The sequence below is a fragment of the Prochlorococcus marinus XMU1406 genome, from assembly GCF_017696055.1.
Classification (GTDB): Bacteria; Cyanobacteriota; Cyanobacteriia; order PCC-6307; family Cyanobiaceae; genus Prochlorococcus_A; species Prochlorococcus_A marinus_W.
This window is the reverse complement of the sequence record NZ_JAAORG010000001.1, coordinates 230687-287784: the sequence shown is the minus strand read 5'-3', so window position 1 is coordinate 287784 and position 57098 is coordinate 230687. Positions and strand designations below refer to the sequence as shown.

Sequence of the window (57098 nt, the reverse complement as noted above, 5' to 3'; positions counted from 1 at the left end):
ATCTTTGTTTAAAGATGGAATTCCAAATCAATCTTTATCTGATGATCACATAGGAATCGAAAACATTTCTGTGGAACCTAACAAATTATATGAAGCAGTATCTGCCTTGAGAAATTACGGTTTCAACTATCTCCAATGTCAAGGAGGATATGATGAGGGACCAGGCAAAAATCTTGTAAGTTTCTATCATTTTATAACTGTTGATGATTTACAAAAAATCGAAAAAATTAAAGAAGTCAGATTAAAAGTTTTCTTAAAAAGAGATTCTGATTTATCAATCCCTAGTTTGTATAAAATTTTTAAAGGAAGTGATTGGCAAGAAAGAGAAACTTTTGATATGTATGGAATAAATTTTATTGATCATCCCAATCCCAAAAGACTATTAATGCCTGAAGACTGGAGAGGATGGCCATTACGAAAAGATTATATTCAGCCAGATTTCTATGAACTTCAAGATGCTTATTAGTTTAATTTTTTTAATTTGCGGTAAATAAACATAACTGCTCTCGCTAGTCTCCTTGGATCATGTCTAAGAGTTGGAGTTATTCTTTTTGAATATAATGGTGCTTGCAAAACATAATAACCCTCAGATAATAATTTTTCTTTATTACATTGGACAGGCTCTGCCCCTCTACTTTCGTAATAGTCTACTAATGGAGACTTTTCAAATTGAATCTGAGATAAGATTGAGTTAAAAATTCGAGTATTAACTCCAAAATTTGATAGTTGTTTTTCTATTGCTTTGATATGTTGATAGACATCAAGTCCATCTGTTTCTCCAGGCTGAGTCATCAAATTACTTATATAAATTTTAGGAGCATTACTTTGCAATAATGCATCTACTATTTCTGGTACTAAAAGATTAGGCAATAAAGAAGTGTACAGACTACCTGGGCCAAGAACAATTAAATCAGCTTCTTTTATAGATTCAAGAGCACTTGGAAGAGCTGAAGGATTTTCTGGTAGGTAACCAATCCTCGAAATTAATTTTTTAGATTTACTGATCTTGCTTTCACCAAAAATTTTCTCACCATCTTCTAATTCGGCCCATAACATAACATCAATATTTGTTGCAGGTAAAACTTGACCTTGTACCGCCAAAACCTTACTAGAGGCTTGAACTGCTTTTTCTAAACTACCTGTAATTGTTGTTAAAGCTGACAAGAATAGATTTCCAAAACTATGACCTTCCAAACCACTTCCCCCTGAAAATCTGTACTGAAATAATCTAGTTAAAGTAGGTTCTTCGTTTGATAAGGCTGCCAAACAATTTCTTATATCTCCTGGAGGTTGCACACCTAATTGTTTTCTGAGAATTCCACTACTTCCACCATCATCGGATACAGTTACGATTGCTGTAATATTACTACTATAATTTTTTAAGCCTTTCAGCAAGGTAGATAAACCTGTACCTCCGCCAATTGCAACAATGTTTGGGCCTCTGTTTAATTTACTTTTAACTCTTAATGCATCAACTAAAAATGTATTTTTTTCTGGAACAAGCGCTTTTTGAATTGAATTAATACTTCTGTTTTGTCCAATCCCGATTAACAATAGTCCAATAACAAAAATCAATGGTCCCATTAATGAAACAGGTAAAATACGTGTTAAACCTGTCATTACCCCAAAAAAGATTTCAATAAGCCAATAGAGCGGTCTTAAATTTGTCCAAATTACCAAGCCAAGTAATGTAGTCAAAAATCCTATCGCAGATGTAAGCATCCATCTTTTTATTACCAATCCTGGCAAAAGCCAACTCAAAATTCTTAAGATTTTTTTTAACAAGACAAAATTAGACTTTTTAAAGTTTTTATAGTACCTTCTTACCTTTTTTTTACGCTTATTCATTAAAAAACCTCTTAAATTATTTTTCTCAAATTTAAAGACTATATAAAATCATTATAAATCAAATTCATACATCCTTTTTTTATTTCTAAAAATAGGCAAAATGAAATATATAGATGTTTCTTATAAAAGTTTTGAAAAAATCAAAGCATGCAGTTGAAACAAAAAACCTCTCAATAAGCTGGGGGGAAGTTGATGTGCTTAATCAAATAAATTTTGAACTTAAAGATGGAGAGAAATTAGCTATTGTTGGCCCCTCAGGTTCTGGTAAATCAACCATATTAAAAATATTAGCAGGACTAATTTTACCCACCAAGGGAGAATTAAGAATATTTGGTGAGAAGCAAACCTATTTGAGATTAGATCAAAATAATCCTCCTGATGTAAGACTAGTTTTTCAGAATCCGGCTTTATTAGGATCTCTAACTATTGAAGAAAATGTAGGTTTTCTACTCAAGAGAAATCAAAACCTTTCTAAAAAGTCTATCCATGAAATAGTAAGTGAATGCTTAGCTGAGGTAGGATTATTTAATGTCGAGAATAAACTTCCAAATGAATTAAGTGGAGGCATGCAAAAAAGAGTAAGTTTTGCGAGGGCATTAATTACTGATCAAACTCTTAATGCAAAGTCTAAACCTTTACTACTCTTTGATGAACCAACTGCCGGCCTTGATCCTATTGCCTCATCAAGAATTGAAGATTTGATAAATAAAACAAATCATAAAGCTAGCGGATCATCTATTGTGGTTAGCCATGTTCTTAGTACTATAGAAAGAACTTCAGATAAAGTTTTAATGCTTTATGGAGGCAAATTCAGATGGGCTGGCTCGATTGATGAATTTAAAAAGAGTAAAGATCCCTATGTATTTCAATTTAGGAATGGGAAACTTGATGGTCCAATGCAACCCAAAGACATTTAGAAATTATGCGTAGAAGCCTACGAGATTCAATAGTTGGTTTTTCCTTATTGGGAGGAATTTTAATATTCACATTTTTTTCTTTTTGGCTAAGAGGAGTTAGATTATCTTCAAAAAATTGGCACATCTTTGCTGAATTCAATAACGCAAGCGGTTTATCAAAAAAATCTCCAGTTACTTACAGAGGAATCTTAGTTGGATCGATAGAAGATATCTTGTTCACGAATGAATCAATTAAAGCAAAAATAGTTTTAAATAATCCTGAAATTATTCTTCCAAGGCCAGTATTTGCAAGGGTAGTTACAAATTCTTTCCTTGGAGGAGATGTACAGGTTTCTTTAGAAACTAGTGATAAGACAATTCCCAAAAACATTGCAAAACCTATATCCGAAAAATGCGATACCAAATTAATTATTTGTCAAGGAGACACTATCACAGGTAAACAACTATCAAGTCTCTCGAATATAACTAATAGAATAAGCCAACTTCTAAAAGACACAAATCAAGAAAACTTAATTGAAAACATTGTTAACTCAGTTGACCAATTTGACAGAACACAAGAAAATCTTGATGAATTAATTTATTTATCGAAACAAGAACTACAAAGAGTAGAACCTCTAATAAAAGAAATTACAATTGCGGCTAAACATTTAAATAACATTTTGTCTACTATTGACGACAAAGAAACCCTTAATGACATCAAATTGACAATTAATGCTGCTAGGTCTATCTCAACCAAAATAGATGATATGAGCGATGATTTTGAAAAATTAACACAAGATAAAGAGTTAACTAAATCTTTAAGAGATTTAACGATTGGACTTTCAAAATTCCTTAACGAAATTTATCCATAAAAATATTTAAAATTCATTTATGGCATTTAATGCCATAGCTGCGATTGCTTTATCTGTAGCTTTTGGCAGTTGAACATATTTCCCTTGAGCTGCCTCTGCTAATTCTTTACCAAATCCACTTGCAATAAATTTTCTTTCTGTATCAATTATCAAAAGTTTTATCCCAAGCATGGGATATTTTGCTGCAATATCAAGAACCTCTTGCTTTAAATTTGCATTTGTATTTTCGTTTTCTTCAACCTCATTTTGTCCTAAAGATAAACCTAATGGAACATTACCTCTACCATCAGTGATCCCTACAACAATAACTTGACCTATATCTCCTGTTGAAAGAGCATTTTTTGCTACTTTTGCTGATTGTGTTAGTCCATGTGCCAAAGGAGATCCTCCACCACAAGGCATTGTTTCCAACCTTCTTTTTGCAGCAGTTATTGATCTTGTTGGAGGCAAAAGCACTTCGGCCTGATTACCTCTAAAAGGAATAAGAGCTACTTCATCTCTATTCTCATATGCTTCTGTTAAAAGTCTTATTACAGCGCCTTTGGCACTTTGCATTCTATTAAGAGCCATAGAACCACTAGCATCAACAAGAAAAATGACTAAAGCACCCGCCTTTTTTTGAAGAAGCTTAGCCCTAAAGTCATTTTCTTCTATAATTATTGATTTATTAGGGTTCCTTAATCTTCTCGATTTTTGATAAGGCGCAGCAGCTCGAAGGGTAGCATCTACAGCAATTCTTTTTACTTTACCTCTTGGAATAATAGGTTTTACATATCTTCCTCTACTGTCACTAAATATGACTGATCTACTCCCGCTATTCCCTGCTTTAGCTTTAGCTGATGAAAAAAGCAATAAATCAGGATCAACCATACATGCCTCAGGGTCTAATATAAATTCTTCAGGTATTTCGGGAGTAGATTCTTCTTCCCCGTCAGAATTATCTTCTTCTTGTTCTTGGTCTTGCTCATTATCATTTTCACTAGTCTCAGGTTCAGACTCTTCATTGTTTGATTGAGGTGGGGGTGGGGGACTCTGATCCTCTGGAGGAGGTGGTTGAATATCATCATCTTCTGGCGGTATTTGCATTGCTCGTGGAAGAATAACTAACCTTACTGCGACTTTTAGATCTTCAGAATTTACATTTTCATCGCCTCGAAGAGCTGCATTAGCCTTTGCTACTTTTACTGCAAATAATTCTGACCTATGCCCTTCTACTCCTCCTCTAAGAGCTTCATTGACTAAATAGGTTATTTGCTCTTTTGTTATCTTGACATCCTTTAACCATTGCCTTGCCAAAATTAATTGAGTTGATAAATTATCAGATTCTTCCGACCATTTTTCTGAAAATTTAATATTATTTTCTGCATGTGATAAAACAGATTTTGTAATCTCAACTCTTTGAGAATTATTAATAGATTGATCTGCGGAAAGCACGATGGCAAAACGATCTAAGACATGATCTCTTAGAGCACCTTCTTCAGGATTATAAGTTGCTATTAAAAGTGACTTACAAGGATGAGAAAGGCTTAAACCATCTCTTTCAATATTATTTTTCTCTCTTCCTGTGGCTTCAAGAATTAAATTTACAATGCCATCATCCAATAAATTTATATCGTCTACATAAAGAACACCTCTATGAGCCTCTGCTAGAATTCCAGGTTGAAAAACTTGTTCCCCCGTACTTAATGATGCAGCGACGTCAATTGATCCAACAAGCCTGTCTTCAGTTATGCCAATGGGAACTTGAATAAATGGAGCCTCTCTTACTTTTTTCGGAATTTCTTCAATTTGATTCAAATAATCACGTCCAATTACCTGCTCCAACAATTTATTAGTACTAATATCCCATTCCTCTGGTTTATCTGGATCTAGGTTCCTACCAATAGGTCTTAATGAAGTTCCACTATTTTTCTCAGTTAGCTTTTCCAGTATTAATTCATTATTTAATACCTCTATAGGAGGAAGTAAAGTATGCAAACCCCTTGCTAATACTGACTTACCAGTACCTCTTCCGCCAGCAATAATCACTCCCCCTAAACTGGGATCAACTGCTGCTAAAAGTAAAGATAATTTCAATAAGCTATGACCTGTAATTGCGGCCAAAGGGAAAGCTCTAAAAGAATCCTTTGACTTCATTAAATCTTTTATTTCTCCTTTTTCTTTTAACTCGGGGTTCAAAATCACTTTAAAAATGCCTGATATAGAATTTATCCAATAACTTTGTTTTTTGTAGTGGAATTATCAAATCTTAATATCAAAAATGGACTATGTATATCCCTCGGAGCAAATATTGATAGTAAATTCGGAAGCCCTCTTGAGTCACTATTAATTTGCAAACCAAAAATAGAGGAAATAATAAATGAGTGGGGAAATAGTTCCAACGAACAAAAAGAAGAGAAAAGCGAATTTCATGCAAACTTTTTTTGGTCTTCAATTTATGAGACATTACCTCATGGTGTTGAAAATGAGCAGCCAAATTATTTAAATACACTATTACTTGTAAAAAGTAATTCTTTCCCTAAACCATCAAATAAAAAAGCGAAATTACTTTTAAAAGAGCTAAAAAAGTTAGAAAAATTTTTCGGACGAGAAAAGACGCCAAAGGGTAAGAAATGGTTATCAAGATGTCTCGATTTAGATATTCTTTGGTGGGAAGATTTTCATACGATTGACGAGGAATTAACATTACCTCACCCTAGATTCATGAATCGGAATTTCGTTATTACACCATTATCTGAAATCTTAAGTAGAAGCCAAAAAATCACAAAGTTTGATGATCCAAAATGGTCTATTAATTGATTTACAAAACCAAAAAATAACTGTTAGGCTATTTTTATTTTAAAATTCATGGGCAACAAAAACCTTCTAAAAAGATCCATTTTTAAAGAAAAAATATCTGAGTTAAAGTCTAAAAAATTTAGTTTCGAAATAAATAGAATTGAGCTTCCAAATGGACATGAAGGTGAATATGGATACATTAAGCATCCTGGGGCAGCATTAGCCGTACCTATTACAAAAGACAATAAAGTTATCATTCTTCGGCAATATAGATTTGCTATTTCAAGGTATTTATTAGAATTTCCAGCAGGTACATTAGAAATAGGTGAAACACCTATTAATTCAATTCAAAGAGAAATACAAGAAGAGGCTGGATTCAGTGCAAACAAATGGGATGAACTAGGCACTCTTGTCCCTGCTCCTGGGTATGCAGATGAAGAAATTTATTTATTTTTAGCTCGTGATTTAAACAAACTCAATTCCGAGGTTCAAGGAGATTTAGATGAAGATATAGAAGTATTAATTTTAGATCACGACGAACTAGATAATCTTATTTCTAGTGGGGATGAAATTCTTGACGCAAAAACCGTGACGGCTTGGTTTAGAGCTAAACAATTTTTAGATAAATTATGAATAAACCTAGAATACTTTTTTGGCACAGAAAGGATTTAAGAATATTTGATAATCAAGCTTTAATCAAAGCATTTTCATTATCAAATGCTATTACTTCAACTTATATATTTGATAAAAATTACTCACACGATTTCAATGCAAGTTCAAGAGCTTGGTTTCTAGGAAATTCGCTTCAAGAATTAGGTAATAACTGGAAAAAAATGGGTAGTAGATTAGTTATGGAAGAAGGAGATCCAGTATTAATAATTCCTAAATTAGCAAAGAAAATAGATGCTAAATTTGTTTTTTGGAATAGATCAATTGAACCTTATGAGATTAATCGTGATTTACAAATAAAAAAAAATTTAAAAGAACAAAATATTCAAGTTATTGAAACTTGGGATCACTTATTAATAGAACCTTTAAAAATATTTTCCGGAAATAATAAACCTTATTCAGTTTATGGGCCTTTTTATAAAAACCTTAAATCAAAAATGAATTTATTAGGTCCATACGACCAAGATAAAGTTGTTTTCCAGTTTAAAGATATAGATAATAAACTCAAAGAAAATAAGACAATAAATTCATCTGATTCGGTTCTAGAGAAATTTATTAAAAATATCAAATTTCCTGGTTCGAATATTTGTCCATGTAGACCTGGAGAGAAGGCTGCAGAAACATTATTAGAAAACTTCATTAACGAAAAAAAAATATATTCTTATAATTCTGCACGAGATTTTCCTTCCCATAATGGGACATCTTTTCTAAGTGCATCTCTCAGATTCGGCACCATTAGCATTAGAAAAATTTGGAACGCCTCATTAAATTTAAATTCAGATTTTGCAAATCAAGGAAATTATCTATCAATTGAAACTTGGCAAAAAGAACTTGTTTGGCGTGAATTTTATCAACATTGCTTATTCCATTTCCCAGAGCTAGAGAAAGGTCCATATAGAAAAAAATGGGATCACTTTCCATGGCAAAACAATAATGAATGGTTTCAGCATTGGAGCAACGGAGAGACTGGAGTACCTATAGTTGATGCTGCAATGCGTCAACTAAATAGTACTGGCTGGATGCATAACAGATGTAGGATGATAGTCGCTTCATTTCTGGTAAAAGATCTTATATGCAATTGGCAAATGGGCGAGAAAAAATTTATGGAGACTTTGGTTGATGGAGACTTAGCTGCAAATAATGGGGGATGGCAGTGGAGCGCCAGTAGCGGTATGGATCCAAAACCACTTAGAATTTTTAATCCATATACCCAAGCAAAAAAATTTGATCCTATTTGCGAATATATAAAATATTGGATTCCTGAAATATCTAAAGTGTCAAATTCAGAATTATTAAATGGGGAGATATCTAATTTAGAAAAAAATAATTATTCAAGCCCTATTGTCAATCACAAAATACAACAAAGATTATTTAAATCAATTTATGCTGAAATTTGAATTTCCTCTATACAATTCTTCAAAACTTTATTTAAATTTTCTGCTACATAAACTTGCTCTTCATAAGAAATTTCAGGAAACATTGGAAGACTAAGAACTTCTGTACAAATTCTCTCTGTATTAATGAGTTTTGTTCTAGAAAAATTTTTATTTTTGTAAGCTATTTGTGCGTGTATTGGAATTGGATAATAAATAATTGAATTAATACCTTTTTCAAAAAGTTGTTGTTTTACCAAATTCCTTAAGGAATAGTATTTTTTGCAATCAGTATCAAATAAATTTGAAAGATCTTCGTTTAAAAAATATTTATCGTTTCTTAATTTGATTACAAATTGATTCCAAGAATGGGAAATTGAATCAGAGCTAATTTTTGGAAAACTAATAAATGGATTTTTTTCTAATAAATCAAGGTAATTATTAGCAATTTTTTGGCGATTATTAATCCACTTAGAAATATATTTAATTTTAATGTTTAATATGGCAGCTTGAATGGTATCAAGTCTGCTGTTATATCCAATTTGGGTATGATGATATCTTATTGGGCTGCCATGAACAGCCAGTTCTCTAATTTTTTTTGCAATCTTCTGATCTGAAGTTGTTACCGCTCCACCATCTCCAGCAGCTCCTAAATTTTTAGTAGGGAAAAAGCTAAAACAGCCTATATCACCGATACTACCAACTTTGGAAGTTTCCCACATTGTGCATGTTGCCTGAGCACAATCTTCGATTACTTTTAAATCATATTTCTTGGCCAAAGATTTTATTAAGGTCATATTCACTGCATTACCAAATAGATGCACTGGCATAATTGCCTTGGTATTAGAATTTATTTCTTGTTCTATTAGTTCAGTATTAATGAGATAAGTTTCTGGATCTATATCTACCAAAACAGGATTAGCACCAACTGCACTAATAGCCTCTGCAGTTGCAAAAAAGCTAAAAGATGAGGTAATAACTTCATCACCCACACCAATATCTAATGCGCGCAAAGCTAATACTAAAGCATCAGTTCCACTATTACATCCAATAGTATTTTCAACACCAATCAGATTTGAAAAACTCTCCTCAAATTTGGCAATTTCTTGTCCTCCAATATACTGGCCCCCTTTTAAAACTTTAGAAACCTCACTATCAATTTCAGAGCCAATTTCTTGGAACTGCCTATCTAAAGTAAATGGAGGTATCTGCATAGTAAATATATTAACCCTAAACCATATTTCTATGGGTAAAAAAAATTTTTTAATTCATTTAAACCAACTAGGTTCTTTACCAGGAGTCCATTTTATATTGCAACCTAAAGAAGGTATCTGATTTGAAGGATAAGAATTATCTTGATTCAAATCTTTTACGGCAGCGCGCAAATCTTTTCCAGATAGAGGGATATTATTACCTGGTCTACTATCGTCTAATTGGCCATGATAATACAATAAAAAATCACCATCTCCTTCATTTGAAAAAAGATAAAAATCTGGGGTGCAAGCCGCTTTTAATTTCTTAGCAAAATTTTGATTTTCATCATATAGATAAGGAAAACTCCATCCCTGTGTTTGTGCTTGTAATCTCAAATTTTTAGGAGAATCTGAAGGATGAGTGACAATATCATTACTAGAAATTGCAACTGTTTGAACTGCATTTTCAATTTCTTTACTTAAGGTGAGAATTTGATTCTCAATATATTTAACAAATGGGCAATGGGCGCAAATAAACATTAATAGTAAATGCCTTTTATCTAGATTATGAGAACTAAAATATTCATTTTTTGAAGAATTAGCATTTAACATTTCGAAATTCGGTAATTGAAAACCTAATTCCAAAACCATAGAATTTGTTCTTACCATGTTCAAATTAAAAATTCTTTGATATTTGAAAATTATTGTATATTTTGCAGTAATCCGTAAAGATAGGTACTTTTATATAGGAGAATAATAGAAATAATAAACAAAATGCTTCTAAATCTAACTGGCAAAAAAATTCTTGTTACGGGAATTGCCAACAATCGTTCAATAGCATGGGGTATCGCTCAACAACTTTCAAAAGCTGGCGCAGAACTTGGAATCACATATTTGCCTGATGATAAGGGAAGATTCGAGTCTAAAGTTAGAGAACTAACTGAACCTTTAAACCCATCGTTATTTTTGCCTCTTGATGTTCAAAATCCAGCTCAAATTGAAGAAATCTTTAAAAATATAAAAGACAATTGGGGGCAAATTGACGGATTAGTTCACTGCCTAGCATTTGCAGGACGCGATGAATTGATTGGAGATTATAGTGCTACCACTTCAGAGGGTTTTGATAGGGCTCTTAATATAAGTGCGTATTCCTTAGCACCTTTATGTAAAGCAGCAAAACCACTTTTTAGTGATGGTGCTGGAGTTGTCTCATTAACTTATTTAGGTTCAGAAAGGGCGATTCCTAACTATAACGTCATGGGAGTTGCTAAAGCAGCTTTAGAAGCTTCAGTAAGATATCTTTCTGCAGAACTTGGTCCCGAAAAACAAGTTAGAGTTAACGCAATAAGTGCTGGGCCTATAAGAACACTTGCGAGTTCTGCTATAGGTGGCATTTTAGATATGATTCACAATGTTGAAGAAAAGGCTCCTTTACGCAGAACAGTCACTCAAACAGAAGTAGGTAATACAGCTGCTTTTTTATTAAGTGATCTCTCTAGCGGCATTTCAGGCCAAACAATTTATGTTGATGCGGGTTACTGCATTAATGGAATGTAAACTAAGTTTTTTACATAAAATGTCATCTCTAAGGCAATCTGAAATAAAAAGAAAAACGAATGAAACAGATATTTCTGTATTTATAAACTTAGATGGAAATGGAATTTCTGAGATTGATACCGGGATACCATTCTTAGATCATATGCTTCATCAAATATCCAGTCATGGTTTGTTCGATTTAAAAATAAAAGCAATTGGAGATACCCATATTGATGATCATCATACAAATGAAGATGTAGGCATCGCATTAGGCAAAGCATTTTCAAAAGCTTTGGGAGAAAGAAAAGGAATAAGCAGATTTGGACATTTCTTTGCCCCATTAGATGAAGCATTAGTTCAAGTCACATTAGACTGTTCTGGTAGACCGCATCTATCTTATGATCTTCAATTGAAAGCCCCTAGAATAGGAAATTATGATACTGAACTAGTAAGAGAGTTTTTTATTGCCTTTGTAAATAACAGCGGTATTACTCTGCATATTAATCAAATACGAGGAAGTAATTCACATCACATAGTTGAGGCGTGCTTTAAAGCTTTTTCAAGAGCAATGAGAATGGCTACCGAGATAGATCCAAGAAGATCTGATTCAATTCCAAGTAGTAAAGGAATGTTAGAAAAACAATAAAATAGGAATTTTTTCGAATCAGCCACAATTCAGTTGATTTTTGGCGAAGATAGATAGAGTGATTATTTTGTTGTGACTAATTTACAAGATAAAAAAATTGATGAATTTAATATTTTTAAAAAAGAAGATTGGTCAAGTGCTTATCAAAATGTAAAAAAGGAGCTAACTAAAGAGCCTCTAAAAATTAGCAAAGGTAATAATATTAAAAATCTAAATGGAACATTATTAAGAAATGGACCAGGAATATTAGAGAGAGGTGGACAATGGGTTCATCATCCATTCGATGGTGATGGGATGATAACATCCATAAAATTCCAAAATGGTCAGCCATTCTTAACAAATAGATTTGTTAAAACTAAAGGCTATTTGGAAGAAGAAAAAATAGATAAATTTATTTATAGAGGTGTTTTTGGAACACAAAAAAATGGAGGAATTTTAAATAATGCATTAGATCTAAAATTCAAGAATATCGCTAATACACATGTAATTAAATTAGGAGATGAAATTCTCGCATTATGGGAAGCAGCAGGTCCACATGCAATGGATACTGATAGTCTTGAAACTATTGGTTTAACCACATTAAAAGGAGTACTCAAGCCTAACGAAGCATTCAGTGCACATCCCAAATCAGACCTAAACTCAAATGCATCTTCAGAACTTTTAGTCACTTTTGGAGTACAAACTGGGCCAAAAAGTACCATTAGATTAATGGAATTTGATAATGCTGGTACAAATTCTGGAGAGCTCATTTTTGACAGAAAAGATACCTTTAATGGCTTTGCATTCCTTCATGATTTCGCAATTACAACTAATTGGGCAATATTTTTACAGAACGCTATTGATTTCAATCCTCTTCCATTTGTAATGGGTCAAAGAGGAGCAGCACAATGTCTAAAGTCAAACCCAAATAAAAAGGCAAAGTTTTTTATCATCCCCAGAGAAAGTGGATTATTTAAAGGACAGCCTCCTTTAACAATAGATGCTCCAGAAGGATTCGTTTTTCATCATGTAAACGCATTTGAAAAAGATTCCAAAATCGTATTAGATAGTATTTTTTATGATGATTTCCCATCAGTTGGTCCAGACGAGAATTTTAGGGATATTGACTTTGATAAATATCCAGAAGGAAAACTGAAAAGATCAATTATCGATCTAAAGACAAAAACTTGTGAACTTGAAACTTTCAGTGAACAATGTTGTGAATTTGCTGTTGTTAATCCTAAAAACTTAGGATTAAAAGCAACTTTTAGTTGGATGGCAAGCACATCTCAAAAGCTGGGGAACGCTCCACTTCAAGCAATAAAAAAAATAAATTTAACTTCTAAGGAAGAGATTTTTTGGTCAGCAGGTCCAAGTGGATTTGTTAGTGAACCAATTATGGTTCCATCAGAAAACTCTTCAAAAGAAGATGAGGGATTTTTATTTATACTTCTATGGAACGGGGAAAGAAGAGGAAGCGATTTAGTGATATTAGACGCAAAAGACTTAAAAGAATTAGCTGTTTATGAATTACCCATTTCAATTCCCCATGGCCTTCATGGATCTTGGGTTAATTGAATTTAAGAAAAAATTTTAATTAAATTTGGAATAATTTTTTTTAATGCTTTACCTCTATGACTACAAGAGTCTTTAATATCATTATTCATTTCTGCGAAAGTTAATCTGGTAGAACTCTCCTCAAAAATTGGGTCATACCCAAAACCACTTTCTCCTCTGGGGTTTAAAATGATATTGCCATGACATTTGGCCTCAGATTCAATAATCACTTCACCATTTGGGGAACAAACACAAATATTAGCAATAAAGAAAGCACTCCTATTTTGAACTCCATCAAGTTCTCTTAAAACTCGTTCAATTCTCTTCTGATCATTTTCTGCATATCTAGATGAGTAAATGCCAGGCTTACCACCTAGTGCCTCAATACAAATTCCTGAATCATCTGCTATTGAAAAATTATTCGTTTTTCTCGAAACTTCACTCGCTTTTTTAATTGCATTATCTCTAAATGTCAGTCCATCCTCTTCAACTTCTAATGATTCTGGCTGGAGTAACAATTTACAAGTAACTCCAGCAAGCAATTTCTTATATTCTTCAATTTTACCTTTATTCTTACTCGCTAAAAATAAATTTTTCATCCTTATTTTCCTGCCAAATTAATAAATTCTTGACCCCACTCTAATACCTCAATTAGATAAGATTCTTTTGGTGCTTCACAATATAATCTTAAAAGAGGTTCCGTTCCTGAAAACCTAAAAAGAAGCCAAAAATTTTTATCAATTCTCAACTTTATTCCATCGATCTTTGAGATACTTTTTAACTTGTGATTATTAATATTCTCAGGAATATTACCTACGATAAATTCTTTTACGTTATTTTTTTCTGACTGATTTGGAAATTTAATATCAATTCTTTTATAAAAACTTGGCCCAAAATCTTCTTGAATTTCATCTAAGGTTTCATATAAATATTGAGATTTTTCAGCAATTCCATTTAATAAAACCATCGCTGCATATAGAGCATCTCTTTCAGGCATAAAGTCACCAAAACCAACTCCCCCAGATTCCTCTCCTCCAATAAATATTTTTTCTTTAATCATTTTTTCAGCAATATATTTAAAGCCAACTGGAAGTTCAAAAACATCTCTATTTTGACTCTCTGATATATTTTTAATAATATCTGAACCACTAACAGTTTTTAAAACTGGAAAAGAATTATTTTTAATTTCGCCCAAATAGCTAATAAAGTATGGGAGTAAATCTTGAGTACTAGAGTATCTTCCTTTTTCATCAATTGCCGCAATTCTATCACCATCACCATCAAATATAATTCCTAAAGTTTTCACTTCATTTGTTGAATTTTTCATTAGTGTTTGTTTTAGATCATCTGCATAATTCAAAAGAGGTTCAGGAGGTTTTCCTCCAAAAAAAGGATCAGCATCCTTCCTGATTTCTGAAATAACTTCTAAATCATTAGAAGCAAAAATCTCAGCCATACAATTTGCAGCTGAACCATGCATAGAATCTACAAAAATTCTCAATTTCATTTTTTTTAATCTCTTGGAAATATAGTCAATATCAAAAAGGGATTTAATTCTATCTAAATGAAATTTCTTAATATCTACCAATTGATTAACACCATCTATTTTTTCAATTGAATTTCCAAGCATTAATCTTTTTTCAACTTCACTTGTAAAAGATTCGTCAACAGAACATCCATTAAAGCTCTTTATTTTCAGACCTAGCCAATTATATGGATTATGACTTGCTGTAATTACTAACGCTCCAAGACAACCAACTTCTTTGGCATAGAAACTACAAGAGGGTGTTGTAACAAAGCTATTAGATAAGATTGGCTCTAAACCACATCCTCTTACAAAAGGCACTATTTGCCTGGCAAATTCACAAGCCATAAATCTACGATCATATCCAATAATAATTTTCTTTGAATTAACTTCTTTATAGTATTGATAATGCAACTCCTGGCATGCAGCAACAACAACTCTTGAAAGATTGGATAAATTAAAATCAAATCCAATAATTCCTCTCCACCCATCAGTTCCAAATTTTATCTTATTTAATTTATCAGCTGTCAAATTTAAAATTTCCTTGATTTCTTCTAATTATCTATAATAATTTAATTGAGTAAATTTTAAAACCGCTCTTAAAAAATAATTTGAATTCTCTTCATTTAAAAAGTTTTACAAGATGCAAAAGAAAAGCATGGCTAGATTTTAAGGGGGAAAAATCTTATGAAGTTTGGTCTCCCCATAAAGCTATAGATAAAATTAATCAGTTTCAAATTTTCTCTGAATTTTGTAATAGTGAAATATATACAGGATTAAAAGCCTGTGAAAAAGGTTATCAAGGGGTAATTGGATTAAAAATCAAAGGGAATCTTTTCCAAAATATTAACGCAGAGATACGTCCACAATTACTTGTAAAGACTAAAGGTAAAAGTAAATGGGGACAATATAAATATTTACCTGCTGTTTATAAGTTAGGCCTCAAAACCACTAAAGAACATTTATTCGACTTAGCTTTTAGTTCTATGCTGTTGGAATCTTTTCAAGAATCTAAAATTGAGAAAGGATTAGTAATTTCAAGTTTTGATAAAAAAGTTAATGTTGAAGAAATTTATTTAAATAAAAAATTAAGAAAAAAAGTTTTGAATGTTTTATTAAATTTGAATGAATGCTTGGAGGGATTTATGCCAGAAATAACTCAAGATAGAAAAAAATGTACTATTTGTTCATGGCAAAAATTTTGTGACAAAGAAGCAAAAGAAAATGGATATCTTACAGATATAGATGGAATAGGCTCCAAAACTGCTTCATTACTCATAACAAATGGAATATCTGATACCCAAACATTAGCTTCTTATAGCGAAAAACAACTTGGAGAGAAATTATCTAAATTCAACGATCAAAAGTATGAAAAAGCGTCCGTATTTATAAAGCAAGCACAAGCTTATATTTCTGGTGAACCATATCGAATTCTCAATAAAAATTATACTAACGATCTACTAGAAAAAAAATGTTCGGGATTTTATATATTTGATATTGAGTCAAATCCAGATGATAAGCATGACTTTTTATATGGTTTTTTAAAAATAAATGATTTGTTTACAAAAAAAGAAGATCTAATTTATGAACCAATTTTAAATCTCAAAAACAATAAAGGAGAATCTTACAGGAAAATTATTGAAATACTTTTTTCACAGAAGGAATGGCCAGTTTTACATTACGGAGAAACTGAAAAGATAGCAATAATTAATATTGCCAAAAACCTAAATTTTAGTTTTGAAGAAATTGATTCACTTGCCTCAAGATTTATAGACTTGCATACCTTAATACGAAAGTCTTGGATATTACCACTAAAAAACTATGGCTTAAAAACTGTTTCTAATTGGCTTGGATTTGAATGGATGCAGAAAAATGTTAGTGGCTCAAAAGCCCTTTATTGGTGGATTCAATATCAAATTACAGAAAACGAAATATTTTTAAAAAAAATTATCCAATATAACAAAGATGATTGTTTTGCTACTCTACAAATTGCAGAATATTTAATCAAAAATCAATTAAAGAAAAATTGATCCTACAGATTTATTAATAATAATTTTTCCAAAAATTTCTGAAAAAAAATAACTTCCTTCCTCTAAATATTTTCTTTTTATCATGGCTAAACCTTTAATTTGAGAATCTGATTTAAAAAAACTAGTGATTTTGCCTACAGAAATATCTTTGGCAGAATTTATATATAAATTTTTATCTTCAACTTCTAAATTCAAATTAGATTCGAATGATTTCCAAATTCTTATTTCCTGTTTTAAAGAAGAAACATTTTTTATTTTTGACATTGTTTCTTGTCCTAAATAACAACCTTTATTAAAATCTATAAGATCTTGTAATCCAAGCTCAAGAGGATTATTTTTTCCGTTTATTTCCATTTCTAACGAAGGTATTGCCTGATTAATCTTCCAAAGTTTTAAATCATTGGGACTTAGTAAATTTAGTTTATTTTTATATATTTCAAATTCTTTATCTTCTGTTTTGAAGAAAATAGGCTGGTAAGTTCTCCATGAACTAGATTCATCAATTTCCTGAATTCTATTTATCAAGAAAGGTTCACTTAGAAGTACATCGTCAGCTGGAAAAATAATTTGATTAAAGTAATCAATTATTTCATTAGTATTACCCGCCAAGATAATTACCTCTAAGTTTCTTTCTAAAAAAATAATTTCGATTAATGACCTTAGAACTCCATTTGGAGTTAACCAACAAGTTTTAATAACTGTATTTTCTGAATTAAGAATATTACCAGTTGTTATTCCATTCAAAAATTTTCTGGCATCTTTTCCAGTAATAGAAAAACAATCAAATTTTTCAAGCCAAAAATTTTGTTTTATATCTTGCATTTTGAAATAATCATAAAAAGTCTTTTATTGTAAAAAGACTCTTTAATTTAACATTTTCATCCTCAAGGGCTTCTAATCCCCCTTCTTGCCTATCAACTATAGACAAAACTTCCTCAACAATATAATTATTTTCTCGTAATTTTTTTATCGCTTTTATTACTGAACCAGCAGTTGTAACCACATCCTCTAAGACAGTTACCAAAGTTCCTTCTTCTAATGCAGGGCCCTCTATTCCAGCTTTGGTACCGTATTTTTTAATTTCTTTCCGAATTATTAAACCATTAAGTTCTAGACCTTGCGAAGCTGCTTTAACTATTAATCCACTCACAATTGGATCTGCACCTAATGTCAATCCTGCTACAGCTTTTGACTTTGAGTCCTTTAACTCTAAAAATAAATCACTTATTAAGTTTAGGCCCTCGCCATTTAATGATACCGGTTTACAGTTGAAGTAATGACTGCTTTTTTTTCCTGAAGATAAAGTGAAGTTTCCTCTCTTATAAGATTTCTCAATTAACTGTTTTAACAATTTTCCTTTATTTAAGTCATACTTTTCAGAAAAATTACCCATTAGTAAAAGTTAAATTTATATTTAAAGATTAGAAGAAAAAAAAGAAATCTCACAAAAACTTCCTAATGAGGTATTTTTTGAAATATTATTTTTATATTGTATATTGAAATTCAATGTAATTAAAATTGCATAAATTCCCCTGGGGGTGTAGCAATCTGGTGAATGCACCAAACTCATAATTTGGCTAAGGCGAGTTCGATCCTCGCCACCCCCATTATTCATTTGTCATTGAATGAAAATAACTCTACTTTTATTTCTTTTATTTTTCCCAGCTTTTTTTGCAGCGAGTGAACTCTCTTTTTTATTAATAAGGCCAAGTAAAGTTTTAAGGTTAATAGAAGAAAAAAAGAAAGGAGCATTTTCAATTTTAAAAATTCAAAAACGCTTTAGATCTTCATTAATTGCCTCTCAATTTGGAGTAACAATTTCATTAATTGCAATTGGATGGCTAAGCAATAACCTGGCTAATGATTATTGGAAAAGCAATATTTTGTTAAATAGATTTTATGATCTTCTATTGTTTTTATTTGTTGTTTTAGTTGTAACTCTCGTTTCTGGACTAATTCCTAAAGCACTAGTAATTAATAATCCAGAATCTGCTGCATTAAGGCTTACAACAATATTCGATGCCGTTAGAAAAGCTATGAATCCTATAGTGAAAACAATAGAATTCTTTGCTAGTGCCTGTTTAGGCTTGTTCAATTTAAATAACAAATGGGATTCTTTAAACTCGGGTTTATCCGCAGGAGAATTAGAAACTCTTATAGAAACAGATAATGTAACAGGATTAAAACCAGATGAGAAAAATATTCTTGAAGGAGTTTTTGCTTTAAAAGATACTCAAGTTAAAGAAGTAATGATTCCAAGAGCTGAAATGGTAACTTTGCCAAAAAATATAACCTTTTCAGAACTGATGAAACAAGTTGATAAAACTCGCCATGCTCGCTTCTTTGTGATTGGTGAGTCTTTAGATGATGTATTAGGTGTATTAGATTTGCGTTATCTAGCTAAGCCAATTTCAACAGGTGAAATGGAAGCCAATACATTATTAGAGCCGTACCTTTTACCAGTAACAAAAATTATAGAAACATGTTCATTAGCAGAGATATTTCCAATAGTAAGAGACTACAATCCTTTCTTACTAGTAGTTGATGAACACGGTGGAACAGAGGGGCTCATAACTGCAGCTGATCTAAATGGCGAAATAGTGGGAGAGGAAATGCTCAACAATAGAATTTATTCAGACATGAGAATGTTAGATAATTTCTCTAAAAAATGGTCAATAGCTGGAAAATCAGAAATTATTGATATCAATAAGAAGTTAGGATGTTCCATTCCAGAAGGCACAGATTATCATACTCTTGCTGGATTTCTGCTAGAAAAATTTCAAATGGTTCCAAAAATTGGGGACGTTTTAGATTTTAATAACATTAAATTTGAAGTTATTTCGATGTCAGGCCCAAAAATTGATCGTGTTAAAATAATTCTTCCCAAAAGCTAAATTTGACTCCCCATGGAGGATAATAAAAATAAATACATGGATTTGGAATTATGCAACCAACCTCATCACCCGTAAAGGTTGGAGTCATAGGTATAGGGAATATGGGCTGGCATCATGCTCGAGTACTAAGTTTACTCAAAGATGCAAATCTCATTGGAGTAGCAGATCCAAATGAAGAGAGAGGTAAATTAGCTATTGAACAATTTCAATGTGAATGGTTCAAAAATTATAAGGACTTAATTCCAAAAGTTGATGCTATTTGTATCGCTGTCCCGACACTACTACATCATGAGGTAGGACTAGATTGTCTAAATGGAGGTACTAACGTTCTCATTGAAAAACCAATTGCAGCTAATGAGCTGGAGGCAAAATCTTTAATAGAGGCGGCTAATGCAAGTAAATGTCTATTACAGGTTGGTCATATTGAAAGATTTAATCCTGCTTTTAGAGAATTAAATAAAATAGTAAATAATGAAGAAATTGTTGTTCTAGAAGCAAGGAGGCACAGTCCACATGCAGACAGAGCAAATGATGTATCTGTAGTAATGGATTTAATGATTCATGATATTGATCTTATTTTAGAGCTTGTAAACTCAAAAATACAAAAATTAGCAGCTGTTGGAGGAAGAAATAGCGAAGGGTTAATAGATTATGTTAATGCTACTTTAGTTTTTAAAAATAATGTTATTGCAATCTTAACTGCCAGCAAAATGAGTCATAAAAAAATTAGAAATTTAAGTGCTCACTGCCAAAATAGTTTAGTAGAAACTGATTTCTTAAATCACTCTTTACAAATCCATCGAAAGTCTCATGAATCGTATACAGCGGAGCATGGAGAATTAGTTTATAGAAATGATGGATATGTCGAAGAAGTGAGCACAACCTCCATTGAACCTCTTTATGCAGAACTAGAGCATTTTCTTAAATGCGTTCAGGGCAAAGAAACGCCTGAGGTAGATGGTGAGCAAGCCTCAAGAGCATTAAAAATTGCTGATTTTATAGAGAGTGCTGTAGATAATTCTGGAGATGCGATTTTACTTGAAAATCCCGTCTAATACATACAATCTAAACTAAAAGAATTTTATTTAAATCCAACTGCAGCTTGCCAAACAAATACCAATAAAAAGAAAAATAAAGGAATAAGTGGAAGAACATCAACAGTTGGAGCAAAGGCCTTGTAAGCCTCGGGCAATTCAGCGAATGTATTAAATAGAATGAGCACCTTTTTTAATAATTTAATTAATTATGATAAGACGTTACCACGTATGATGAGCAATAGAGGATGTTTTCCAAGGAGCGAAATCATTTGTAAAACAATTATCTCTAATTGCAGTAGAAATTGCATTGGTAAATCTTATTAAGTGAGCAATATTATGCAAACTTATGAGGGTTAGGCCTAATATTTCGTCATTTCTAATTAAATGATGCAAATATGCTCGAGAGTAGGATTTACAGGTCTCGCATTTACAAGTTTTGTCAATCGGAGAAAAGTCATTTTTAAATCGAGCATTTCGCAAATTCAATCTTTCATCATTAAAAAATGCAGTCCCATGTCTTCCTAGTCTTGTAGGCAAAACACAGTCAAATATATCGAATCCATTAGCAACAGCTAAAGAAATTTCTCTTAAAGAGCCAATTCCCATTAAATATCTTGGTTTATTTATTGGTAAGAATTTCGGGACGTAATTAATTACACTATGTATTTCTTCGACTGCCTCGCCAACACTTACACCTCCCACTGCTATTCCAGGCAAATCAAAAGAACTGGTATATTTTGCGCTATATTCTCTCAATCTCGGATACTTCCCACCTTGAACTATGCCGAATAATGCTTGATTGGATTTCTGATGAGTCTCAACACATTTTTGTAACCATGAATGAGTTCTTTGTAAAGAGTCCTCAATATCATTTTCGTTAGCTGTATGAGGAGGACAATGATCAAAAGCCATCGCAACATCCGATCCAAGATCCATTTGAATCTGTATTACTTTTTCAGGTGATAAAAATACATGACTACCATCTCTTGGATTTTTAAATTCCACACCTTTATCAGAAATATTATTTAATTTGGCCAAACTAAAAACTTGATATCCTCCTGAATCAGTAAGAATAGGCTTAGGCCAATTCATGAACTTATGTATTCCGCCAGATTCTTTAACTAGTTTTTCTCCAGGTTGTAAATGAAGATGAAAGGTGTTTGAGAGAATCATTTCTGCCCCTGTGGAGGCTAACTGCTTAGATGATATTCCTTTAACAGTAGCCAAAGTCCCTACAGGCATAAATTTTGGTGTGTTTACCTGACCATTTGGGGTATGAAAAATACCAGTTCTTGCGCCTGTATTACTGCAATTCGATGTAATTTCAAATTCAAACACGATAATTTATAAAATTTTTTGATCCTTTTTCATTAATCTACCCTATTATTTATTATCGAATCTATTTTTATCTCATCAAAAAATATTTAATAAAAAATTTGGCAGGATCTTGGATTTTCTATACGACATTTCCAAAGATACCTTTAATTAATCCCGAATTTAAAAATATTGCACAATTCGCGCCGCCTTTAGGATTTTTTATTGGAACAATACAGAGTTATATTTTTCTTTTTTTAAGAACAAACTCTTGGTCAATTTATGCATCTACATTAATTTGTTTGGCTTCAGGATATTTAATTACTGGTGGTCTACACATTGATGGTTTAATGGATACTTTCGATGGTATTTTTGCGGGTAAAAAGAAACGTTTAAAAGCCATGAAAGATAGTAAAGTTGGTTCCTTTGGCGTTCAAGCTTTAGTTTTTATAACTTTAATTCAAATTGCTTGCATACTAAAAATACAAGGGCTAATAATTTTTGTTTTACCTATATGCTTATTTTGGGGGAGATTTTCAAATTTATTTTTTATAGAAAAGTTTAAATATAAGAGTTATAAGAAAAAATCTATTAGTCACAAAAAATTTTGGAATGGATTTAAAAAAGAATCTTTGATCTCAATTATTTTTCTTTTAATTTTCATTGCATACCAATTAGTTTCAATTACATCCCAAGCAATATTAATTAAATTTTTAATTCTTATTTTGATTGGTATTTTTCTAAGCTATTCTATTCCAAGCATAATTGGTAATAAAATTGGAGGCTTTAATGGAGATGCATGCGGTGCAAGTGTTGTAGTAGTTGAAACTGCAATGTTGTTTATGCATGCAATTCTTTTATAGGTAGTTCTACATAGAAAATATTTTTCTTCTTAAGATTTTTTAAGTTCTCAGTATTGTCAATCGATTTATTTTCCAGCAATCTCAAATCTCCTCCAATTTGTTTTGCTAATTTCCTGGCCAAAAAAAGTCCCACACCAGTGCCGTCCTTCTTCTTAGCGGCAGATCCTCTAAAACCTTTTTCAAAAATTTTCTCTTTTTCATTTTTGGTTATTTTTTTACCATCATCAAATATACAAAGTCCGTTACTTGTAATTGCGAGTCCAATTTCAGCATCTTTTTGGGCATACTTAAACGCATTTTCTAATAAATTGGCCACAATTTCAGCAATTACAGCATATTTTGCCTTTAATGGCGATATGGTCCAATCTGGCCAAAGAGAAGGTTCAGTCCAATCTCTATTCTCTAAGTCCGCATTAGCTTTACCCCTTTCTAAAATTGGCCTCAATAAACTCTGAACAGTTATTACCTTTTTATTATCTAAATTTGGTGGTAATAATAATCTTTCCTCTCCAATTTCTAGAGGCAGTTGAATAGGTGAATTTAATTGCGCAAAAGAATCCATATATTTATTAATTTGTTTTTGCTCTATTATCATGCGTTCGACTATTTCAATAGAATCATCATCTGAACCAAGTCTTTTTATTAGTAATTTTGCATATGTCCTAATAGCAGCTAATGGATTTCTTAATTGATGGATTATGACATTGACCTGATTTTTTAAATAATTGATTTCTTCATTTTTATTTTGACGTTCTAGTTCGATAGAGACACATTTAGCTAAAGATATTGAAAGCGCTTTTAATCTAGAATCAAGAGTTACTGGCCAATTCCCCCCTTTCAAATCAGTTTCTACCCTAAGGACACCAAGTAGAATATCGTTTTCTTGAAGAGGGTACCATCTTCTATTAGGCGATGAAACTTTTAGTGAAGGATCATCTTCTATTGATGTAAGTAGCCTATCAATTTGTGGCCATTGACCAATCATTTCAAAAGATGCTTTAGTTCCTTGCTTAGCTGAAGCAAGATACATAACTAAATTAGTCACGCCCATTGAGCAACCAAAACTCTCTAGCTGTTTTATAATTAATTCTTCAAATTTTTTTGAAAGATTCATAATTAATGAAATTTTGAGAAAATTTTTTGAAAAAAACTTGAAAAAGGGCTTGTAAAATATGAAAAAAGTATTAAGATATATAAAGAGGTCTGACTTTAGCCAGCCTTAAATATGAATATTTAATCATATTTTAAGCTACATCAGGGGTTGATGGGTCCTCTATGTAATTTGCAGTGAATTTAAAATCACATATATAAGATTAGTAAAAATAAATAAGACTAATCTCATTAATAATTTCAGGAGTACCAATCAATGTCAAAAAAAAGAAAAAGAATCAGCAGAAGAAGATTGGCTGGCCAAAGAGTAATGGCACATGTACCTATTTATCATATCGAAACTGGCAAACATAAACCAGTTACAGCAGCAAGAAGATTCATAGCTGAAAATAGTCTCTCTGCGCCTTCAGTTTTCAATGTCAGAAGAAATGAGCATACCACCGATAGGTTTTTTTGGGGTGAAAAAGGGTTATTTAGCGCCCAATATGCTGAAGAAAATCATTTTCTATTTCCATCATTAAAAGTTGTTGTTGAAGGAATTGGTGAAGAAAAAATATTTGAAGGTCTTGAACTTACTGCAGATGATTGGGAAGAGATTGAAGAATACGAATACGCTTTTGTTTAAAAAATATTACTTATATTTGAACTTATAAAATTAATTAAATTTGAATCAATTTGATGAAATCCATCGAATTCTAATAATTCACAAAATTTAGCAGACTTACTCTTTACCTTTTCATAAATAGTCCTAGAAGCATCTATAGGCACGACGTCATCAAATAAACCATGACTAACAATCAATGGCGGACACTTTTCTTCCGGGGCCCAGTTGGGGTGAGGGAAACCACTACAAGCAACAATTAATCCAAAATTTAATTTAAATCCTGCATCAATTGCCATTGCCGCCCCCTGAGAGAACCCCAGCAAAATTGTTTTTCTTAGTGGAATCTGATCAGTATCAAATTTTTTTAATGTAACTATAAGTTTATTTACTTCAACCTCAGCTCCATTCCAATCATGTGGGTATAATCCATACCACTGTCTTCCCTGACCACTTGGATGTAATCCAGGAGCCCTCAAAGAAATTACCTCAAAATCAAAATTTATTTTTTCAGTCATCTCCTTTCCAAATGTTAAAAGGTCATCTGAGTCAGCTCCCCAACCATGCATCAAAATAATTCTATGAGTTGCAGTTTGAGAGCTAATCGAGACAAATTCATGATTGATAGCATATTTCATGTTTATATTCTTAAGTAAGTAAACTTTCCCATAATGTCACCATTAGCTTTAGTAAGTGTCTCTGATAAAAAAAATATAATCCCATTTTGTAAGGAATTGGTAAAACAATTTAATTATAAAATTTTATCAAGTGGCGGAACTGCCAAGCATCTTATAGAGGCAAAAATTCCAGTTATTAAAGTTTCAGATTTTACTAATTCTCCAGAAATTCTTGGAGGAAGAGTTAAAACTTTACATCCAAAAATACACGGAGGAATATTAGCTAAAAGAACTGATGAGACACATAAAAGAGATATCAAAACTAACGAGCTTGAGTTAATTGACTTAGTAGTTGTAAATTTATATCCTTTTAAAAAAACTGTAGCTCAGGGAGCTAAATGGGAAGACGCTATTGAAAATATTGATATTGGAGGGCCATCAATGATTCGTTCTGCAGCAAAAAATCATAAAGACGTTTCCGTCTTAGTGGATCCTAGTCAGTATCAAAGTTTTCTTGAAGAAAGTAAAAAAGGTGAATTAAAGGACTCATATAAAGCAAAATTAGCCCTTGAAGCTTTTCAACATACAGCAGACTATGACACTGCAATATCTAATTGGATAAGAAAAGAAAGAGGTTTACAATCTTCAAAATATATTGAATCTTATCCACTAATCAAAACCTTAAGATATGGTGAGAATCCTCATCAAAAAGCTTTTTGGTATGGTTTAAGTAACATTGGATGGAATTCAGCAGAACAATTACAAGGTAAAGATTTAAGTTATAACAATCTATTGGACCTAGAGTCGGCACTTTCAACAGTTTTAGAATTTGGCTACCCAGAAAAAGATGAACTTACAACCAAAATGTTTGCTTCTGTTATCCTAAAACACAATAATCCTTGTGGTGCCTCTATAAGTAATTCAGCTTCTCAAGCATTTTTGAATGCTTTGAAATGCGACTCTGTTAGTGCATTTGGCGGAATAGTTGCCTTTAATTCAAATGTTGATAGTGAAACTGCAAATAAATTAAAAGATATCTTCTTAGAGTGTGTCGTAGCTCCCTCTTTTGATGCGGAAGCTTTAGAAATTTTAAAAATCAAAAAGAATTTAAGAATTTTAAAGTTTTCAGAAGATCAAATTCCAAAAAAGAATCAAATTTCTACTAAATCAATAATGGGAGGATTACTTGTTCAAGATACTGATGTAAGTGAAGAAAAAACTGAAAGTTGGATTGCAGTAACCAAAAAAAATCCAAGTAATCAGATGAATTTAGATCTAAATTTTGCGTGGAAAATTTGTAAACACGTTAAATCTAATGCGATTGTTATTGCAAAAGACCAAAAAACTATTGGAATTGGAGCTGGGCAAATGAATAGAGTTGGTGCCGCAAAAATTGCATTAAAAGCAGCTGGAGAGTTATGTTCTGATGCTGTCTTAGCTAGTGATGGATTTTTCCCATTTGCAGATACTGTAGAACTTGCAAATGAATATGGTATAAAGGCAATTATTCAACCAGGAGGTAGTTTAAGAGACCAAGAAAGTATTGATATGTGTAATTCCAAGGGGATCTCAATGGTATTTACGCAAAAAAGACATTTCTTGCATTAATTTATGTTGATTTAGGATAATATGTAATCTTGTTAGTTTTTCTGAATAAAGAAAGTCTGCCTGGACCTGCGCATAAGAAGTAGAGAGAAATAGCTCCATAAATAAAAGACAATTCGAAAGCATAATTATGACCCTCAACCACTGCCAGAGGAAAACCTTCTAGTCCAGTATCAAGGAGATGAAAATAAACTGCAAATGCCATGGTGGAAAATAAACCAAGAGAAGAAAGCCTCGCAAAAATCCCTAAAGCCAATCCTGCTGGGCATACCAATTGAGTAATTGCTGCTCCAAAAGTCCAAATAACAGGATCACCTGGCAAAAATGGGAAGTACTTACCAACTACAAACTCAGCAAAACCCTGTGGATCCTGAAGTTTCTCAAGGCCATGATGAATCATCAAAGCACAAAAACCTATTCTTAAAACAAAAATCGATAGTTCTCCAAGGATATTAACTTCTGACCCTGAAGATGAATTGGCAACTACAACTTCAACTTTTTGGGGCGCTTTAGTTCTATTCATACTTGCAGTTTGAACCTGATTAGCTTGTGCTTTGTCTTCCATACTTCATAAATTTTTTCATTATTCTAGTTAATAAAGTAGATCTTTTGGAATTATCTGACTTATAAATTAAAAAAACTAAGCAAATTTATAAATTAATAACAAATTCAGGAAGCAATATGAATTAACTTTTCAATAACATCTGCAACGACCTTATCAGGAGTAGATGCACCTGAGGTAATTCCAACATTAATTTTTCCACTAGGTAGAAAATTATTTTTAAGTTCTAAATCTGATCCAAGTGGTTTATGTAATATTGAGTTTTCTTCAACTGATATTCGTTCTGGAGTATCAATGTGAAAAGAAGAAATATTTTTTGTAATTGCTATTTCTTGTAAATGAGTAGTATTAGACGAATTGAAGCCTCCTATAACAACAAGAATATCGAGGTCTTCATCAACCAAGGAAAACATTGCATCTTGCCTTTCTTCAGTTGCATCGCAAATAGTATTAAAAGCTAAAAAGTGACTATTTAAGTTTTCTGGTCCAAATTTCTTTAGCATCGTTTTTTCAAAAACTTTTCCAATTTCTTCTGTCTCACTTTTCAGCATTGTTGTCTGGTTTGCAACACCAACCCTTTCTAAATCTTTATCAGGATCAAATCCATCAGAACAAGCTTTAGCAAATTTATTCATAAACTCATTTCTATTTCTTCTCCCCAGAATATATTCAGATACATATTTTGCTTCTTCCAGATCAAGTACAACTAAATATTTTCCGGCGAATGAGCTAGTAGCGAGAGTCTCTTCATGCTTAAATTTCCCATGAATAATGGATGTGAAAATATGTTTTTTATGTTTCTCGACGGTATGCCAAACTTTAGAAACCCATGGGCACGTTGTATCAATGATATGACATCCTTTCTCATGAAGGAGTTTCATTTCTTGAACAGTCGCTCCAAAAGCAGGAAGTATAACTACATCTCCATTTGAAACTAATGAAAAGTCTTTAATACCATTCTTAGCTGAAATGAATTTTACATTCATTTTTCTTAAATGATCATTAACCGAGGGGTTATGAATTATTTCGTTTGTTATCCAAATATTTTCGTTAGGGTAATGTCTTCTAGTCTCATAAGCCATTGCTACAGCTCTTTCAACTCCCCAACAGAAGCCAAAGGCTTGGGCCAACTTAATATTTAGTCTGCCCTTAGTGTAAGTAAAACCATTATCTCTTATAGAACTTATCAAATCACTTTGATAAGCTTCTTCTAACGCTTGAGCTCTTTTTGTTGGAGAATCGAAACCCCTTCTATTATATCTATCAGAATGATGCAGAGATCTTCTAAAAGCTTGAGTATCCATCTTTTTATATTACAACGTTTTAAATAATTTTTCGTAAAAAAAAGAAACCTGACATATGTCAGGTTTCTTAAATCAATTTTCAGTTAGATTATTTAGCAGATGCAAAGTCTGGATATGCTTCCATTCCATGCTCTCCAATATCTAGGCCTTGAGTCTCTTCTTCTTCAGATACGCGGATTCCTCCGAATAATCCTCCAATTATAGACCAAGTAATCCAGCAAGTAACTAGTGTCCAAATAGCATAAGCTGCGGCACCAAGGGCTTGAACTAGAAGAAGTGTAATACCTCCACCATTGAACAATCCCATACCTGCTCCGTCGCCTTGCACAGCAGTACCCCAAAGACCGATTACAACAGTACCCCATACACCACATACTCCGTGAACAGAGAATGCACCTACAGGATCATCAATCTCAGCGGCATCAAGTGCTGCAACAGAAAATACAACGATAATTCCACCAACTAGTCCTGCGAACCAGGCTCCAGCAAGAGTCATATCACCGCAACCAGCAGTGATACTAACCAAACCAGCAAGGATTCCGTTAATAATCATTGTAAGATCAGGCTTACCAGAAGTTAGTGTTGAAACAACAGTTGCTCCGATAGCACCTGCTGCTGCTGCCAAAGTAGTTGTTACAGCAACATATGGCACCCATTGGTCCATAGCAAGTTGAGAACCGGGGTTAAATCCATACCAACCTATCCATAGAACTAATGCACCCAAAGTGGCGATAGCCATATTGTGTCCAGGCATAGCCTGTGGTTTTCCATCAGAGTATTTGCCAATTCTTGGTCCAAGAAGCATAGCTCCTACAAGACCTGCCCATGCTCCAACTGAGTGAACAATTGAAGAACCAGCAAAGTCGACAAAACCTAATGCATCTAGCCAACCACCATTCCATTTCCAGCTACCAGCAATTGGATATATAAATGCAGTTAATACAATCGCAAAAACAACAAATTCTCCAAATTTAACTCTTTCAGCTACAAGTCCGGAAACGATAGTAGCAGCAGTTCCTGCGAATGCAGACTGGAATAAGAAATCAACTGTTGGGACTAATCCAGCATCAGCAACTGTTTCGGCAGTGACTGTTGGATCAAAAAATAGGCCCATAAAATATAGCCATCCACCAGCAATACTATCTCCGTACATTAGCGAGTAGCCTATTACCCAATAAGAGGTAACAGCTAAAGCAAATACGAAAAGGTTTTTAGCAAGAATGTTGACGGCGTTCTTAGAACGACACATACCTGCCTCTACCATAGCGAAGCCGGCGTTCATGAATATCACTAAAATAGTAGCGACAAATAGCCATAAGTTATTGGCAAGAAAAGCTGCATTCAACTCAGGTAGATCGCCTGCATGAGCAGAAAGATTAAAAATACCTAAACCAAACAAAGCTAAAGGAACAGTTGCAAGCCACAACATTGAGCGGTTTGAACTAAATCCTCGAATACTCCTCAAAAGGAGCATAGGCCCGTTAACAAGACTTGCATCTTGTAACTTGGACCTAGAGCGCCTTTGAGGCGTTTGCAAAGCAGTGGTCATAAAAAAAAATTAGATCTGCAAAAAAACAGTTTGTGCTGTTTCCTTTCAAATCTAAATTTATTCAAAAAACTTATCAGTGTCTAGTAGTTGTTTATACCATTTTTATACTTGCACCCTTAAAATTATTTGTTAAATTTGAAAATTTATTTTTTTAAATTTCAAAACAAGAAGATTTTTTATTTATTTCAAAGGTTTAATTCCTTTCCATGATACGTGGTCTTTATGAAATTCAAAGGAACATGGAATAGTTATCATTCCTGCACTTAAAGATTCTCTAAAAAGACTGCCATATAAGGGATCTGCATCATCTCCAGGTGCAAAGAAAGAAGCGTCTTTTCTCGTAATACAAAGTACCAAAATACTTTTACTTCCAGGAATTAATTCCTTTAATTCAATGAGGTGTTTTTGGCCTCTTTTCGTTACTGTATCTGGGAATAGAGCTACATTTTCTTTAATCCAAGTCGTGTTTTTAACCTCTAGGTAAATGTTACGTTTATCAGGATTTGAAGATTTAGGAGTTAAAAAAAAGTCAATTCTACTTTTTTTATCTTTACCATATGGAACTTCAGATTTAATGGTCTCTATTTCGCCTATTATTTCCTTTAGCAGATTTTTCTCAATAACCTTTTTGATTAACTTATTTGCAAATAGAGTATTAATACCTACCCAAACCTCGTCGTTTTTTGAATCAAAAACACATATCTGTTCCCAGGTAAAAGGTAATTTTCTTTTTGTAGAAGGGGAAACACTTATTCTTACTTTTGCTCCCTCACTCAAAAGCCCCTTCATTGGGCCTGTGTTAGCACAATGAGCAGTTACTACCTCTCCATTCTCTAATTTAATATCTGCAAGAAACCTTTTATACCTCTTTATCAAAAACCCTTCAATTAATGGGTCAAATTCAATTATCCGATCATTCATAAATATGTCGTTAGTTAAAAATCAAATATAATTGAAACTTAAACTTCTTGAAGATTTAGACAAATCCAAATGCATTCATTTTTAAAAAATAATGTTTTTTCAATTTCATTTGGCACTAGTCTAAGTAAATTAGCTGGATGTATAAGGCAAATATTTATAGCTGCTGCTTTTGGGGTTGGGGTAACATACGACGCGTTTAATTATGCATATATAATTCCTGGTTTTTTGCTAATAATAATTGGAGGAATTAATGGTCCCTTACATAACGCAGTCGTTGCAGTTTTAACTCCGCTTAACAAAAAAAATGGAGGAATTGTTTTAACTCAAGTAAGCATAAAACTTTCAATAATACTATTCATTTTAGCTATATTTATTTACTCAAATTCCAGTTTATTAATTGAATTATTAGCCCCCAATTTAAGTTCGGAAGCTAAATCTATTGCTACTTACCAATTACAAATACTTACACCTTGTATCCCTTTATCAGGCTTCATAGGTTTAAGCTTTGGCGCCTTAAATTCCCAAAAGAAATTCTTTTTATCAAGTATAAGTCCAGCAATAACAAGCGTAACTACTATTTTTTTTATTTTTTTTAGTTGGATTTTCAACCAAGAAAATACATCTTCTCATGTCTTGACTTACTCGGGATTACTAGCTTTTGCAACTTTGACAGGAACTTTAATTCAGTTTTTTGTTCAAATTTTGGAAATAAATAAAATTGGTCTCTTGAGATTAGAGTCAACCTACAATGCATTTAAAAATGAAGAGAGGAGGATTTTTAAACTAATTATTCCCGCATCTATCTCATCAGGTCTAAGTCAAATTAATGTTTTTATCGATATGTTTTTTGCTTCAAGTTTTCAAGGAGCAGCATCTGGACTAGCTTACGGAAACTTTCTTATACAAGCCCCCTTAGGCATATTATCTAACTCTTTGATTTTGCCATTACTTCCAAAATTCTCTAAATTGAGAAGTAATAAAGACGATAGAGGTCTCCAAAAAAAATTGATATCTGGGATAGAGTACTGTTTCTTGACAGCTATTTTTTTAACAGGTTTTTTCATAACATTCAATAATCAAATCGTACAATTAGTTTTTCAAAGAGGATCTTTTGATTATTCAGCGGCTCTAAAAGTAAAGAATATATTAATTGCTTATTCAGTTGGCATACCTTTTTACCTTTATAGAGATTTATTAGTAAGAACTTACTATTCGATAGAGAAAACAAACTTCCCTTTTAAGTCTTCATTTGCAGGGATAATACTTAATATTTTTTTTGATTGGTTTTTAATTGGTGCCCCAATTAAGAATTTTGGGAATCTTTCTCCATATAATTTCGGAGTTGTAGGAATAATTTTTTCTTCAGTAGTAGTCAACTTTATAGTTTGTATTTTGCTTTCTTTTAATCTGCGAAATGAAGATATCCATTTGCCTAACTTGAATTTATTGAGGAAAATCAGCCTCATGTCATTAGCTGCCTTTATATGTAGCACAGTTTGTTTTATTATTCTCAAGACTACGAATAACTCCAATTCAAATCTGGGAGAATTTTTATTATTAATGTTTGGATCTCTAATTTTTTTTGTAATTTATTTTTTACTTACAAAATTCTTGAAAGTAAATAACTTTAAAGTTTATAAAAAAAAGATTTAGTTTTCAAAAAAACTTTCCAAAATCTCCTCTAATTCTAGAATTTGTGAAGTAGTTATTAAATTAATTAGTGGAATACTGTTAACACCATCCCCTACTTTTACATTAATTGCTTTCAAACTTATATTTGCAGCATCAAATGGACCTTGATCTTTATTTCTTATACATTCAATAGCAAGATGTCTAGCTAGGCCAGCATCTCCAAGATACAAATTCCACTTTTCTATTTTTATAAAAATCTTTTCTGAAATAATATTTTCTAGATCACTTATTCGTATCTGGGAGTTCATATATAAGCTTAATTTAAGTTGATTGTTTTGAAGTATCTTTAGGTTTTTTTATAATTACGAAAAGTAAATGGGAAGCCAAAAGAACTGACCAGAAAATTGCAAAATTATTAAAAAAAGCTATTTCATATTTAATTTCTTTTAAAAGCCATGTGCCACTTACAATCGCAGTAAATATCATACAGTGAATAACAAAATTTACTATACGAGAAAAATGTTTATAGATAGGATCTTCTAAATCACCATTTCCGTACCACTTTATAGGCATATTATTAATTAGATTGTTAATAATAGATATTTTACCTGAAATCTGGTTGACTAAGAGACCCTGAAACAGAGATATTACATAATTATGCGCCTGTAGCTCAGTGGATTAGAGCACCTGACTACGGATCAGGGTGTCGGGAGTTCGAATCTCTCCAGGCGCGTTTAAAATTCTGAAATATTCTTTTTATTTTTTTCTAAAAAATATCGTCTATATTATGTTTATTACTTATCAAATTCAATGAATATCCTTCAAAACCTTAAAGAAAGTGATCCAGTAATATCAAATTTTATCAACTCTGAAAAAAATAGGCAGGAAACTCATCTTGAGTTAATCGCAAGTGAAAATTTCGCATCAATTGCCGTCATGCAAGCTCAAGGATCCGTCCTTACAAATAAATACGCCGAAGGATTACCTCAAAAAAGATATTACGGGGGATGTGAATTTGTTGATGAAATCGAGGAATTAGCTATTCAGAGAGCGAAAAAATTATTTAATGCAAATTGGGCTAATGTTCAACCCCATAGTGGAGCACAGGCAAATGCTGCTGTTTTCCTAAGTCTACTTAAACCTGGCGACACAATCATGGGGATGGATTTATCCCACGGTGGGCACTTAACTCATGGATCTCCAGTAAATATGAGTGGCAAATGGTTCAATGCAGTTCACTATGGTGTAAATAAAGAAACTAGTAAATTAAATTTTGATGAGATAAGAGAGATAGCACTTGAAACAAAACCAAAATTAATCATATGCGGATATTCTGCTTATCCAAGAACAATTGATTTTGAATCATTTAGGAAAATTGCAGATGAAGTTGGTGCATACTTAATGGCTGATATTGCACACATAGCCGGTCTTGTAGCAAGTAAACTTCACCCAAATCCTATACCTTATTGTGATGTAGTAACTACAACTACTCATAAAACATTAAGAGGGCCTAGAGGAGGACTTATCTTATGTAAAGATGCAGAATTTGGAAAGAAATTTGATAAATCTGTTTTCCCTGGAACTCAGGGTGGGCCCCTAGAACATATTATTGCCGCTAAAGCAGTTGCATTTGGAGAAGCTTTGCAGCCAGAGTTCGTTAATTATTCTCAACAAGTAATAAAAAATGCTAAAGTTCTAGCCTCAACGTTAATAAATAGAGGAATCAATATCGTGAGTGGAGGCACTGATAACCATATTGTTTTACTCGATTTAAGAAGTATCAATATGACAGGTAAAATTGCTGACTTACTCGTAAGTGAAGTGAATATCACTGCGAATAAAAATACTGTTCCGTTTGACCCTGAATCACCTTTTGTGACCAGCGGTCTAAGGTTGGGTACTGCCGCTTTAACTACTAGAGGCTTTAATGAAAATGCTTTTGCTGAAGTTGGCGACATTATTGCTGATAGATTACTTAACCCAAACGATTCACTAATTGAAAGTCAATGTAAAGAAAGAGTATTATCCTTATGTAATCGTTTTCCTCTTTATTTAGGCAAACTTGAAGCATCAATTAAATGAGTCCTAATTCCAAGAGAGTAGAAATTCTTTCTATTGGAACAGAGCTACTTTTAGGAAATATTATCAATACAAATGCTCAATGGATTTCAGAGCAATTATCTCAATTAGGCTTAAATCATTTTAGGCAATCAACTGTAGGTGATAATTGTGATCGAATTATAAAAGTAATTCAAGAAATATCGAAAAGAAGCAATCTTCTAATTATAACGGGTGGCTTGGGACCCACCCCAGATGACTTAACTACAGAAGCAATAGCCAAATCTTTTAATGTATCTCTTTTTGAAAGACCGTACTTATGGGATGAAATTAAAGAAAAACTCTCAAACTCAAAGCTGCATGATGATTCCTCTAGCTTAAGGAAACAATGTTTCTTCCCAAAAAATGCTCAAATAATTAATAATCCTAGGGGAACAGCTCCAGGAATGATTTGGGAACCAGTAAAAGGATTTACTATTCTTACTTTCCCTGGAGTACCAAGTGAAATGAAAACTATGTGGGAAAAAACGGCTTATGATTTCGTTAAAACCAAATTCTCTGATGGTTATTCTTTTTTTTCAAATACTCTTAAATTTGCAGGCATTGGAGAATCTAGCGTTGCAGAAAAAATTAACGATCTATTAAATCTTAAAAACCCGACAGTTGCTCCATATGCAAACTTAGGAGAGGTTAAACTAAGAATCACAGCGCGAGCAAAGAATGGCCTAGAAGCAACAAATATAATTAATCCTATAAAAGAAAAATTAAAAAAAGAGTTTTCGGAATTTATTTTTGGAGAGGATAATGATACTCTTCCTAGCGTTCTAATAAAACAATTAACCGAGAGGGACCAAACTGTCGTATTTGCTGAATCCTGCACCGGAGGCCTGCTATCTTCATCACTAACATCAATATCAGGCTCATCTCAAGTTTTTAAAGGTAGTATTGTTTCATATAGTAATGAGCTAAAAAATTCATTATTAAATATTTCGGAAGACAAGCTTACAGAATATGGAGCCGTTTCTGAAGAAGTTTGTGAGGCTATGGCAATTAATGTAAAAAAGAAATTAGGAGCAGATTGGGCAATAGCAATTAGTGGAATAGCAGGTCCTAACGGAGGCAGTAAAGATAAACCGGTTGGACTTGTCTATATCTCAATTTCAGGCCCGAATAATCAAATAACTAATATAAAAAAACTATTTAACTCAACCAGAAATAGAGTAGAAATTCAAACACTAAGTGTAAATGTGTGTTTGAACAGCCTCAGATTAATCCTATTATCGAATAGTAAGTAACTATTTTTACAAATTGAGTCAAGATACCTTATTTGATAAAGTTTGGGATTTACACAAAGTTTCAAGTCTTCCAGGTGGATCTGATCAAATATTTATAGGTCTGCACCTTATCCATGAAGTTACAAGTCCTCAAGCATTTGGCGCTTTAAAAGACAAAAACTTGAAAGTAAAATTCCCTGATAGAACTGTTGCTACTGTTGATCATATTGTGCCAACAGATAATCAGAGCAGGCCTTTCAAAGATAATCTTGCTGAAAAAATGATTGACACACTTGAGAAGAATTGCTTAGAACATAAAATAAGATTTTTTAATATTGGTAGTGGTAATCAAGGCATAGTTCATGTAGTAGCTCCAGAATTAGGGCTAACGCAGCCAGGGATGACAATCGCTTGCGGAGATTCACATACTTCGACTCATGGAGCTTTTGGGTCAATTGCTTTTGGGATAGGGACAAGCCAAGTAAGAGATGTTCTTGCCACCCAAACCATAGCCATGAACAAATTAAAGGTAAGGCAAATTTGGTGTGAAAATCAATTATCTCATGGGGTTTATGCTAAGGATTTAGTACTTCATATTATTAATAAACTCGGTGTAAAAGCTGGGGTGGGTTTTGCATATGAGTTTGCAGGGCCTGCGATCAATACATTATCCATGGAAGAGAGAATGACTATATGCAATATGTCTATTGAAGGAGGGGCAAGATGCGGCTACATAAACCCTGATGAAAAGACCTTTAGTTACATTAAAAATAAATTATGCGCCCCAAAAAATGAGCATTGGGGGAAAGCGCTCAAATGGTGGAAATCACTAAAAAGCGATGAAAATTCAATCTATGATGATGTAATTAAAATAGATGCTTCTAAAATAGAACCAACAGTTACCTGGGGGATTACTCCGGGCCAAAGTATAGGCATTAATCAGCAAATCCCTCGCGTAGATGAATTGTCCCCAAATGACAAATTAGTTGCTGAAGAGGCTTATGAATATATGAGTTTCAAGCCAGGGCAATCAATAAAAGATATTCCGGTAGAAGTTTGTTTCATAGGCAGTTGCACAAATGGTCGAATCAGTGACTTGAGAATTGCAGCTAAAGTATTAAAAGACAAAAAAGTATCTAAGAATGTAAAAGCATTTGTAGTTCCTGGTTCAGAAAAAGTAGCCAATAAAGCAAAACAAGAAGGACTTGATCAGATATTTAAGGATTCTGGATTTCAATGGAGAGAACCAGGATGCTCGATGTGTTTAGCAATGAATTCAGATAAGCTAATAGGTAATCAAGTTAGTGCTAGTTCTAGTAATAGAAATTTCAAAGGTAGGCAGGGATCTCCTAGCGGGAGAACACTACTCATGAGTCCAGCAATGGTTGCTGCTGCTGCAATTAATGGCAAAGTCAGTGACGTGCGAGAATTTATCAACTAATGAAATCCGACTTTACCCCACCAATTGGAAAAATTACACAAATAAACGGGCAATGTATTTCCTTAATTGGTAACGACATTGATACAGATCGAATAATTCCAGCGCGTTTCTTGAAGTGTGTTAACTTTGAGTCATTAGGTGAATCTGTTTTTGAGGACGATAGAGAAACTTTAAAAGGAAAGCATCCTTTCGATTTAGAAGAAAACAAAAATGCCACAATACTAATTGTTAATAGCAATTTTGGATGTGGTTCCAGCAGAGAACATGCCCCTCAAGCACTTATGAGATGGGGCATAAAAGCAATCATAGGTGAGAGTTTTGCCGATATTTTTTATAGTAACTGTGTTGCAATAGGTATCCCATGCTTTACCCTCCCAAAAAAATCAATACAAGAAATTCAAAAAAATAAGGATAGTAAATTTCTATTCTTAGAAATTGATCTTAAAAATTCATTAGCAAAATCAAAAGATTTAAGTTTCAATCTTGAAATCAAAGAAAGCTCAAGAAAAATGTTTCTGTCAGGGGAATGGGATGCAACTTCAACACTACTTGAAAATGAAAGTCTAATTGAAAATAAATTCAACCATTTACCTTATTTAGAATTTAATAATTATTTATTGTAACTATTTAAATCCATATAAACTGAAAGAAATGCCTCCTGCTTGATTGTGGGGTTGATAAAACATACCAATTTCATAGGATCTTTTTTTCCAATTTAATGAGATTTTAGAATCTATAAATTCACCATAGTCATCTGAATCATTTGTTAAGTTTAAAGTCCCTATACTTTTGAGAATAACTGGTCCAAATAGTTGCTGATCAAAGGCAATATTTAATGTGAATTTCTCATAATTGTGGTCAAATTTAAAAACACTCTCACCACTATCAAATTTATAGAAGGGGAAAAGACTAATACGTGTATAGTCAAAAGTTTTATTTTTAAAATTACCCAATATTAATTCGGGACCTATGCCTAAACCTAAATATTCTTGATGATCTCCATTTTCATAGAAAGAATATGATGCTTCTAATCTTGTATCAAGACTTAATCCTTTATTGATTGGTTGAGGAATGTACCTATATGAAATATCTATAGATTTATTTTTAGAGTCTTGAATACTAATCGGAAATTTCTGATCTAGAGAATAAAAAAAGTTACCTTTTAGGTTAGTTACAAGATTTTTTGTATTTAAAGCCTCTGCTGTAATGTTTGCCAAACCGAAAGATAAAAATTCTTTCTTTTTAATGCCATTTACAACCCAAGTATTTTCTTTCTGTAATTTTGAACCATAACCAGAGTAAATTTCTGCTTCACCCAATGAGCCATTCCAAACCCTCTCTCTATAGATTCCATAAAAGGTTTTATCCCATTTTGTACCCAAAAAATTAATCTCTTTATTCAATTTTGTTTCGAATCTAAATGCATCTGAAAATTTATCAAGATCAAGAGAATTTAAATTCTTATCTATTTCTAAATCCCAATTATTTATTCTTCCTTTTATCTGGGATTTTAGAGCAAAATAGTCTTGAAAACCTGCATTTCTCTTAACTTTATCTGAAGTTATTGATTCCCCCTTATTTACAAAACTTTTTGTATAACCTTTTAGTGAGCGTTGAATCAAGAATTGGGGCTCTAACTCAAAAACAAAATCATCATTTATGTCTATTGAGTTAAGTTTCCTGCCGATAAAATACCCATCCTTATCTAAATTGTCATATCCAAAATTCCATGTATTTGCAGGTTGAAACTTATTAAAATTAAAATTTCTACTACCTAACCAAAAGGGGATTGATAATTTCTCCTCAAGTATTAAATAATTTAATGAAGATTTAAATCTGAGTTTTTCATTAATAGGAAAAACTTCTAATGAATTTATTGCTAATTTTACTTGTTTTAATTCAAGTAAATCATTACTAAATATAGCCTTCTTACTTTTCCATTTATCCCCTTCTATGGTCATTTTATCTGTAAGAAACAACCAATTCTCCAAATTATTAGGAGTATTTATAACTTCCTTTTTTTTAAAATCAAGTAAACTCTCTAACTTGTTAGAATCTGATAAGCTGAAATTAGAAGCAATGTCATCAATCAAGGTATTGGAATTAATATTACCCTTGACATCTAATAGATAACCTTTTTCACTAATAAAGCTGTATTCAAGTTGAGAAACTCTAAAAATTTGATCGCCTAATATTAAAGTTATATTTCCTTTAGCTTCAATTTTTTTATTTAACTTGTCATATACTAATTTGTCAGCTTTAAGCAGTCCACCTCTATAAGAAACAAAAACATTGCCCTCTGCATAAATAACATCATTTATTTCAGATTGTTTATTTGATTGGATTATTAACTCTTGTTGATTTTCGGCTTTAGCAACCAAAAGTGAATCTGGTTTTTTCTTTAAAAATTTTACAAACGCAGTATCATCATAAAAATTATTGCTGAAAATATTTTTATGAGAATTTGATAAAATTTCTAGATCAGATTTGTTTAATAAAGGGGACTTTATATATCGATTATTTATATTTTTGGTGGTTTTTAAGAATTCTGCTGATTTTGATGGATGTAGAAAATTAATTAACAGAAAAGAGAAAGTTATTACTTTTTTTGAAATTCCAGAAATCAATTTAAAATTTAATTAAGAGATTAATCTTGAGGACTTTCTAGGTCTTTTCTGTTTGGTGTTCTTGTTGGGTCACTTGCTAGAAATCCGAAAAGAAATATTCCTACAAAGAAAAAGACGATAGTGTAAACAGAAATTTTTAAGGCGAGCATGGAATTACTAGTGCTGACAGATTTATATCATATTAAATTTATAATTAAACTATGGTTAATTGTTTACTTTTTGTATTTTTGGAAAATTTTGAAATACTTTAAGGGAGATTAATCATCATGGTCATCCCAAGGATCTGTAAGCTTTGCGGCTTTAGGTCCAAATGCAGTCCAAAGACCAAAACCGGTTAAAGATAGAAGTAATACCAGAATTGTTACTGCTATGGAAACTGCAGGATCTGGAGCAGATGATAAAGTTTGCATCAATTTTACTAAGTTTGTAAACAATTTATGTATAAGTTCTTATACAATAGCGAAATAATATTCGATTTTGTGAATTCAAATGGGTCAAAAAACAGCCTTAGGCAGTCTTCTAAAAGCAATTGGCAATTCAGGTCAAGGAAAAGTAGTACCTGGTTGGGGAGCAGTTCCTGTGATGACTGTCATAGGGCTACTGCTACTTGTTTTTTTAGTTATTCTTCTACAAATTTATAACCAATCATTGCTACTACAAGGTTTCTCAGTAGATTGGAACGGAAATTAATTTTTTGCTGTACTCTCAAAAAGCTATTTGGTTAATTTGAAGATTACTAAATAACTTTTTAGAATTTTTGTTTTTTTAAATTATATTTTTAAGTTATAGTTTAGGTATATTCATAATTCTCAATGAAAAGAGATTTAGTAATAAATCATGAAAGAAATATATTTAATTGGACTTGGAAATCCAGGGAAAAAATATTCCAATAGTAGACACAATATAGGTTTCTTGCTGCTTGAAAATTTTTCGAAAAAATATAATTCAAATTTTTTATTAAAAGATAAACTTAAAAGTTCCTACTCAGAATTTCAAATCAATGATTCTACTTTCAGGCTATTTTTACCAAATACGTTTATGAATAAAAGTGGTTATGCGGTAAGAGCAATAGTTGATTGGTTTAAAATAAATTTAGATCAGATTTTCATAATAGTCGATGATAAAGATCTTCCCCTTGGGAAAATAAGATTTAGAAAAAGAGGAAGCTCAGGTGGTCATAACGGGCTTAAAAGCATCATTGAACAATTGCAAACACAAAACTTTAACAGAATAAAAATTGGTATTGGGTCGCCCCCTTCAATAGAGGGGAAAAATCATTTGAATACTATTTCACACGTATTAGGAAATATTTCTCAAGAAGAACAATCAATATTAGATAAAGTTTATCGGAGAGTAATAGAATCCCTAGAAAATCTAAATACTAAAAAAGAAGAATACATAATTAATGAATTAAATTCTTTTAATAAAGACCAACCTTAAGAAATGCGTTCTAAACCCGAAACCATTGCCAATGTAAGTATTAAGGAATATTGCTTCTCAAAAAAGCAGATTCAGGGCGTTGTGGAAGCTAGTCAATTTAAATGGTTTTTTACATGGTCCTTTAATAAAGGTTTATTAACGGTAAATCCACCTTTGGGAAGGGCATTAATTGAGGATGCCTTATTAAGATTTTTATTGCAAAAAGATTATGAACTAGAAGCAGGGAATGAGTATAAGTTGACTATTTCAGCCAGGTTTTAAAATCTATATTTCGATTCAAAGTAAACTTCATTTTGCAATAATCTTCTAAAATTATCAACGCTGCTATCGCATCAAGATTTTTATTAAGAATAAAAACCTCCCTAGGCATTAAACACTTCAGACCACTGATAGGAAATAGTTCGAAATATCTTGCTTTAGCCCTGTATGTAGTATTTCTTTCCTCAAAAGTTATTATTTCTTTTTTAAAAAAATATAGTTTTTCTATAATCTCTCTAGAAGTAGTACCATTACCAATAATAATTTGTGATATGTCCTCAACGGTGATTAAATTTCTGATATAGTTGTCGACTAATTCACTTTTAAGAATTATCGCTTTATACACTTTTTTTTCACTTATTTCAGCTAAGACTAAGCCGCATTTACTTTTTCCGGGATCAATAGTTATTATTCTAGGCATTTAAGATGCAATCTTTAAAATATTAATTTCAACAACTATGGGTTCTACAGTTTTACTATCTCTTAAAGATACTACTTCTAACTTAAATTTGATCTTTTGATTTTCTTGAAGAAAGTCTCTAATTTTTTTTACAAAATTTCCATTTGTATTAATTTCACTAACTTGTGATCCTTTTGACTTAATTTCATCTCTTGTTTCTCTAAGCAATGATTTAATTTTTAAATTTATTGATTTACGATTTAAATCACTTGCTTCCAGAATTGAACTTGTAATAACATCCCCTTTCTTGACAATAAATTTATTCTCTATTAAATCAGGAGATACAAAAACATAATTATCCCCTTTTAAAACATTTGTTGCTGATTTAATTAATAAAACCCAGTTACCTCCTCTAGCAACTATTGTCTCAATTTTTGAAATATCAATAGGTCTCCACAAAAGAATATTTTTTGCTTCTTTATTAATTGGGATGACAATTTTCCTAACAAATTTATCAGCTTCATTATAGATTTTTGTTAAGTCTTGTTTTATATTTGAGCTGGAATTAACCTCAGCAATAAATAAAGTTTGTCCTCTTTTAATAACAATATTTCCTCTCCTAAATTCTTTAATATTATTTTTTAATTGATTTAACTCCCTCTCTTTCAGAATAATTTTACCTTCAAGTTCCTTTCTTTTTTCTTTTAAAGGGATTAAGGCCTTTTTACTTTCATCTAAAGTTTTTTGCAAAAAAGGAATATCAATAAAAAGCCTTTGTCTGAATTCTTCACTAACTAATATCAATAAACCTATTGATAATGAACTAATAAACCCACCAGTTATTATAGTTATTATAGTTGCTGTTTTTTTAGGTCTTAATTTTAAGATACTAAATCTTGCTTTACCAATCTTTGTCCCAAGAATATCCCCAAATGGTGCAATTAATCCCCCTAGTAATATTAAAAAAACAATTAAAATCCAAGCCACACTTTTTCATTCACTCAATACATCATAATTTATGGTGTATCAATTAAATCTTTTTGCAAGAGCAATTGGATCAAACACTGTGATCTTTTTTCTTTCAATATTAAGAAGCCCTGAATCCTTTAAATCTCCCAATAATCTTGTAATGGTTACTCTTGTAGAACCAATAGCTTCAGCAATTGCCTGATGTGAAAGCCTCAGATCTATTGTAATACCTTTTTCACCTGCGACTCCAAAGTCTCTACAAAGAACCATTAAAAAGCTAACTAAACGAGAAGACATATCTCTATGTGTAAGGGTTTCTATCATTGTTTCAGTTTGCAAGATCCTACTTGAAAGCCCCTGTAAGAGTAATAGTCCTACTGATGCATCTTCCTCTATAGCTCTTAAAACAGAATTTGCGGGTGCTGTTATCATTTCAACTCTTGTGAATGCTATGGCATGGTAAAAACGATCAGATCTATGTCCTGTCAGAAGAGATAAAACACCAAAGAGACTATTCTCTCTTAAAAGAGCAACAGTTATTTCTTCACCAGACTCATAAACTCTTGACAGTCTTACTGCTCCTCTTCTTATAAGATAAACCCTTTCAGCAGGGTCCCCAGGGAAAAATATTGTTTTAGATCTCTCAACCATTTCTGTGCTTGCACCATCTAGCCCCTTAATAACTTCCATTAAAGTTCTATTGATTGGGAAACGTTCTCCAACAGAGTTAATTTTACTTTGTCCCGACTGTGGCGAACTAAAGCGGTTGAATCCTCGTGAAGCTGGTATCATAAATATCTTGACTATTAAAAAATTTAAGGAGACGCCCTAAAAAATCTTGTATCAACAGTAACAATTTTCAATTCTTATTAGTTTATCAATAAGCCTTTTTTAATTAATTTCTACTTGCTTAAGCCTTTTTTAAGTAAAATTACACTATATGCAGTGTCAACATATTCTAATTATACTGCATGTAGAAAGAATCTCAATAATGGTAATTAGTTCATCTCATACCTATTCCAAAAATAATCTTGATGTTGTAAATATAAATACTGCTAACAAAATTAACGGAAAAAGATTTACCCAAAACGGGCAAATTCAAATCTATCAATCTCAATATCGAGGAAGCTACCCATCTATCATTAGAGACTCTCTAAGAAATGCTGCTCTTGGCAGGAAAGTACTCTTAATACAATTTATGAAAGGAGGGGTAAAACAAGGAGTAAATAATGCAGTAAAGCTATGCGGTAATTTAACCTGGGTAAGATCATCACATTCCTTTGATCAATATAATTTGGAATCAATTGAAAATAATAAAAATTTAAAAAAATCTATTCATGAATCTACTTTTGAATTATGGAATTTTTGTAAAAAAGAACTACAGTCTGGAGAGAACGACCAAATCATACTTGATGAAATTTTTTTAGCTATCGACATGAAAATTATCGATAAAGATGATTTGATTTCAACACTTGAAAACCGATTTATATCTGGAGATGTAATCCTTACTGGTACAGATATTCCTAAAGATCTATTATTAATGGCCAACCAAATTACCGAACTTCGCTCATAAATCAATGCTAAAAAATGATCTCTGGATAAATCAAAAAGCCTCGGAAGGAATGATAAAGCCCTTTCAATCAAATTTGGTGAGGCATCTTGAACCTGATAATAAACAAAAGCCAGTTTTGAGCTACGGATGTTCATCTTATGGCTATGATTTAAGACTTTCATCAAAAGAATTCCTAATTTTCAGGCATGTCCCTGGTACTGTGATGAATCCCAAAAAATTTAATCCTAATAATTTAGAACAAACTGTTCTTCACCATGATAATGATGGAGACTTTTTTATTCTTCCTGCTCATTCCTATGGTTTAGGAGTTGCTTTAGAAAAGATGAAAGTACCAGAAAATATAACTGTAATCTGCATAGGCAAAAGTACTTACGCACGACTAGGGATTATTGTTAATACAACACCCGCAGAGGCAGGATGGGAGGGTCATCTAACTTTAGAGTTTAGCAATAGTTCAGGTGCCGATTGTAGAATTTATGCTGAAGAGGGCATCTGCCAACTACTCTTTTTTGAAGGTGATCCATGCTCCACAACCTATGAAGATAGAAGAGGCAAATATCAAAACCAACCAGAAAAAGTAACTCTAGCAAAGATCTAACATGAGTAAAGTTGAGCTAATTTCGCTAACTCCTGATGCAGAAAAAACAATGGCTTACATTGCAAGAGTTAGTAATCCAAAAAATCAGGAAAATGAAGACTATTCGAAATTATTGAGTTATTGCATTAAAAATGAACATTGGAGTGTTTTTGAACAGTCATTTATGACCTTACAAATAGAAACTAATAGAGGAATTGCTGCTCAAATTTTAAGACATAGATCATTTACTTTCCAGGAATTTTCCCAGAGATATGCAGATAGTTCTCAATTAGGCAATATTCCCTTACCAGAGTTGAGGCGTCAAGATTTTAAAAATAGACAAAATTCAATCCCTGATCTCCCTGATGAGTTACAAAAAAGATTCAATGAAAAAATTGGTTTACATTTTCAAGCCGCTTCAAAGTTATATGAAGATTTACTTGCAGAAGGGATCGCCAAAGAATGTGCGAGATTTGTTTTACCATTAGCCACTCCAACAAGAATCTATATGTCTGGATCCTGCAGATCTTGGATCCATTACATTCATTTAAGATCAGCTCACGGTACCCAAAAAGAACACAAATCTATTGCCCAAAATTGTAAGTCTATTTTTAAACAAAGTTTTCCTATAGTATCAAAATCTTTAGAATGGTAAAAATTATCCATGACTACGAGGGCTAGCCTTAATTTTTTTATTTTCTTGAAATGTTGAAAATTTAGGATTAATAATTTCCTCATAGGGTTGCTCTTCTTTTTGTAAATTCTTAATAGATTCTGTTATTTTTATTTCATCTTGTTTACCAATAAAAGTAGATATTAAATTGCCCTTTGCATCAAAAAGATTAACTTGAGGAATTCCGTTGACCGCAAACTTCTTGATGTAATTACCCCATTTTTGATTATCAACATTTAAAAAAACAAAATTAATATCTTTTTCGTATTCTTCTTTAATAGCAGAAACTTGTGGAGCGATTTCTTTGCAAACTTCGCACCACTCAGCATAAAATTCCAAAAATGTAGGCTTATTATTTGTAAAAGCTATTTCAGGGTCAACAGATAATTCTCCAAAACTCTTTAGTAGATAAGTTGATTTAAAAATTAGATTTCTAAACAAAAGAAATGAAATAATAACAATAGATATAATCAAAATAAGTATTGTTTTTAAATTTGTCTTTAAAATTGGCTCTCGGCTCTCAGATTGCACTATTAAGTTATTAATAACTAAAAATATCTTAAATAAGTAAAACAAATAAAGAGGATTGAAATCTACAAGCTTTTAATCAACTGATAAAATAAGAAATGAATAATTATCAAAAATTTGTTTGATTCCTGAAATCTAATTATGCAATCAATCTTTGGAACTGATGGAATAAGAGGAAGATTTAATGAAGAGATAACTTATTCTCTAGCCTATAAAGTAGGCTATGCTCTAGGTTCGACTTTAGAAAAGAAAAATCCAATATTAATTGGAAGAGATACAAGAATTAGTGGAGATATTCTGCTTCAAGCAATAACACAAGGTATAAATAAAAGTGGCAAAAAATGTATAAATCTTGGAATCTGCCCTACCCCAGCTATACCTTTTTTAATCAAGCAAGAAAACCTTAGTAGTGGGATCATGATATCTGCAAGTCATAATCCGCCGGAATATAATGGCATAAAAATTTTTGATCATAATGGTCAAAAAATTACAAAATATTTTGAAAATAAAATTCAAAAATTTATTGATGAGTCAAAACAAAATATATCAGTTCCTAAAAAAGTGCTCCCCCTAAATACGAATACAGATCTTATGGATATTTATATTAAAAGCCTAATCCAAACAATGGGTGGAGAAAATTTAAGCGGGTTGAAAATAATATTAGACACATGCTACGGATCAGCGACAACATGCGCAAAAAAAATTTTTCAGTTACTTGGTGCGGATGTAAGAGTTATCAATAACTCTAAAAATGGGTTGAAAATTAATAAGAATTGTGGTTCTACTAACCTTGCACCATTAAAAAAAGCATTAAGAGAGAGTCCTGCAGATATGGGATTTAGCTTTGATGGGGATGCCGATAGAGTAATTGGAATAGATTCAAAAGGAAATGTTTTAGATGGAGATCATATTCTTTTTCTTTGGGGTAGAGAACTTATGGAACAAAAAATTCTCACAAATAATTTACTAATATCTACGCAAATGGCAAACATAGGTTTTGAAAAGTCATGGAAGGAAATTGGTGGAAGTTTGTATAGAACTGATGTAGGAGATAAATATGTGCATGACGCAATTAAAGAAAAAAGTGCAGTTTTAGGAGGTGAGCAGTCAGGTCATATACTTTCAAAAATTAATAACTTTTCTGGAGATGGGATATTGACTGCACTTCAGATATCTAAATATTGTAAAAAGAAAAAAATTAATTTACACGATTGGCTTAAAAGTAGTTTCGAACCTTTTCCTCAAAAACTAACTAATATCAATTTAGATTTTAATATTAATAAATTAAATTCAAAAACTAAAATCTTAATTGATCAAACAATAGAACATTTTCAGTCAATATATTCAGATAATTGTAGGGTTTATATAAGACCTAGCGGAACAGAACCCGTAATGAGAATTCTAGTTGAAGCTAAAAATCATAAAAAAGTTGATTCTTTGTCAAACGAAATAACAAACAAACTCTTTTTAGAAATTAACAGAATAACAAATTAACGATGAATCAAATTTTTATATAAATCCTTTCAAAAATATCAAGTTGGTTAATAATCACATACTTTTCCCGAGTAGTTTTAACTTTATTTGGATTAAAACTTTCAGAATAATTAAAATCCTTTTTATCTATTGTTTTAAAATAAAAGTTACTTGATATGGTGAAATCCATATAGTCGAATAAATCCTTTACATCTGTTTTTATAAAAATTAGAGTCCCTTTTTGCAATGAATTTGAGAGAATATTAATAAATTCTGGCTGAATTACACGCCTTTTATAATGTCTCTTTTTAAACCATGGATCAGGGAAATTAAACGAAATACTTTTTAGATTTTTGATAATAAATTTACTTTGTACATCATTCAAAATATTATTAGCATTACCAAATACAAAATATAGATTTTTGATTTCTCTTTTAAGCACTTTTAATTTAGCATTTTTGACTAATTTCTCTCGGATTTCAATTCCCAAATAATTCCAACTGGTATTAACCAAAGCTAGATCGAATAAAAAATCACCAGCAGCACAACCTATATCTAAATGAATATTCAATTTAGAATCACCAAACATTTCATTCAAAGAGGGTATTCTCTCAATTTGATTAAAGTTACTACTAAGTGGATTAACATGTTGTCTCATACAATTATTAATTTATTTCTAGGCAATAATATAAGGATGCATAATATTCATAACTATGACAATAGTAAGTAAAAAAGTAACAGTTTGAGGTTTAATTATTATGTGTTTAAAAAGAAAAAGTTTTGAACGTTTTTAATCAACTTTCTATTTGGCTATCTTTTCAACTTTCAATAATTTTCCTTATTGGTATACCTGTCTCTCTATCCTTTTGGTCAATTAAAAAAAGAAATAAAGCAGTTAACAAACTTCTATCAATTTATTGGAAAATATCCCTTTTATTTTTTATAAGCCTTTTACTTTTAATAGGTAAGTATAATTATGCCCTTGCCATAACAAATATTTCAACACTATTAATGACAGTATCAGTTTGGTTTTGGAACGATATAAATGATGAATTAAGAGAATATGATTTTTCTTACTCCCTTACTACAACAACAAAAATATGGAGATGGACAGTAACTTTTATATCTTTCAATTTCTTAATTCAGAGTCTACAAAACTTTAGCTGCTTCTCTTTTATTAATTCGGATGCATGTGAAATATGGCTTGAGCCTTCTTCAAATTTATATATTTTTATAAAAAATTTATTTAATTTTTTCTTCGGAGCTAACTTTACTCAGCCGATAGCAAAATTTTTAGGATTATTTGCATTATCAATCTACATTTTGGGCCTTATTCAATGGTCAATAATCAAATTACCTAAAAATGGAAGAAACTCTTACTTCTCCGAAAATGGCAGAAATTGATTTAATAAATAATCTTGAAAAAATAAGTTCCGAGATACCTAATAGGATACTTAAACTAGAGGGTTTCATTCTAAAAGAAAATCATAAAGAACAATTAGAAATACTTATTTTCAAAGGTTTCAGTAGCTCAACAACTCATCCAATTGAAATAGATTTAGAAAAGAAAGTTATAGGATTTTCTTATATTCTTACAAACTTTAAACTTTATAAAGCACCCATAATGGGACCTGAAGATAATTTTATTAGAGAAAATCACAATTCAGTTTTCTTTTTGAATCAAAAAAACTGGATTTAAGTAAATTCAAGATTAATAATATTTGAACATCTTTTGCATAATTTTGTATTTTGGATTCCATTAAAAGTTTCTTTTTCATAATGCCAACATCTATCACATTTTTGACCATTAGCTTTTACTATTTGAATCTTCCCAAGTGCATTGTTATCGATAATCAGAGAATTCCTAACCAAATCGGATACCATTTGGAAGTTTGAAACTATAAGCCAATCCCTAAATAAATCTACATCATGATTACCAAATTCTTTTAGCCAAGTCAGTGAATCCTTTACAACTTTATCTTCAGGTAAATAATTAACTTCAGTTTCTAAAGCTGCTCCAATTATTTGTTTGTTCCTACATCCTTCTATCGCCTTGTTAATTTCAACTCTCAAATTTCTTAAATTTGCAATGTGTTCATTAAGAGTTTTATTTTTCCATGACTTCGAAAAAATTGGCCATCCTCTTTGAAATACTGATTTTTCTTTAGTTGAATATGGAATATTTTGCCAAATATCTTCAGCCATATGACAAAGCACTGGAGATATAAGTACGGCTAAATTTTCAACAACTTTTGACATAACAAACTGACATGATCTTCTCCTAAATTGTGATTTAGAACTTACATATAACCTATCCTTTGCAATATCCAAATAAAAATTTGATAGATCTACAACACAAAAACTTTGTAAAATTTGGAAAAATTTTGAAAATTCATAATTTTCATAAGCATTTGATATTTGATCTGTAACTTCAACTAATCTGCCTAACATCCATTGATCTAAGAGAGGCAATTGATCAATTTCAAAACTATCAATTTTAGGATCATAATCATGAATATTACCTAAAAGATATCTTGCGGTATTACGAACTTTTCTGTACACATCTGAAAGTTGCTTGAGTATATTTGAACCAATTGGAACATCTACTGAATAATCTACAGAACTCACCCATAGCCTTAATACATCAGCGCCATAAGCAGGTTCATTTTTTTTATTTTTACCTCCATTAATAATTATATTTGGATCAACAACATTACCTAAAGATTTGCTCATTTTCCTACCGTTTTCATCAAGTGCAAAACCGTGAGTTAAAACTTTCTTATATGGAGGTTTATTATTTACTGCAACAGACGTCAACAAAGAAGATTGGAACCATCCTCGATGTTGATCTGAGCCCTCTAAATAAAGATCGGCTGGATACTTTAATTCACTTCTTAATTCACATACTGCGGCCCAGCTAGATCCTGAATCGAACCAAACATCCATTGTATCTGTCCCTTTTTTCCATAGATCCGAGTCTTTTGCATAATTTTCTGGTAATAGATTCTTAACATCCCAATCCCACCAAATATCTGCTCCATGATCACTAAAAAGTTCTTGAATATGATTAATTATCTCGCTGTTAAGTAGGATGTCACTACCATCTTTTTTATAAAATACTGGAATAGGGACTCCCCATGACCTTTGTCTAGAAATACACCAATCTCCTCTGCCAACAACCATAGAATAAATTCTTTTCTTTCCAGTTGCTGGCATCCATTTAACATCTTCGATTGCCTTTAATGCGGATGATCTAAAGCCATTTACAGATGCGAACCATTGTTCTGTTGCCCTAAAAATAGTTGGTTTTTTGGTTCTCCAATCATACGGATATCTATGCTTATAATTTTCTTGTAATAGAAGCAAATTATTTCCTTTTAAGTGTTCAATAATTAAATCATTTGCATCTTTAAGGACATTTGATCCTTTGAATTGACCAGAATATTCATTTAAGTTACCTTTTTCATCAACGACACATGTTATTGGTAAATCATATTTTTGACCCACATTAAAATCATCTATCCCATGACCAGGCGCAGTATGAACAATTCCAGTCCCTGATTCTGTAGTAATATAATCTCCTCCAATTACAATTCTGCAATTTTTATTCTTAGAGGGATGTTGATATTCAATATTTTCCAATTTGGAACCTTTAACCTCTAAAAGCAACTTGAAATCTTTATTAAATTTCTTACTTATTTCAGAGGTTAAAACCTCAGCAAAAAGGTAAATTTTCTTATCTTCATCGATAGCAAAAACGTACTTTATTTTTGGATTTACTGCAACTGCTTCATTTGCAGGTATTGTCCAAGGAGTAGTGGTCCAAATAGTTATAAAAGAATTATTTTGAAAAAAATCTTTTTTGATATTAAGATTTTCTTGGATGAAATTTAATAGAATTTCCTCAGGTATTTTAGTGATTTTTAATGAAACATAAATACTTTTTGAATAATGTTCATCAGGATATTCTAATTCTGCTTCTGCAAGTGCAGTCCTTGAACTTGGACTCCAATGCACAGGTTTAAGTCCTCGATATATATAGCCATTTAAAAACATTTTCCCAAATACTCCAATCTGAGCAGATTCATAACTTTTCTTAAGAGTTAAGTAAGGGTTATTCCAATCTCCCCATATGCCCCACCTTTTGAAACCCTCCTTCTGATTATTAATTTGGATATGGGCATAATCTGTTGCTTTTTTTCTTAAATTTAGAGTGTCAAGATTCTTTCTTTCATCAGATTTTAAATTCTGAAGAACTTTTAATTCAATAGGTAATCCATGACAGTCCCAACCAGGTACGAAATGAACCCTAAATCCTCTTAAGGTTTTGTACTTATTTATTATGTCTTTTAAAACTTTATTAAGGGCATGACCCATATGAAGAGCTCCATTTGCATAAGGAGGGCCATCATGTAGCGTAAATATTTCGCCTGAATTGCTTGAGCCTAATTGGAAATCAATATCATTGTTAGCCCAAAAATTCTGAATCTCCGGTTCTCTTACAACTGAGTTAGCGCGCATTGAGAAGTCAGTTTTTAATAAATTTAAAGTTTCTTTATAAGAAAAGTCTGATTTTTGTTCTTTGCTATTTTGAGATTTCATACGACGATATAAGAAATATTGGTGATCAAGAAAATTATTTAAATAAATCTAATTCATTATATTCTTTCTTAATTGACCTGTAGCATTTTGGGATGTTTCAAATAACCAATTTATTTGATTTCAGACTTTTATATTATCATTTTTATCATTTCTTACCCACTTTTTTTGGGTTGTATTTTTATTATTGCTACCAAAATTAAAAAAATTTGAAGGTTTCGTTAAATCTCCAAATACCAGATTTATAGACTCTAATATTTTCAAAAAGTTATTTTTAAACTCCAAAAAGGTAATTAATTTTTTCTTTTCGTTATCTGTCAATTGATACCATCTAGATAAAAAAAGCTCTACTAGATAAAAAATAACTAGTACTGTTAAAAAAAGGAAAATTACAAAAAATGATTCATCTAGTGTTTTATTTTTAATTATCAATATCAAACCTATTAATAAATTTAAAAAAGCTTTTATTAAGTCTTTTGGTTTGCCGAGCTCAAGATAAATTATCGGTACAGTAAGAAAAATGGTCCCAACTAAAATATAAAAAGTTCCCAAATAAAATATCAAACTACTCATTAAATTAACTACTCAATTTAATTATAAGAAGTTGATAAAGATAAACAAACTATCTATCAGAATTTCCTTAAGTGCGGTCGGGGAGACTTGAACTCCCACACCCGAAGATACGAGTACCTAAAACTCGCGCGTCTACCAATTCCGCCACGACCGCTCAAATAAAATGATAATTGAAAGAGGTTTATTTTAAAAATTTTTTTTCTTAAGATGATTAATTTGACACATTAAAATTAAATTAAAAATCTCCTAAAAGAAATTTTTTATGTTTGAGCATGCAATCATCTTAAAATATTAGTTATATTATTTAAAGAATAAAAGAAACGATTTCAAACTTAACCAGTAAAAATACAACGAAAAATACTAATCCTTCAAAAACATTTAATTGGCAAAAAGAGATTAAAAATTACGTAGATCCGCCAAGTTTTTGGAATCCAACATTAGGTTTATTTTTTGGCGGTTATTTTCTCGCTTTTCTTAGCATATGGCAATGGTATAGAGGTGTTTGGCCTTTACCTTTACTTGTAGCCACTGCTTTTTTAGCTTTACATATTGAAGGTACTGTAATTCATGATGCCTGTCATAAAGCTGCTCATCCAGTTCCTTGGATAAATCAAGCAATGGGACATGGCTCAGCTATTCTATTAGGATTTAGCTTCCCTGTTTTTACGAGAGTTCATTTACAACATCATATTCACGTAAATCACCCCAAAAATGATCCAGATCATATTGTCAGTACTTTTGGTCCAATTTGGCTAATTGCTCCAAGATTTTTTTATCATGAGGTGTTTTTCTTTCAAAGAAAACTCTGGCGAAGATATGAATTACTACAATGGGGAATTGAAAGATCCATATTCATAACAATTATCTTGGCAGGTTTGAAATTTGACTTTATGAATTTAATTTATAATTTATGGTTCGGCCCAGCATTAATGGTAGGGGTCACTTTAGGAATATTTTTTGATTATTTACCCCATAGACCCTTTCGATCAAGAAATAAATGGATAAATTCTCGAGTTTATCCAAGCAAATTTATGAATTTATTAATAATGGGACAAAATTACCATCTCATTCATCATCTTTGGCCTTCGATTCCTTGGTTTGAATACAAAATAGCTTATGAAAAAACTAAGCCTTTATTGGATAAAAAAGGCTCCCCTCAAAGAGTTGGGATATTTGAAAGTAAAGAAGACATTTTTAACTTTATTTATGATTTATTAATAGGTGTAAGGAGTCATAGCAAGAAGAGGGGAAAAATAAGAAAAATCATAAATTTATATCCAGGCTTTAAAATAAAAAAATTTTTATTAAAGATAGTCAACAAAACATTTATTGGAAGCAACTAACTTACTCATTCAGTAATAATTTTTGGTACTTTAAAATATTTATCTTCTCTCGATGGACCCAATTCTAAAAGTTCTTCATTGCAATCAGAATTTTTCTTTTCGTCTTTTCTAAATACATTTACAACCTCTATAGCTCTCGTTGTACAGGAGACATCATCTGTATCAATTTTTTCAAGTTGTCTTATATAATCCAATATCTTTTCTAGTTGTTCTGCATGATTATTAATTTCATTCTCGTTAAGTTCTAATCTCGCTAAATGAGCAACTTTTTTTACTTCCTCTTTAGTTATTTTTGTCATACCTTTAATATCTTTCTAATTAAATAATAGTTTATTAAGAACAACTTATTTTAATATCCTTTGAATTTCAAATAATTAAAAAAAAATAATCACATCTTTTTGAAAATCAATATCAATTTATAGCCTCAATTATTTTTCTCAGCTAAATATGTTATTAGATAGATATTGAAAAATAGAAGAAGAATTATTTCCAAAAAATTTTTTTTATCGGCACTCTAAACTTGTTGCTCCTGATTTAATAGGCTGTCACCTCATAAAAAAAAATAATGAGATAGATCAAGTTAAAGGGGTAATTGTTGAAACTGAAGCTTATTCACAGGAAGAAGAGGCCTGTCATGGCTACCGCAAAATGACTGAATCAAACAAATCATTATTTGGCAAACCTGGCACATTTTATATTTACAAATCTTATGGCATTCATCATTGTTTAAACATAGTTACTGATAAAGAAAATTTTGCGAGTGGTGTTTTGATAAGATCAGTTTTTATCTCTAATAAGAATGAAAGATTAGCTTCTGGACCTGGCCTAGTAACTAAAACATTCAGTGTAGACATTTCATTTAACTCACTTGAAGTTCTTAATAACAAATCTTTATGGATTTCTCCACGAAACTCTCCTATAGAAGAAAAAGATCTTATTCAAACTACGAGAATTGGCATATCAAAGGCAAAAAATATAAAATGGCGTTGGTATCTCAAAAATAGTAGGAGTGTAAGTAAAAGATTAAAAGGTGACAGAACACCTAAATTTCAATAATCATTTATCTTTTTTAGCGTAATGCAAATTTGGCCTCATAAACACATCCACACACTAGCTAATTTTTCAATTAAAGATTATGAGTCAGTATTTGAATTAGCTAATAGATTTGATGCACTAAAGAATGCAGGAACAAAAAAGATACCGGCCTTACAAGGGACTTTAGTAACGTCTTTATTTTTTGAAGCTAGTACAAGAACAAAAAATAGTTTTGAGCTTGCAGCAAAAAGACTTTCTGCTGATGTCCAAACGTTTGCTCCATCCTCCAGTTCTTTAACAAAAGGCGAAACAATAATTGATACAGCCATAACTTATTCTGCTATGGGGGCGGATACATTAGTTATCAGACATTCATCAAGTTACATAACCTTTGAGATCGCAAAAAGACTTGATGCAATAAATTCCAAGACTTCGGTTCTTAATGCGGGAGATGGATTACATAGTCACCCCAGCCAGGGATTACTTGACATCTATACATTGATAAAATTCTTTTCCCAAAAAACACTGAATCTAGAGGTTTTAAATTCCAAAAAAATTTTAATAATTGGAGACGTTAATCATTCAAGGGTTGCCAGGTCAAATCTTTGGGCTTTGAGTGCATTCGGCGCCGATATAATCTTATGTGGTCCTAAGACATTAATACCTGATGAATTTATCAATTTTTTAAAAACCCCCGCACCAAATCAAACAGAAGATCCTGTTAAATCAAGAGGTTCCATAACAATTTCTAGATCATTGGAAGAATCAATAAAAATTGCAGATGCGATTATTGTTTTAAGACTCCAGAAAGAGAGAATGATGGAAAATTTACTAAGTAGCATTGATTCATATAGTTTGGATTATGGCTTAACCCCAGAGAAATTATCTTTAAATAATAAACAAATTCCAATTCTACATCCTGGTCCTATTAACAGAGATATTGAAATAAGTAGCAAAGTGGTAGATCGATATCCTAATTGCTTAATCAATAATCAAGTTGCAAATGGTATCCCTATAAGAATGGCTTTACTTTATCTATTACATAAACACAACAAGTAAATTTATAGCAACTTAAGACTTTCAGTAAAGAAACCATAAAATAATCCCAATCTTAAAGAATCTAATAAAAGTACTAAAAATTTCTTTTTCCTTTCAAATCTAAAATTTCTTCTTAGAACTATTAAAAACTCAATAAAAACTACTGATAAAAAAGCGGCAACAGGATCCATGAGTTCCACAACGGCACTTACCATACCAAGAGAACTTCCAAAAAAGTAGCCAATTAAAAGTGTAATCAATGATATTGAATATCTTCGCCATGGATTATTAGCCCAAATACTTAATGT

62 protein-coding genes and 3 tRNA genes (2 of these 65 running past the window's edge) are annotated in these 57098 nt (G+C 31.7%); 34 read left to right on the top strand and 31 right to left on the bottom strand.

All coding sequences use genetic code 11. The features are described 5' to 3' along the window. On the top strand, window positions 1–466 hold the 3' portion of the coding sequence (locus HA149_RS01545; protein WP_209112406.1) for an NAD(P)H-quinone oxidoreductase subunit J. 65 nt of this gene lie to the left of the window's left edge; 466 of the gene's 531 nt are visible here — the last part of the coding sequence; its start codon lies beyond the left edge, outside the window; the stop codon is at window positions 464–466. On the opposite strand, the gene HA149_RS01540 is transcribed toward HA149_RS01545, so the two are convergent. After that, window positions 463–1848, bottom strand: a complete 1386-nt coding sequence (locus HA149_RS01540; RefSeq protein ID WP_209112404.1) for a gluconeogenesis factor YvcK family protein — start codon at window positions 1846–1848, stop codon at window positions 463–465. The two genes, HA149_RS01545 and HA149_RS01540, sit on opposite strands and share 4 nt — an antisense overlap. A 131-nt stretch (window positions 1849–1979) precedes the next feature. Here HA149_RS01540 and HA149_RS01535 point away from each other — a divergent pair, with 131 nt between their 5' ends. After that, a complete protein-coding gene (locus HA149_RS01535; protein WP_245154646.1) occupies window positions 1980–2765 on the top strand; it encodes an ABC transporter ATP-binding protein in 786 nt (261 codons plus the stop codon). Between the two features lie 5 nt (window positions 2766–2770). Beyond that, entirely contained in the window at window positions 2771–3616 is an 846-nt protein-coding gene (locus HA149_RS01530) for an MlaD family protein (protein WP_209112399.1), read from the top strand. A gap of 6 nt (window positions 3617–3622) precedes the next feature. Here the strand turns inward: HA149_RS01530 and bchD are convergent, their stop codons facing one another. Next, entirely contained in the window at window positions 3623–5800 is a 2178-nt protein-coding gene (bchD, locus tag HA149_RS01525) for a magnesium chelatase ATPase subunit D (protein WP_209112397.1), read from the bottom strand. A gap of 48 nt (window positions 5801–5848) precedes the next feature. Between bchD and folK the strand changes: the two genes are divergently transcribed. The 3 genes from folK to HA149_RS01510 are packed head-to-tail and all read left to right on the top strand — an operon-like array spanning window position 5849 to window position 8460. Continuing rightward, the gene (gene folK / locus HA149_RS01520; protein ID WP_209112395.1) at window positions 5849–6415 is read left to right on the top strand and encodes a 2-amino-4-hydroxy-6-hydroxymethyldihydropteridine diphosphokinase; all 567 of its coding nucleotides are present in this window, start codon (window positions 5849–5851) and stop codon (window positions 6413–6415) included. A gap of 48 nt (window positions 6416–6463) precedes the next feature. Continuing rightward, window positions 6464–7027, top strand: coding sequence for an NUDIX hydrolase (locus HA149_RS01515; protein ID WP_209112393.1), 564 nt, complete (start codon window positions 6464–6466; stop codon window positions 7025–7027). Continuing rightward, window positions 7024–8460: a cryptochrome/photolyase family protein gene (locus HA149_RS01510; protein WP_209112391.1), complete on the top strand. Its 1437-nt coding sequence runs from the start codon at window positions 7024–7026 to the stop codon at window positions 8458–8460. The genes HA149_RS01515 and HA149_RS01510 overlap by 4 nt, the downstream gene beginning before the upstream one ends. On the opposite strand, the gene HA149_RS01505 is transcribed toward HA149_RS01510, so the two are convergent. Together HA149_RS01505 and HA149_RS01500 are read right to left on the bottom strand one after the other, a co-directional pair. Continuing rightward, entirely contained in the window at window positions 8445–9650 is a 1206-nt protein-coding gene (locus HA149_RS01505) for a DegT/DnrJ/EryC1/StrS family aminotransferase (protein WP_209112389.1), read from the bottom strand. The genes HA149_RS01510 and HA149_RS01505 overlap by 16 nt on opposite strands. A gap of 54 nt (window positions 9651–9704) precedes the next feature. Continuing rightward, entirely contained in the window at window positions 9705–10298 is a 594-nt protein-coding gene (locus HA149_RS01500) for a thioredoxin family protein (protein WP_209112387.1), read from the bottom strand. 105 nt (window positions 10299–10403) lie between these two features. Here HA149_RS01500 and fabI point away from each other — a divergent pair, with 105 nt between their 5' ends. The 3 genes from fabI to HA149_RS01485 all read left to right on the top strand — a co-directional run bounded on the left by fabI (window position 10404) and on the right by HA149_RS01485 (window position 13368). Next, a complete protein-coding gene (gene fabI / locus HA149_RS01495) occupies window positions 10404–11186 on the top strand; it encodes an enoyl-ACP reductase FabI (protein WP_025893966.1) in 783 nt (260 codons plus the stop codon). Window positions 11187–11205: 19 nt separating this feature from the next. Further along, a complete protein-coding gene (gene hisB, locus HA149_RS01490) occupies window positions 11206–11811 on the top strand; it encodes an imidazoleglycerol-phosphate dehydratase HisB (RefSeq protein WP_025953397.1) in 606 nt (201 codons plus the stop codon). A gap of 72 nt (window positions 11812–11883) precedes the next feature. After that, window positions 11884–13368, top strand: coding sequence for a carotenoid oxygenase family protein (locus HA149_RS01485; RefSeq protein ID WP_209112384.1), 1485 nt, complete (start codon window positions 11884–11886; stop codon window positions 13366–13368). A 2-nt stretch (window positions 13369–13370) separates the two neighbouring features. Here the strand turns inward: HA149_RS01485 and rdgB are convergent, their stop codons facing one another. Together rdgB and HA149_RS01475 are read right to left on the bottom strand one after the other, a co-directional pair. Further along, window positions 13371–13946, bottom strand: coding sequence for an RdgB/HAM1 family non-canonical purine NTP pyrophosphatase (gene rdgB, locus HA149_RS01480; RefSeq protein ID WP_209112381.1), 576 nt, complete (start codon window positions 13944–13946; stop codon window positions 13371–13373). 2 nt (window positions 13947–13948) lie between these two features. Beyond that, the gene (locus HA149_RS01475; protein ID WP_209112379.1) at window positions 13949–15403 is read right to left on the bottom strand and encodes a phosphoglucomutase/phosphomannomutase family protein; all 1455 of its coding nucleotides are present in this window, start codon (window positions 15401–15403) and stop codon (window positions 13949–13951) included. Window positions 15404–15483: 80 nt separating this feature from the next. Here HA149_RS01475 and HA149_RS01470 point away from each other — a divergent pair, with 80 nt between their 5' ends. After that, window positions 15484–16902, top strand: a complete 1419-nt coding sequence (locus HA149_RS01470; protein WP_209112377.1) for a TM0106 family RecB-like putative nuclease — start codon at window positions 15484–15486, stop codon at window positions 16900–16902. Here HA149_RS01470 and HA149_RS01465 read toward each other — a convergent pair. Then, window positions 16888–17724 carry a folate-binding protein YgfZ gene (locus tag HA149_RS01465; protein WP_209112375.1) on the bottom strand — a complete coding sequence of 279 codons (837 nt, stop codon included), beginning with the start codon at window positions 17722–17724 and terminating at the stop codon, window positions 16888–16890. The genes HA149_RS01470 and HA149_RS01465 overlap by 15 nt on opposite strands. A gap of 10 nt (window positions 17725–17734) precedes the next feature. Further along, the gene (gene pyrE / locus HA149_RS01460) at window positions 17735–18295 is read right to left on the bottom strand and encodes an orotate phosphoribosyltransferase (RefSeq protein ID WP_209112373.1); all 561 of its coding nucleotides are present in this window, start codon (window positions 18293–18295) and stop codon (window positions 17735–17737) included. 141 nt (window positions 18296–18436) lie between these two features. On the opposite strand from pyrE, the gene HA149_RS01455 reads away from it, so the two are divergent. The 3 genes from HA149_RS01455 (at window position 18437) to HA149_RS01445 (ending at window position 20851) form a co-directional block, all read left to right on the top strand. Then, window positions 18437–18509, top strand: a tRNA-Ile gene (locus HA149_RS01455). A gap of 18 nt (window positions 18510–18527) precedes the next feature. After that, window positions 18528–19796, top strand: a complete 1269-nt coding sequence (locus HA149_RS01450) for a hemolysin family protein (RefSeq protein WP_209112371.1) — start codon at window positions 18528–18530, stop codon at window positions 19794–19796. A 50-nt stretch (window positions 19797–19846) separates the two neighbouring features. Then, entirely contained in the window at window positions 19847–20851 is a 1005-nt protein-coding gene (locus tag HA149_RS01445; protein ID WP_209112369.1) for a Gfo/Idh/MocA family protein, read from the top strand. Window positions 20852–20877: 26 nt separating this feature from the next. Here HA149_RS01445 and HA149_RS01440 read toward each other — a convergent pair whose 3' ends face one another. Together HA149_RS01440 and tgt are read right to left on the bottom strand one after the other, a co-directional pair. Next, the gene (locus HA149_RS01440; RefSeq protein ID WP_011375837.1) at window positions 20878–21018 is read right to left on the bottom strand and encodes a photosystem II reaction center protein K; all 141 of its coding nucleotides are present in this window, start codon (window positions 21016–21018) and stop codon (window positions 20878–20880) included. Between the two features lie 34 nt (window positions 21019–21052). Beyond that, the gene (gene tgt / locus HA149_RS01435) at window positions 21053–22171 is read right to left on the bottom strand and encodes a tRNA guanosine(34) transglycosylase Tgt (RefSeq protein WP_209112367.1); all 1119 of its coding nucleotides are present in this window, start codon (window positions 22169–22171) and stop codon (window positions 21053–21055) included. 98 nt (window positions 22172–22269) lie between these two features. On the opposite strand from tgt, the gene HA149_RS01430 reads away from it, so the two are divergent. After that, window positions 22270–23010 carry an adenosylcobinamide-GDP ribazoletransferase gene (locus tag HA149_RS01430; protein ID WP_209112365.1) on the top strand — a complete coding sequence of 247 codons (741 nt, stop codon included), beginning with the start codon at window positions 22270–22272 and terminating at the stop codon, window positions 23008–23010. Here HA149_RS01430 and HA149_RS01425 read toward each other — a convergent pair. Next, complete coding sequence (locus HA149_RS01425; protein ID WP_209112363.1) at window positions 22988–24124, bottom strand: sensor histidine kinase; 1137 nt, start codon at window positions 24122–24124, stop codon at window positions 22988–22990. The two genes, HA149_RS01430 and HA149_RS01425, sit on opposite strands and share 23 nt — an antisense overlap. 252 nt (window positions 24125–24376) lie before the next feature. Here HA149_RS01425 and HA149_RS01420 point away from each other — a divergent pair, with 252 nt between their 5' ends. Beyond that, entirely contained in the window at window positions 24377–24745 is a 369-nt protein-coding gene (locus HA149_RS01420) for a DUF3155 domain-containing protein (RefSeq protein ID WP_079338864.1), read from the top strand. Here the strand turns inward: HA149_RS01420 and HA149_RS01415 are convergent. Continuing rightward, entirely contained in the window at window positions 24742–25359 is a 618-nt protein-coding gene (locus HA149_RS01415) for an alpha/beta hydrolase (protein ID WP_209112361.1), read from the bottom strand. The two genes, HA149_RS01420 and HA149_RS01415, sit on opposite strands and share 4 nt — an antisense overlap. 33 nt (window positions 25360–25392) lie before the next feature. Here HA149_RS01415 and purH point away from each other — a divergent pair, with 33 nt between their 5' ends. After that, complete coding sequence (gene purH, locus HA149_RS01410; RefSeq protein WP_209112359.1) at window positions 25393–26946, top strand: bifunctional phosphoribosylaminoimidazolecarboxamide formyltransferase/IMP cyclohydrolase; 1554 nt, start codon at window positions 25393–25395, stop codon at window positions 26944–26946. 1 nt (window position 26947) lies between these two features. Here the strand turns inward: purH and HA149_RS01405 are convergent, their stop codons facing one another. From HA149_RS01405 to sfsA, 4 genes are all read right to left on the bottom strand, one after another. After that, a complete protein-coding gene (locus tag HA149_RS01405; protein ID WP_209112357.1) occupies window positions 26948–27508 on the bottom strand; it encodes a DoxX family protein in 561 nt (186 codons plus the stop codon). Between the two features lie 104 nt (window positions 27509–27612). Further along, entirely contained in the window at window positions 27613–28809 is a 1197-nt protein-coding gene (locus tag HA149_RS01400) for a 4-hydroxy-3-methylbut-2-enyl diphosphate reductase (RefSeq protein WP_209112354.1), read from the bottom strand. A gap of 88 nt (window positions 28810–28897) precedes the next feature. After that, window positions 28898–30358, bottom strand: coding sequence for an ammonium transporter (locus HA149_RS01395; RefSeq protein WP_209112352.1), 1461 nt, complete (start codon window positions 30356–30358; stop codon window positions 28898–28900). A gap of 180 nt (window positions 30359–30538) precedes the next feature. After that, window positions 30539–31279, bottom strand: coding sequence for a DNA/RNA nuclease SfsA (gene sfsA / locus HA149_RS01390; protein WP_209112350.1), 741 nt, complete (start codon window positions 31277–31279; stop codon window positions 30539–30541). Between the two features lie 69 nt (window positions 31280–31348). On the opposite strand from sfsA, the gene murJ reads away from it, so the two are divergent. After that, complete coding sequence (gene murJ, locus HA149_RS01385) at window positions 31349–32932, top strand: murein biosynthesis integral membrane protein MurJ (protein WP_209112348.1); 1584 nt, start codon at window positions 31349–31351, stop codon at window positions 32930–32932. Here murJ and HA149_RS01380 read toward each other — a convergent pair. Further along, window positions 32929–33219, bottom strand: coding sequence for a DUF3181 family protein (locus HA149_RS01380; protein WP_209112346.1), 291 nt, complete (start codon window positions 33217–33219; stop codon window positions 32929–32931). The two genes, murJ and HA149_RS01380, sit on opposite strands and share 4 nt — an antisense overlap. Before the next feature lie 13 nt (window positions 33220–33232). Then, window positions 33233–33484 carry a hypothetical protein gene (locus HA149_RS01375; RefSeq protein WP_209112344.1) on the bottom strand — a complete coding sequence of 84 codons (252 nt, stop codon included), beginning with the start codon at window positions 33482–33484 and terminating at the stop codon, window positions 33233–33235. Window positions 33485–33570: 86 nt separating this feature from the next. On the opposite strand from HA149_RS01375, the gene HA149_RS01370 reads away from it, so the two are divergent. The 5 genes from HA149_RS01370 to leuD all read left to right on the top strand — a co-directional run bounded on the left by HA149_RS01370 (window position 33571) and on the right by leuD (window position 38307). Next, window positions 33571–33644: transfer RNA gene (locus HA149_RS01370), tRNA-Arg, on the top strand. 77 nt (window positions 33645–33721) lie between these two features. Further along, complete coding sequence (gene glyA, locus HA149_RS01365; RefSeq protein ID WP_209112342.1) at window positions 33722–34993, top strand: serine hydroxymethyltransferase; 1272 nt, start codon at window positions 33722–33724, stop codon at window positions 34991–34993. Further along, window positions 34990–36264 (top strand): competence/damage-inducible protein A, encoded by a 1275-nt coding sequence (locus tag HA149_RS01360; protein WP_209112340.1) that lies wholly within the window; start codon window positions 34990–34992, stop codon window positions 36262–36264. Before glyA ends, HA149_RS01360 begins: the two co-directional genes overlap by 4 nt. Window positions 36265–36277: 13 nt before the next feature. Further along, window positions 36278–37684 (top strand): 3-isopropylmalate dehydratase large subunit, encoded by a 1407-nt coding sequence (leuC, locus tag HA149_RS01355; RefSeq protein ID WP_209112338.1) that lies wholly within the window; start codon window positions 36278–36280, stop codon window positions 37682–37684. Further along, the gene (leuD, locus tag HA149_RS01350; RefSeq protein ID WP_209112335.1) at window positions 37684–38307 is read left to right on the top strand and encodes a 3-isopropylmalate dehydratase small subunit; all 624 of its coding nucleotides are present in this window, start codon (window positions 37684–37686) and stop codon (window positions 38305–38307) included. Before leuC ends, leuD begins: the two co-directional genes overlap by 1 nt. Here leuD and HA149_RS01345 read toward each other — a convergent pair whose 3' ends face one another. The 3 genes from HA149_RS01345 to psbN form a co-directional block, all read right to left on the bottom strand. Continuing rightward, complete coding sequence (locus HA149_RS01345; RefSeq protein ID WP_209112333.1) at window positions 38308–40311, bottom strand: DUF3769 domain-containing protein; 2004 nt, start codon at window positions 40309–40311, stop codon at window positions 38308–38310. It lies immediately after the preceding gene. A gap of 20 nt (window positions 40312–40331) precedes the next feature. Beyond that, the gene (locus HA149_RS01340; RefSeq protein ID WP_002805124.1) at window positions 40332–40460 is read right to left on the bottom strand and encodes a photosystem II reaction center protein I; all 129 of its coding nucleotides are present in this window, start codon (window positions 40458–40460) and stop codon (window positions 40332–40334) included. A 108-nt stretch (window positions 40461–40568) separates the two neighbouring features. Continuing rightward, complete coding sequence (gene psbN / locus HA149_RS01335; protein WP_209112330.1) at window positions 40569–40721, bottom strand: photosystem II reaction center protein PsbN; 153 nt, start codon at window positions 40719–40721, stop codon at window positions 40569–40571. Window positions 40722–40800: 79 nt separating this feature from the next. On the opposite strand from psbN, the gene psbH reads away from it, so the two are divergent. The 3 genes from psbH to HA149_RS01320 all read left to right on the top strand — a co-directional run bounded on the left by psbH (window position 40801) and on the right by HA149_RS01320 (window position 42012). Next, on the top strand, window positions 40801–41001 hold the full coding sequence (gene psbH / locus HA149_RS01330; RefSeq protein WP_002805661.1) for a photosystem II reaction center phosphoprotein PsbH: 201 nt from the start codon (window positions 40801–40803) through the stop codon (window positions 40999–41001). Window positions 41002–41148: 147 nt separating this feature from the next. Then, entirely contained in the window at window positions 41149–41751 is a 603-nt protein-coding gene (gene pth / locus HA149_RS01325) for an aminoacyl-tRNA hydrolase (RefSeq protein WP_209112328.1), read from the top strand. A 3-nt stretch (window positions 41752–41754) separates the two neighbouring features. Then, entirely contained in the window at window positions 41755–42012 is a 258-nt protein-coding gene (locus HA149_RS01320; RefSeq protein ID WP_209112326.1) for a DUF3146 family protein, read from the top strand. Here the strand turns inward: HA149_RS01320 and HA149_RS01315 are convergent. From HA149_RS01315 to ntcA, 3 genes are read right to left on the bottom strand one after another with little or no spacing between them, the layout of a single operon-like run. After that, entirely contained in the window at window positions 41993–42430 is a 438-nt protein-coding gene (locus HA149_RS01315) for a hypothetical protein (protein ID WP_209112324.1), read from the bottom strand. The genes HA149_RS01320 and HA149_RS01315 overlap by 20 nt on opposite strands. After that, the gene (locus HA149_RS01310; protein WP_209112322.1) at window positions 42431–43396 is read right to left on the bottom strand and encodes a DUF3084 domain-containing protein; all 966 of its coding nucleotides are present in this window, start codon (window positions 43394–43396) and stop codon (window positions 42431–42433) included. It lies immediately after the preceding gene. A 39-nt stretch (window positions 43397–43435) separates the two neighbouring features. Next, entirely contained in the window at window positions 43436–44170 is a 735-nt protein-coding gene (gene ntcA, locus HA149_RS01305; protein WP_209112320.1) for a global nitrogen regulator NtcA, read from the bottom strand. 199 nt (window positions 44171–44369) lie between these two features. On the opposite strand from ntcA, the gene HA149_RS01300 reads away from it, so the two are divergent. The 3 genes from HA149_RS01300 to thyX are packed head-to-tail and all read left to right on the top strand — an operon-like array spanning window position 44370 to window position 46183. After that, on the top strand, window positions 44370–44951 hold the full coding sequence (locus HA149_RS01300; protein WP_209112318.1) for a cob(I)yrinic acid a,c-diamide adenosyltransferase: 582 nt from the start codon (window positions 44370–44372) through the stop codon (window positions 44949–44951). A gap of 4 nt (window positions 44952–44955) precedes the next feature. After that, window positions 44956–45549, top strand: a complete 594-nt coding sequence (gene dcd, locus HA149_RS01295) for a dCTP deaminase (protein ID WP_209112316.1) — start codon at window positions 44956–44958, stop codon at window positions 45547–45549. A 1-nt stretch (window position 45550) separates the two neighbouring features. Beyond that, entirely contained in the window at window positions 45551–46183 is a 633-nt protein-coding gene (gene thyX, locus HA149_RS01290; protein ID WP_209112314.1) for an FAD-dependent thymidylate synthase, read from the top strand. A 3-nt stretch (window positions 46184–46186) separates the two neighbouring features. Here the strand turns inward: thyX and HA149_RS01285 are convergent, their stop codons facing one another. Continuing rightward, window positions 46187–46732: a thioredoxin domain-containing protein gene (locus tag HA149_RS01285; protein ID WP_209112312.1), complete on the bottom strand. Its 546-nt coding sequence runs from the start codon at window positions 46730–46732 to the stop codon at window positions 46187–46189. Between the two features lie 138 nt (window positions 46733–46870). On the opposite strand from HA149_RS01285, the gene HA149_RS01280 reads away from it, so the two are divergent. Further along, window positions 46871–48223: a phosphoglucosamine mutase gene (locus tag HA149_RS01280; protein ID WP_209112310.1), complete on the top strand. Its 1353-nt coding sequence runs from the start codon at window positions 46871–46873 to the stop codon at window positions 48221–48223. Between the two features lie 7 nt (window positions 48224–48230). On the opposite strand, the gene trmB is transcribed toward HA149_RS01280, so the two are convergent. Continuing rightward, window positions 48231–48860 (bottom strand): tRNA (guanosine(46)-N7)-methyltransferase TrmB, encoded by a 630-nt coding sequence (trmB, locus tag HA149_RS01275; RefSeq protein WP_209112308.1) that lies wholly within the window; start codon window positions 48858–48860, stop codon window positions 48231–48233. Window positions 48861–48982: 122 nt separating this feature from the next. Between trmB and HA149_RS01270 the strand changes: the two genes are divergently transcribed. Beyond that, window positions 48983–49606: a DUF3177 family protein gene (locus HA149_RS01270; RefSeq protein WP_209112306.1), complete on the top strand. Its 624-nt coding sequence runs from the start codon at window positions 48983–48985 to the stop codon at window positions 49604–49606. Continuing rightward, window positions 49566–49901 (top strand): hypothetical protein, encoded by a 336-nt coding sequence (locus HA149_RS01265; protein ID WP_209112304.1) that lies wholly within the window; start codon window positions 49566–49568, stop codon window positions 49899–49901. Before HA149_RS01270 ends, HA149_RS01265 begins: the two co-directional genes overlap by 41 nt. On the opposite strand, the gene ileS is transcribed toward HA149_RS01265, so the two are convergent. From ileS to HA149_RS01250, 3 genes are all read right to left on the bottom strand, one after another. Next, on the bottom strand, window positions 49898–52804 hold the full coding sequence (ileS, locus tag HA149_RS01260; RefSeq protein ID WP_209112302.1) for an isoleucine--tRNA ligase: 2907 nt from the start codon (window positions 52802–52804) through the stop codon (window positions 49898–49900). The genes HA149_RS01265 and ileS overlap by 4 nt on opposite strands. Window positions 52805–52924: 120 nt before the next feature. Next, entirely contained in the window at window positions 52925–53374 is a 450-nt protein-coding gene (locus HA149_RS01255; protein ID WP_209112300.1) for a hypothetical protein, read from the bottom strand. Window positions 53375–53446: 72 nt separating this feature from the next. After that, window positions 53447–53528 (bottom strand) — tRNA-Leu (locus HA149_RS01250). 241 nt (window positions 53529–53769) lie between these two features. Between HA149_RS01250 and HA149_RS01245 the strand changes: the two genes are divergently transcribed. Beyond that, entirely contained in the window at window positions 53770–54717 is a 948-nt protein-coding gene (locus tag HA149_RS01245; protein ID WP_287608148.1) for a fatty acid desaturase, read from the top strand. A 5-nt stretch (window positions 54718–54722) separates the two neighbouring features. Here the strand turns inward: HA149_RS01245 and gatC are convergent, their stop codons facing one another. Further along, a complete protein-coding gene (gatC, locus tag HA149_RS01240; RefSeq protein ID WP_209112298.1) occupies window positions 54723–55016 on the bottom strand; it encodes an Asp-tRNA(Asn)/Glu-tRNA(Gln) amidotransferase subunit GatC in 294 nt (97 codons plus the stop codon). 172 nt (window positions 55017–55188) lie between these two features. Between gatC and HA149_RS01235 the strand changes: the two genes are divergently transcribed. Beyond that, on the top strand, window positions 55189–55773 hold the full coding sequence (locus HA149_RS01235; protein WP_209113903.1) for a DNA-3-methyladenine glycosylase: 585 nt from the start codon (window positions 55189–55191) through the stop codon (window positions 55771–55773). A gap of 21 nt (window positions 55774–55794) precedes the next feature. Further along, window positions 55795–56811, top strand: a complete 1017-nt coding sequence (locus HA149_RS01230; RefSeq protein ID WP_209112296.1) for an aspartate carbamoyltransferase catalytic subunit — start codon at window positions 55795–55797, stop codon at window positions 56809–56811. 2 nt (window positions 56812–56813) lie between these two features. Here HA149_RS01230 and HA149_RS01225 read toward each other — a convergent pair whose 3' ends face one another. Then, window positions 56814–57098: the 3' portion of a DUF565 domain-containing protein gene (locus tag HA149_RS01225; RefSeq protein WP_025892528.1), read on the bottom strand. The gene runs 57 nt beyond the window's last position; only the last 285 of its 342 coding nucleotides appear in the window; its start codon lies beyond the right edge, outside the window; the stop codon is at window positions 56814–56816.

What these genes read in the sequence shown, in the direction of transcription:
- psbH (WP_002805661.1), top strand. Translation starts at nt 40,801, where the DNA reads ATGGGTCAAAAAACAGCCTTAGGCAGTCTTCTAAAAGCAATTGGCAAT.
- HA149_RS01340 (WP_002805124.1), bottom strand. Translation starts at nt 40,460, where the DNA reads ATGCTCGCCTTAAAAATTTCTGTTTACACTATCGTCTTTTTCTTTGTA.
- HA149_RS01360 (WP_209112340.1), top strand. Translation starts at nt 34,990, where the DNA reads ATGAGTCCTAATTCCAAGAGAGTAGAAATTCTTTCTATTGGAACAGAG.
- HA149_RS01400 (WP_209112354.1), bottom strand. Translation starts at nt 28,809, where the DNA reads ATGGATACTCAAGCTTTTAGAAGATCTCTGCATCATTCTGATAGATAT.
- leuD (WP_209112335.1), top strand. Translation starts at nt 37,684, where the DNA reads ATGAAATCCGACTTTACCCCACCAATTGGAAAAATTACACAAATAAAC.
- HA149_RS01255 (WP_209112300.1), bottom strand. Translation starts at nt 53,374, where the DNA reads ATGAGTAGTTTGATATTTTATTTGGGAACTTTTTATATTTTAGTTGGG.
- trmB (WP_209112308.1), bottom strand. Translation starts at nt 48,860, where the DNA reads ATGAGACAACATGTTAATCCACTTAGTAGTAACTTTAATCAAATTGAG.
- dcd (WP_209112316.1), top strand. Translation starts at nt 44,956, where the DNA reads ATGCTAAAAAATGATCTCTGGATAAATCAAAAAGCCTCGGAAGGAATG.
- HA149_RS01505 (WP_209112389.1), bottom strand. Translation starts at nt 9,650, where the DNA reads ATGCAGATACCTCCATTTACTTTAGATAGGCAGTTCCAAGAAATTGGC.
- HA149_RS01405 (WP_209112357.1), bottom strand. Translation starts at nt 27,508, where the DNA reads ATGGAAGACAAAGCACAAGCTAATCAGGTTCAAACTGCAAGTATGAAT.
- HA149_RS01465 (WP_209112375.1), bottom strand. Translation starts at nt 17,724, where the DNA reads ATGCAAGATATAAAACAAAATTTTTGGCTTGAAAAATTTGATTGTTTT.
- HA149_RS01320 (WP_209112326.1), top strand. Translation starts at nt 41,755, where the DNA reads ATGCGTTCTAAACCCGAAACCATTGCCAATGTAAGTATTAAGGAATAT.
- HA149_RS01530 (WP_209112399.1), top strand. Translation starts at nt 2,771, where the DNA reads ATGCGTAGAAGCCTACGAGATTCAATAGTTGGTTTTTCCTTATTGGGA.
- gatC (WP_209112298.1), bottom strand. Translation starts at nt 55,016, where the DNA reads ATGACAAAAATAACTAAAGAGGAAGTAAAAAAAGTTGCTCATTTAGCG.
- sfsA (WP_209112350.1), bottom strand. Translation starts at nt 31,279, where the DNA reads ATGAATGATCGGATAATTGAATTTGACCCATTAATTGAAGGGTTTTTG.
- hisB (WP_025953397.1), top strand. Translation starts at nt 11,206, where the DNA reads ATGTCATCTCTAAGGCAATCTGAAATAAAAAGAAAAACGAATGAAACA.
- ntcA (WP_209112320.1), bottom strand. Translation starts at nt 44,170, where the DNA reads ATGATACCAGCTTCACGAGGATTCAACCGCTTTAGTTCGCCACAGTCG.
- HA149_RS01265 (WP_209112304.1), top strand. Translation starts at nt 49,566, where the DNA reads ATGGAAGAAACTCTTACTTCTCCGAAAATGGCAGAAATTGATTTAATA.
- HA149_RS01425 (WP_209112363.1), bottom strand. Translation starts at nt 24,124, where the DNA reads ATGAATCTTTCAAAAAAATTTGAAGAATTAATTATAAAACAGCTAGAG.
- HA149_RS01510 (WP_209112391.1), top strand. Translation starts at nt 7,024, where the DNA reads ATGAATAAACCTAGAATACTTTTTTGGCACAGAAAGGATTTAAGAATA.
- HA149_RS01415 (WP_209112361.1), bottom strand. Translation starts at nt 25,359, where the DNA reads ATGAAATATGCTATCAATCATGAATTTGTCTCGATTAGCTCTCAAACT.
- HA149_RS01300 (WP_209112318.1), top strand. Translation starts at nt 44,370, where the DNA reads ATGGTAATTAGTTCATCTCATACCTATTCCAAAAATAATCTTGATGTT.
- glyA (WP_209112342.1), top strand. Translation starts at nt 33,722, where the DNA reads ATGAATATCCTTCAAAACCTTAAAGAAAGTGATCCAGTAATATCAAAT.
- HA149_RS01315 (WP_209112324.1), bottom strand. Translation starts at nt 42,430, where the DNA reads ATGCCTAGAATAATAACTATTGATCCCGGAAAAAGTAAATGCGGCTTA.
- HA149_RS01230 (WP_209112296.1), top strand. Translation starts at nt 55,795, where the DNA reads ATGCAAATTTGGCCTCATAAACACATCCACACACTAGCTAATTTTTCA.
- rdgB (WP_209112381.1), bottom strand. Translation starts at nt 13,946, where the DNA reads ATGAAAAATTTATTTTTAGCGAGTAAGAATAAAGGTAAAATTGAAGAA.
- HA149_RS01500 (WP_209112387.1), bottom strand. Translation starts at nt 10,298, where the DNA reads ATGGTAAGAACAAATTCTATGGTTTTGGAATTAGGTTTTCAATTACCG.
- HA149_RS01445 (WP_209112369.1), top strand. Translation starts at nt 19,847, where the DNA reads ATGCAACCAACCTCATCACCCGTAAAGGTTGGAGTCATAGGTATAGGG.
- HA149_RS01540 (WP_209112404.1), bottom strand. Translation starts at nt 1,848, where the DNA reads ATGAATAAGCGTAAAAAAAAGGTAAGAAGGTACTATAAAAACTTTAAA.
- fabI (WP_025893966.1), top strand. Translation starts at nt 10,404, where the DNA reads ATGCTTCTAAATCTAACTGGCAAAAAAATTCTTGTTACGGGAATTGCC.
- HA149_RS01515 (WP_209112393.1), top strand. Translation starts at nt 6,464, where the DNA reads ATGGGCAACAAAAACCTTCTAAAAAGATCCATTTTTAAAGAAAAAATA.
- purH (WP_209112359.1), top strand. Translation starts at nt 25,393, where the DNA reads ATGTCACCATTAGCTTTAGTAAGTGTCTCTGATAAAAAAAATATAATC.
- pyrE (WP_209112373.1), bottom strand. Translation starts at nt 18,295, where the DNA reads ATGGGTAATTTTTCTGAAAAGTATGACTTAAATAAAGGAAAATTGTTA.
- HA149_RS01375 (WP_209112344.1), bottom strand. Translation starts at nt 33,484, where the DNA reads ATGCCTATAAAGTGGTACGGAAATGGTGATTTAGAAGATCCTATCTAT.
- pth (WP_209112328.1), top strand. Translation starts at nt 41,149, where the DNA reads ATGAAAGAAATATATTTAATTGGACTTGGAAATCCAGGGAAAAAATAT.
- HA149_RS01280 (WP_209112310.1), top strand. Translation starts at nt 46,871, where the DNA reads ATGCAATCAATCTTTGGAACTGATGGAATAAGAGGAAGATTTAATGAA.
- thyX (WP_209112314.1), top strand. Translation starts at nt 45,551, where the DNA reads ATGAGTAAAGTTGAGCTAATTTCGCTAACTCCTGATGCAGAAAAAACA.
- HA149_RS01380 (WP_209112346.1), bottom strand. Translation starts at nt 33,219, where the DNA reads ATGAACTCCCAGATACGAATAAGTGATCTAGAAAATATTATTTCAGAA.
- HA149_RS01450 (WP_209112371.1), top strand. Translation starts at nt 18,528, where the DNA reads ATGAAAATAACTCTACTTTTATTTCTTTTATTTTTCCCAGCTTTTTTT.
- HA149_RS01420 (WP_079338864.1), top strand. Translation starts at nt 24,377, where the DNA reads ATGTCAAAAAAAAGAAAAAGAATCAGCAGAAGAAGATTGGCTGGCCAA.
- ileS (WP_209112302.1), bottom strand. Translation starts at nt 52,804, where the DNA reads ATGAAATCTCAAAATAGCAAAGAACAAAAATCAGACTTTTCTTATAAA.
- murJ (WP_209112348.1), top strand. Translation starts at nt 31,349, where the DNA reads ATGCATTCATTTTTAAAAAATAATGTTTTTTCAATTTCATTTGGCACT.
- HA149_RS01395 (WP_209112352.1), bottom strand. Translation starts at nt 30,358, where the DNA reads ATGACCACTGCTTTGCAAACGCCTCAAAGGCGCTCTAGGTCCAAGTTA.
- psbN (WP_209112330.1), bottom strand. Translation starts at nt 40,721, where the DNA reads ATGCAAACTTTATCATCTGCTCCAGATCCTGCAGTTTCCATAGCAGTA.